The sequence below is a fragment of the Tabrizicola oligotrophica genome, from assembly GCF_011008935.1.
Lineage (GTDB): Bacteria > Pseudomonadota > Alphaproteobacteria > Rhodobacterales > Rhodobacteraceae > Tabrizicola_A > Tabrizicola_A oligotrophica.
In genome coordinates this window covers 169,365-220,796 of the sequence record NZ_JAAIVJ010000005.1, presented here as the reverse complement: position 1 = coordinate 220,796, position 51,432 = coordinate 169,365, and the positions used below count along the sequence as shown (strand labels likewise).

Below are 51,432 nucleotides of genomic sequence, written 5' to 3'. Positions count from 1 at the left end.
ATGGACTTTGGCGGTATCAATCCGGCGATCCTGATTGCCTCGCTGATGGCGGCCTCGGTGCCGATCCTGCTGGCGGCGCTGGGCGAGTTGGTGGTGGAAAAGGCCGGGGTGCTGAACCTTGGGGTCGAGGGGATGATGATCATGGGGGCCATCGTCGGCTTCATGGTCACCATCCAGACCGGCAGCCCGTTTCTGGGCTTTGTCGGCGGCGCCATCGGCGGGGCGGGGCTGAGCCTGATCTTCGCCTTCCTGACGCAGGTTCTTCTGGCCAATCAAGTGGCGACAGGGCTGGCGCTGACGCTCTTCGGCCTTGGGCTGTCGGCGCTTCTGGGCCAAGGCTACAACGGGCTGAAGCCAGCCGCCACCGGCGCGGTGCCCCTTGGTCCGCTGGCCGACATTCCGTTCTTCGGCCGGGTGCTGTTCAGCCATGACTGGGTGGTCTACTTCTCGGTCTTCATGACCGGCGTGATCTGGTATGTGCTGAAATCCACCCGGCTTGGCCTGATCCTGCGCGCGGTGGGCGAAAGCCACGAGGCGGCGCATGCCCTTGGCTACAAGGTCAACCGCATCCGCCTCGGCGCCATTGCCTTCGGCGGGGCGATGGCGGGGATGGGCGGGGCCTATGTCAGCCTTGTGCGCGTGCCGCAATGGGTCGACGGCATCACCGCCGGCGCCGGCTGGATCGCGCTGGCCATCGTGGTCTTTGCCAGCTGGAAACCTTGGCGCGCATTAATCGGCGCTTATCTTTTCGGCGGCATTACCGTGCTGCAACTGAACCTGCAGGCCGCCGGCAGCAGCATTCCGGTCGAGTACTTGTCGATGTCGCCCTATCTGATAACCATCGTCGTATTGGTCATCATGTCTTCGGGCCGCGGCAAGGCGGCGCTGAACGCACCCGCCGCGCTGGGTCAGAATTTCCACGCCTCGCGCTGAGGCACATATCAACCGGGGCCGGAACGGCCCCATCCACGGGGAGAGACTGCATGTTGAGAAGAACCCTTCTGGCCTCCGCCGCGCTGGGCCTTGGCCTGACGCTTTCGGGCGGTGCGGCCATGGCGGCGGGCATGGACAAGGTGAAGGCCTGTTTCGTCTATGTCGGCCCGATCGGCGACGGCGGCTGGACCTTCCAGCACCATGACGGCGCGCTGCAGGTGCAGGCCGCCTATGGCGACAAGGTCGAGCTGCAATGGCAGGAATCCGTGCCGGAAGGCGCCGATGCCGAGCGCGTGCTGACCCAGATGGCGCTTGGTGGCTGCAACATCATCTTCACCACCTCGTTTGGCTACATGGACGCGACCAACGCCGTCGCCGCCAAATTCCCCGACGTGAAGTTCGAACACGCCACCGGCTTCAAGCGCGACCAGCCGAACGTCTCGACCTACAACGCGCGCTTCTACGAAGGCCGCGCCGTGCAGGGCACCATTGCCGGCCGGATGACCAAATCGAACAAGATCGGCTATATCGGCTCGTTCCCGATCCCCGAAGTCGTCATGGGCATCAACAGCTATTACCTGCATGCCAAGAAGGTGAACCCGGCGGTCGAGCTGAGCGTGGTCTGGGCCTATACCTGGTTCGATCCGGCGAAAGAGGCCGATGCCGCCAAGGCGCTGATCGACCAGGGCGTCGACGTGATCGCCGCCCACACCGATTCGACCGCGCCGCTGGCCGAAGCCGCCAAAACCAACGGCGCCGTGATCGGCTTTGGTCAGGCCTCCGACATGGTGGAATACAAGGACGGCCCGCGTGTGTCGTCGATCATCGACAACTGGGGTCCCTACTATGTCAAACGCGTCGGCGCGCTGCTGGACGGCACCTATGAGCAGGCAGACGCCTGGGAAGGCATCGCCGGCGGCGAAGTGCTGATCGGCGAGATCACCGCTGCGGTTCCGGCCGAAGTCAAGGCCGAGGCCGAGGCGCTGCGCGACGCCATCGCGGCGGGCACCTATCACCCGTTCACCGGTCCGATCAACAAGCAGGACGGCTCGGCCTGGCTGGCCGAAGGCGCCACCGCGCCGGACGGCGATCTCTTGGGCATGAACTTCTTCGTCGAAGGCATCACCGGCGACATTCCGCAGTGATCTGGCCGCAGTGGTTTGGCCTTGCTGAACCGGTCAAAGGCCCGCTTTTGCGGGCCTTTTTCATGGCAGCGCGAAGATTTGTCGCGGGCTGAAGTTTCTCAACACATTCACGTATTCTAATGTATACTCTCCCTGAGTCGCAGGCATGCCGGGGAGGGCAAGGGATGGCGCATATCGTGGTGTTGGGGGCGGGGCTGGGCGGGTCGATCATGGCCTATGAACTGGCCGACCAGATCCGGCCGGAAGACAAGATCACCGTCATCACCAGGGACACGCAGTATCACTTCGTGCCGTCAAACCCCTGGATCGCCGTCGGCTGGCGCAAGCGCGACGACATCACCATCGACCTTGCGCCGACCATGGCGAAAAAGGGCATCGGCTTCAAAACCATGGCCGCCGAGAAGGTGCATCCCGCCGAGAACCGGGTGGAACTGGTGGACGGCTCGTCGGTTTCCTACGACTACCTTGTCATCGCCACCGGGCCGGAACTGGCCTTTGACGAGATTCCGGGGCTTGGCCCGCATGGCGGGCATACCCAGTCGGTCTGCCATGTCGACCATGCCGAAGCAGCGCGCGAGGTGTTTGAAAAGCTGCTGAAAAACCCCGGCCCGGTCATCATCGGTGCGGTGCAGGGCGCAAGCTGCTATGGCCCGGCCTATGAATTCCTGTTCATTCTGGAAACCGCGCTGCGCCGGGCGAAGATCCGCGACAAGGTGCCGATGACCTTTGTCACCTCCGAGCCCTATGTCGGCCATCTGGGGCTTGATGGGGTGGGCGACACCAAGGGGCTTCTGGAATCGGAAATGCGGGCCAAGCACATCAAATGGCTGACCTCGACCCGGGTGAAGCAGGTCGAGGACGGCAAGATGACAGTCGAGGAGATCGCCGATGACGGTTCGGTCAAGGCCGAGCGCGAGCTTCCCTTCGCCTTTTCCATGATGCTGCCGGCCTTCCGCGGCGTGAAGGCGGTGCGCGACATCGAGGGCCTGTCGAACCCGCGCGGCTTTACCATCGTCGACAATCACCAGCAGAACCCGAAATACCGCAACATCTTTGCCATCGGCGTCTGCGTCGCCATCCCGCCGATGGGCCCGACGCCGGTGCCCTGCGGCGTGCCCAAGACCGGCTTCATGATCGAAAGCATGGTCACTGCCACCGCCCAGAACATCGGCAACCTCCTGCGCGGCAAGGAGCCGGATCAGGTCGGCACCTGGAACGCGGTCTGCCTGGCCGATTTCGGCGATTCCGGCGTGGCTTTCGTCGCCCAGCCGCAGATTCCGCCGCGCAATGTGAACTGGTCGTCCACCGGCAAATGGGTGCATCTGGCCAAGGTTGGCTTCGAAAAATACTTCATCCGCAAGATCAGGAAGGGCACCTCGGAGCCGTTCTATGAAAAGCTCGCCATGAACGCGCTGGGGATCGACAAGCTGAAAGAAGTGAAAAAAGGCTGATCTCCTCGGGCGCCCGCGGCTTCCCGTCGGAGGATTCCTCGTCGAGCGTCGAAGACGACGAGGAGTGTCGCGCCAAGGCTTGCATCGTACAGCGGGGCTGGGCATGGTCGCGCCATGTCCAGCCCTCTCGCTTTCGGGGCCATGCAATGCGGCGGCCGCGCCGATGCCGCGCAATCCATGGCCATGTTCCACGCCTGCCATGACGCAGGCATTCGCCATTTCGACACCGCCTGGGTCTATACCGACGGCCGCTCGGAAACCCTGCTCGGCCAGTTCGCCCGCGGTCGCGACCTGCAAATCGCCACCAAGATCGGCTATGAGGGCGGCGCAGGGCGGGCCAATCTGACCGCGCAGTTCGAGACCAGCCGCAGGCGGCTCGATGCCCCGGTCGATCTTCTGTATCTCCACCGCTACGACCCGGACACCCCACTTGCCGAAAGTCTGGAAACCCTCGCCCGCTGGCAGTCCGACGGGCTGATCGCCCGCATCGGCCTGTCGAACTTCGCGGCCTGGCAGGTGATGAAGGCCCAAGCCGCCGCCCATGCGCTTGGGACAAGGATCGACGCCATCCAGCCAATGTATTCGCTGATCAAGCGGCAAGCCGAGGTCGAGCTTTTGCCGATGGCCGCCGATCAGGGCATCGCCGTCTACAGCTATTCCCCGCTTGGCGGCGGGTTACTGTCGGGCAAATACGCCGCGGGCGGTGCCGGACGGTTGACCGAAGATGCCCGCTATGCCGCGCGCTACGCCCCGGATTACATGGCAAAGGCCGCAGCCGATCTGGCTGCTCTGGCGGCAGATTTGGGCACTCATCCTGCGACCCTGGCCGTCGCTTGGGCGAAATGTCACCCCACAGCGCCGATTCCGCTCATTTCTGCCCGCAGCGTCCTGCAGCTTTCCCCCTCGCTTGCGGCCGCGGAATATCCTATGACAGCGGAACTCTACGCCCGGATTGCGGCGCTTTCTCCGGCTCCCCCGCCGGCCACGGACAGGTTGGAAGAAGCATGAACGACTTTCTCATCATCGGCGGCGGCATCGCCGGCATTTCGGCAGCCGCCCGCATGTCGCACCTCGGCCGCGTCACCGTGCTGGAGGCCGAAGCGCATCTGGCCCATCACGCCTCGGGCCGGTCGGCCGCGCTCTATGAGCCGCATTACGGGCTCAAGCCGGTGGTGGAGCTGTCGCTGGCCTCGGGCGAGTTCTTCCGGGCGCAGGACAACGTCCTCAGCCCGCGCGGGCTGATGATCCTCGCTCGCGCCCATGAGACCGCACAGCTGCGCGACGAGGCTGCCGCGATGGCGCTGGACGACCTGCCCATGGACGAGGCGCGCGCCATGGTGCCGATCCTGAACGACAGCATCACCCAGGCCGCCTATGGCAACCACGCCTGGGACATCGACACCGACCTTCTGGTGCAGAACTTCGCCCGTGAAGCACGTGGCAATGGTGGGCAGATCGTGACGAATGCCCGCGTCACCGCCATTCGCAAAACCACGTCGGGTTGGGCAGTCACCACCCCGGCGGGTGAATTCGAGGGCCGGGTTCTGGTGAACGCCGCCGGGGCCTGGGTCGATCAGGTGGCCGGGCTTGCGGGCATTGCGCCGCTCGGCTTCCAGCCCTACCGCCGCTCGATGGCACGCATTCCCGCACCGGGCGGGCATGACGTTTCGCACTGGCCGATGATGTTTGGCGTGGGCGAATTGTGGTATGCCAAGCCCGATGCCGGCGCGCTGATCGTCTCGCCGGCCGAAGAAGACCCGGCCGAACCGCATGACGCCTGGGCCGATGACATGGTGCTGGCCGAAGGACTGGCGCGCTATGAGGAGTTCGTCACCGAACCCGTCACCCGGCTGATTTCCAACTGGGCCGGCCTGCGCACCTTTGCCCCGGACCGGGTGCTGGTGATCGGGCCGGACGCCCGCGATCCGTCGTTCTTCTGGCTGGCCGGCCAGGGCGGCTATGGCTTCCAGACCTCGCCCGCCGCCAGCCTGCTGGCCGCCGACCTGATCGGGGGCCGCAGCCCGGATCTCGGGGCCGATCTGGTGGCAAGCCTGTCGCCCGCCCGCTTCGGATGAGCCTGAAGCTGCCCGACAGCGGGGCAGAAACGCTGCCCGACGGCCGCCGGATGGTGGCCTCGGCGGCGCGCAATGCCGGACCGATCCTTGAGGTTCTGCAAGGGCTTGGCCTCAGGGGCCGCCTGCTGGAAATCGCGTCCGGGTCGGGTCTGCATGCCGCGCATATGGCGGGGCCGCTGGGGCTGATCTGGCAGCCCTCGGATGTCGACGAGACGAATTTTCCGTCGATCCGGGCTTGGGCCGCCCATGCCGGGGTCGGCATCCTTCCCCCGGTGCTTCTAGATGCCACGCAGGCCGGATGGGCGGCGCGACTTGGGCAATGGGACGCGATCGTGCTGACAAACCTGTTGCACCTGATCGCGGAACCTGCCGCCAAAACCCTGCTTGCCGAACTGCCCAAGGCGCTTGCGCCCGGTGGAGCTGCCTGCCTTTACGGTCCCTTCCTGCGGGATGGCCGCGCCACCAGCGCGGGCGACGCCGCCTTTGACGCTTCGCTGCGCGCGCAGGACCCGGCCATCGGCTACAAGGATCTGGGCTGGGTCGGCAACCGCCTTGCTGGCGCAGGCATGACCGTCGCCATCACCGCGATGCCGGCCAACAACCTCATGCTGGTCGCCCGCCACTCACATTCCTGAGTGTGCATGTAATTGATCCAGATCATGGCATCCTCGCCGCCTGTCTGCCACCACGCGGACAAAGGAGAGGCCCATGACCTACAGGCAAAAGACCGCCGAGATCCGCACCGAACTGCGCGCCTTGCACAAGTTGAACCCCGAAACCGCCAAGGGCTTTCAGGCGCTGTCCGCGGGGGCGATGGCCGACGGGGCGCTGGACAAGAAGCAGCGCGAGTTCGTGGCGCTGGCGATTGCCGTGACGCAGCGCTGCGAGCCTTGCGTCAATCTGCACGTCGAGGCGTTGATGAGGGCCGGTGCGAGCCGCGAGGAACTCGGCTCGGTTCTGGCGATGTGTGTGCAGATGGGCGGTGGACCGGCGCTGATGTATGCCGCGCATGCCCTTGCTGCCTGGGACGAATTTACCGTCCCGGCCGCATAGGCGAAAACCGCCAACGGCCCGTTTTCGCCGGGTGACAAACAGCCTGCCTCGGGTCAGGATACGGCATCATGCCGCACACCTTTGCCCACGCCCCGCTCCTTGCCAGCCTTTGCCTTGCCCTCGCCGCCTGCGGCGGGGGCCGCGCGCCCGAACCGGACGCCCGGCCCGCTGCCGAAGCCCCGGTCACGACCGCCAGTTTCAGCGATTCTGACCCGCATCCCGAAACCGCACGCGCGCGCCGCTATGCGGTGCATGGCGTGGATGTCGCGCGGTTCCAGACCGCGGTGGATTGGCAGGCCGCGCGGGAAAGCGGGGTGAACTTTGCCTTCATCAAGGCCACAGAAGGCGGCGACATGGTGGACCCGATGTTCAAGGATCACTGGCGCGATGCGGGCCGGGCCGGAGTGAGGCGCGGGGCCTATCTGTTCTACTACCACTGTCGCGCACCCGAGGAACAGGCGCGCTGGTTCTTCAGGCATGTGCCGAAAGCACCGGGCAGCCTGCCGCCGGTGCTGGACATGGAATGGACCCCCACCTCGCCCACCTGCACCATCCGGCGCGAGGCTTCGGTGATCCGCCGCGACGCAGCCGTCATCGTCGCCATGTTGACCGAGCATTACGGCACGGCCCCGTTGCTTTACACCACGGTTGACTTCTTTGAGGACAACGAGTTGTGGCGGCTTTCCGGGGTGGAATTCTGGCTGCGCTCGGTCGCGGCGCATCCGTCCGACCGCTATCCGGGCCAGCCCTGGACGTTCTGGCAATATACCTCGACCGGCCTGGTGCCGGGGATCGGCGGCAAGGCGGATATCAACGTCTTTGCCGGGGGTGAGGTGGCCTGGGCCGACTGGCTGGCGCGACGCAGCGTGCAATAGAAAAGGCCGCCCCCGGGGGCGGCCCAGTTTTCTTGCAAGAAATCGGCGCGGCGGCCAAAGCTGCCGCACGCAGGGCCGACCTTCGCAGACCAGCCCGGGCGTTCGGCATCGACGGGCTTCCGGTGGAAGCCCGTCGATGCGCGCCTCACCCGTCGATGCGGATGCGGGCGTTCGACGGGTCGAAGGGGCTGTCCTCGACCACCACCGCGTCCCATTCCTTGAGCAGCATCTTCACCTTCAGCTTGGTGCCGGGAACAGCCAGTTCCGGGCTGACATAGCCCATGCCGATCTGCTTGCCGAAGGCCACCGAATAGCCGCCCGAGGTCAGACGGCCAACCTTGACGCCATCCTTCAGGATCGCCTCCTTGCCCCACGGATCGGCGTCGGCCGGGCCGTCGATCAACAGCGTGCAGCACTTCGAGCGGATGCCGGTCTCAACCATCTTGGCCTTGCCGCGGAACTCTTTCGACATGTCGACAAAGCGCGGCAGGTCGGCTTCCAGCGGGGTCGCGTCGCGGCCCAACTCGTTGCCGAAGGCACGGTAGCTCTTCTCCTGACGCAGCCAGTTCTGTGCCCGGGCGCCAACACCCTTCAGCCCGTGCTTTTCACCGACCGACCAGATCAGATCCCAGAGGTAGCGGCCAAACTCGATCGGGTAGTGCAGTTCCCAGCCCAGTTCCCCGGTATAGGCCACGCGCACCGCGCGCACCGGGCACATGCCAAGTTCGATGTCGCGGTAGGAAAGCCACGGGAAGCGCTTGTTGCCCAGAACCGTCGCCGGATCGGCGTCTTTCACGATGTCGTTCAACAGCGCGCGGGCGTTCGGGCCGGCCAGAGCGTAGACCCCCCACTGGGTGGTGATGTCGTGGATGTCGACATGACCGCCACCCGCCACCATGAAGTCTTCAGCCGATTTCATCAGGAAATCAGCATCATAGGCCGTCCACGCCCCGGCGGAGATCAGGTAGTATTCGTTCTCCTTCAACCGCACGATGGTGTATTCGGTGCGGGTGGTGCCGTGGTCGGTCAGCGCATAGGTCAGGTTGATCCGGCCCACATTCGGCAGCTTGTTGCAGGTGAAGTGGTCAAGGAAGGCGGTCGCGCCGGGGCCACGCACCAGATGCTTGGTGAAGGCGGTGGCGTCAATGATGCCGACCGTGTTGCGCACGGCTTCGGCTTCGGCCTTGGCATATTGCCACCATGCGCCACGGCGGAACGAGCGCGAGTCGTGGTCGAACGACGCCGGGGCATCCTTCGGCCCATAGTAGTTCGGGCGATCCCAGCCGTTCACCTGACCAAACTGCGCGCCCATCTCTTTCTGGCGGTCATAGGCCGGGGCAGTGCGCAGCGGGCGGCAAGCCTCACGCTCTTCGTCCGGGTGGTGCAGGATGAAGACGTGGTTGTAGCACTCTTCATTCTTGCGCGCGGCGTATTCGGTGGTCATCCAGTTGCCGTAGCGCTTGGGGTCAAGCGAGGCCATGTCGATTTCCGCCTCGCCCGCCGTCATCATCTGGGCAAGGTAATAGCCGGTGCCGCCCGCCGCGGTGATGCCGAAGGAGAAGCCTTCCGCGATCCACATGTTGCGCAGGCCGGGAACCGGACCGACCAGCGGGTTGCCGTCGGGGGTATAGCAGATCGGGCCGTTGAAATCGTCCTTCAGACCGGCGGTTTCCGACGAGGGCAGACGGTGGATCATCGACATGTATTCCGCCTCGATCCGCTCCAGATCAAGCTGGAACAGGTCGGCGCGGAAGCTGTCGGGCACCGAATATTCAAACCGCGCCGGGGCGCCGTATTCATAAGGCCCAAGGATCCAGCCGCCGCGCTCTTCGCGGACATACCATTTGGCATCGGCGTCGCGCAGAACCGGGTGTTCGGGGTTGTTCTTGCGGTATTCCTGCAGCATCGGGTCCGGTTCGGTCACGATATACTGGTGCTCGACCGGAATAGCCGGAATCTTGATGCCCAGCATCCGCGCGGTGCGCTGCGCGTGGTTGCCGGTTGCCGTCACCACATGCTCGGCATGGATTTCATAGGTTTCCTCGGTCGGCACCAGCATGCCGCCCTTGTCCTCCATCCGGGTGCAGGACACGATCCACTCCGACCCGGTCCAGCGATAGCCGTTCACCTGAATCTTGCGCTCGATGGTGGCGCCCAGCTGCCGCGCGCCCTTGGCCATGGCCTGCGTCACGTCGGCGGGGTTGATGTAGCCGTCCTGCGGGTGGTAAAGCGCACCCTTCAGATCGTCAGTGCGCACCAGCGGCCAACGCTCCTTGATCTGCGCCGGCGTCAGGAATTCGTGGTAAACCCCGGCAGTTTCCGCGACCGAGGAATAAAGCATGTATTCGTCCATGCGTTCCTGGCGCTGCGCCATGCGCAGGTTGCCGACCACGGCAAAGCCGGCGTTCAGGCCGGTTTCCGCCTCCAGCCCCTTGTAGAAATCCACCGAGTATTTGTGGATGTGGGTCGTGGCGTAGGACATGTTGAACAGCGGCAAGAGCCCCGCGGCATGCCAGGTGGAGCCCGCGGTCAGTTCGTCCCGCTCGACCAGCATGGTATCCCAGCCCGCCTTGGCCAGGTGATAGGCGATGCCGTTGCCAACGGCACCACCGCCGACAACAAGGGCTTTGACATGGGTTTTCATCGGGGCTCTCCGCAAAGGGGGTCAGGGTCTTTGCATCTTATCTGCCGCAACCGTGGGATTTTGGGCAAGAAGGCCCGACACCTGACGGCGAAAAACGACATGGGGGCCAGAAAACGGCATCACCGAAGGCGGCAGGAGTCGCCGGATTTTCGCGGAGGGCCTCAGGGCGAGGGATGGGGACCGGGCGGATCAGTCGCCGGTCTTGCCATAGGCGCGTTCGATGCGCCCGACCCGCACGGCATAGGCCTGATACCAGTCCGCGCGGCCGCGCCGCTGGGCGACCAGATGATCGACATTGGCCTTCCAGGCGCGGATCGCGGCCTCGTCGGTCCAGAACGAATTGGTGATGCCGAATCCATCGGCCCCGCGGGCGCTTTCGACGCCGAGAAAGCCGGGCTGGCCAGCGGCGAGCGCCACCATCGCATCGGCCATCGCGCCATAGCCATCGTCACCGGCGGTCCGCTGGCTGGCGAAAGTCACGACGTAATAGGGCGGTGCGGGAAGTTGGGCGAGCGGCATGGCGGTCTCCGGGGTTGCGGGCCGAGGCTAACCTCGCCGCAGCTGCCCCGCAACCGCCGCCAATGCAAATATCACCGCCGCCGAGGCGACAATCGACGGGCCGGCGTCGGTGTCCTGCCACAACGAAAGCCGCAGGCCCAGAAAGGCTGCCAGCCCGCCAATCCCGGTTGCCAGCGCCGCCATCGCCTCGGGGGTGCGGGCCAGCGCGCGGGCGGCGGCGGCCGGGATGATGAGCATGGCCGCGATGAGGAGCGCGCCCACCACCTTCAGCGCCACCGCGACCACCAGCGCCAGCGCCACGGTCAGGACCAGCCTTTCCCGGTTGGGGTTCAGCCCCGCGGCATGGGCCAGTTCCTCGGACAGCGTCGCGGTCAGCAGCGCCTGCCAGCGCCAGACGAGAAGTGCCAGCACCAGAGCCGCCCCGCCCCAGATCAGCGCCAGATCCCCGCGCGACACTACAAGGATATCGCCGAAGAGATAGGCCGACAGATCAGTCCGAACGCCCGGCACGAAGGAGATCGCCACAAGACCAAAGGCCAGCGCCGAATGCGCCAGCACGCCCAGCGTGGTGTCCATCGCCCAGCCCTTGGCGGCCAGCGTCGAGACGGTCAGCGCCATGGCAAGCGCCACGCCGAGAACCCCAAGCGCCAGCGGCAACTGAAAGGCCAACGCCAGGGCGACGCCCAGAATGGCGGCGTGGGCGGTGGCGTCGCCGAAATAGGCCATGCGCCGCCAGACGACGAAACTGCCCAAGGGGCCAGTTGCCACAGCAAGCCCGATCCCTGCCAACAACGCGCGGGTGGTGAAGTCATCCAGCATGGGAATGCTCGTGGTGATGGGGGTGGGCGTGGTCATGCCCGTGGCCGTGGTCATGGTCATGCGCGTGGTCATGTTCGTGCTGGTAGAGCGCCAGCGCGCCCCTGGTGCCAAGGCCGAACAGCGCCCGGTATTCCGGCGCGTTCGACACCACCCGCGGCGTGCCCTCACAGCAGACATGGCCATTGAGGCAGATCACGCGGTCCGAGGCGGCCATCACGACATGCAGGTCATGGCTGACCATCAGCACTGCGGCGCCGGTCTGGTGCCGCACCGTCTCGATCAGCTGGTAGAACGCCGCTTCGCCGGGCTGGTCCAACCCCTGGGTCGGCTCGTCAAGGATCAGAAGCTGCGGCTCAGACAGAAGCGCGCGCGCCAGAAGCACGCGCTGGAACTGGCCTCCGGACAGGGCCGCCATCTGGCGCTGGCCGATGTCCTCGACCCCGACACGGGCCAGGGCAGCTGCGGCGGCCGCGTCACTGACGCGGGTCGGCAGGGACAGGAACCGTCGCACCGTCAGGGGCATGGAGCGGTCCACCGCCAGTTTTTGCGGCACATAGCCCAGCCGCAGCCCCTCGGCACGCGACACCGTGCCATGGGCCAGCGGCACAAGACCCAGAAGCGCCCGGATCAGCGTCGACTTGCCCGACCCGTTCGGGCCAAGGATGGTCACGATCTCGCCGGGCTTCACGGCCAGCGACACCTCATGCAGCACCTCGGCCCCGCCAAAGCGCACGCAGACATGATCGGCAGCAATCAACGGAGTCATGCGGCGGCCCTGCACGCCGGGCACAGGCCCACCGCCTCGACATTGGCGCGCTCCACAGTGAAGCCGGTATGGGCGGCAGCATGGGTCAGCGCCGCCATGACCGGGGCGGCCGGGGCCTCGGCCACGGTGTCGCAGGCCCGGCAGATCAGGAAGGCGGGCGCGTGGGCCTCGCCCGGATGCATGCAGGCGGCAAAGGCGTTCAGCCGGCGGATGCGGTGGGCGAAGCCGTTGTCCTCCAGAAACTCCAGGGCGCGATAGGCGACCGGCGGCTGGTTGCCAAAACCCTCGGCCGACAGCCGGTTCAGCACGTCATAGGCCCCCATGGCCTTGTGCGCCTCCAGCAGGATCTCCAGCACCCGCCGCCGCACCGGGGTCAGGCGCAGACCGCGCGCGCTGGCCAGCTCCTCGGCCCGCGCCAAGGCGTCGCTGCGGCAATGGGTATGGTCATGGGCGGCAAAGGCCAGATCGGGCGTCTGGCAGCCAGGGCAGGTTTCGGCATGAGAGGGCATGGGGCGGCCTTGACATGTGATAATGTAACATACATACCAGCCCCCACCCGAAAAGCAAAGGCCTTGTTCATGCGTTATATCATATCATTCCTTTTGGCCAGCACCGCCCCCGCGCTGGCCGAAGTGCCGCGCGTCATGGCGGACCTGCCGCCGGTGCATTCGCTGGTGGCGCAGGTGATGGGTGATCTGGGCCAGCCGGAGCTGTTGCTGGACAAGGGCGCCAACGCCCATTCCTTCCAGATGCGGCCCTCGCAGGCGGCCGGCCTGCAGGAGGCGGGGTTGGTGGTCTGGATCGGGCCGGAAATGACGCCCTGGCTGGATCGGGCACTTGCGGGGATTTCCGGCGCCCGTCAGCTGCGGCTCTTGCAGGCGGAAGCCACATACCGGCAAGGGTTTGGTGCCGAGGAAGGCGAGGCGCATGACCATGACGCGGGCCTCGCCGAGGACCATGCGGAGGAGGAGGCCGCGGCCGGGCATGACCATACCGGCATCGATCCTCATGTCTGGCTCGATCCGGCCAATGCCTCGGCCTGGCTCGGCCTGATCGCCGCCGAACTCTCCGCGCTCGACCCGGAAAACGCGGCGACCTATGCCGACAATGCCGCACGGGCGCAGGCCGACCTTGCCGTGCTGGATGCCGAGATCGCCAGCCTTCTGGCCCCTGCCAAGAGCACAGCTCTGGTCGTCTATCATGATGCCTATGGCTATTTTGCCGGCCATTACGGGCTGACCATCGCCGCCACGCTTGCCGAAGGCGACGCGACCGGCCCCGGCGCCCGGCACATCGCCGAGGTTGAGGCGCTGTTGAACGCAGGCCCGGCCTGCCTGTTTTCCGAGGCCAACCATGACCCGAAACTCGTCACCCAGCTTGCCGAAGCAACCGGGCTGACGGCGGCGGGGCTGCTTGACCCGGAAGGCGCGCAGCTTGACCCCGGGGCCGGGCTTTATGGCAACCTGTTGCGCGCGCTTGGCACCACCATCGCCGATTGCACCAACTAGCCTTGCCAAGACTGCCCCACCCCGCCAGTCTGGCCGAAACCGGAGGCGGGCATGGCGCGGATTGAACATTTCGGAACCACGGCGGACGGGCGCGAGGTGCGGAAGATCACCCTTGCCCGCGGCGGGCTGACGGTCTGCCTGCTGACATGGGGCGCGGTGCTGCAATCGGTGCGGCTGGCCGGGGTGGCGCATGACCTGACGCTCGGCTCTGACCGGCTGGCGGATTACGAGGGCGAGATGGGCTATCACGGCGTGCTGATCGCACCGGTCGCCAACCGCATCGCCGCGGCCCGCGCGGTGATCGACGGGCGGGAATATCGGTTCGAACCGAATGACAGCGGCGCGACACTGCATTCGGGGGCCACTGGAGCGCATCGCCAGATCTGGGATCTTGTGGAAGCCACGGAAAGCCGCGCCACCCTTGGGCTGAACCTGCCTGACGGTCTGGGCGGATTTCCCGGCAACCGCCGGGCCGAAGCGCGGTTTTCGCTGGGAGATTCTGTCTTGCGGCTGGAAATCCGCGGCACGAGCGACGCCGAAACCCTGTGGAACGCCACCAACCACAGCTATTGGACGCTGGACGGCGGCGGCGATTTCACCGGCCACAGCCTGCAAATCGCGGCCGACCACTGGCTGCCGACCACTGCCGCGGCTCTGCCCACCGGCGAGATTGCGCCGGTTCAGGGCAGCGCGATGGATTTCCGCGAACCGCGCTTGCTGACACCCGGACGCCCGGCGCTGGACCACAATTTCTGCCTGTCTCGCGGGCAGATTGCCTTGCGTGAGGTGCTTCACCTGCAAGGGACATCCGGTTTGCGGCTGAGCGTGGCCACCACGGAACCCGGCGTGCAGGTCTATGACGCCCGCGGAGCGCGGCGGCCCGGACGCGGCAACTATGAGGGTCTTGCCCTTGAAACCCAGGGCTGGCCGGATGCGCCCTCGCAGCCGGGCTTTCCCTCGATCGCCTTGCGGCCGGGCGAGACGCGGGAGCAGATCACCGAATGGCGCTTTGCGCGGCCGTGACACGGTGCGGCACCTGACCTCGGGGTAGCCTCAGTTCCGAAGGCGCAGGCAATCGCGGGGCGCGACGTCGCCCGTCTGCACCGCGCCGCAGGCGGCGCAGCGCCACTGTCCCGCCGCGCGCTCCTGTCGCCACCGGCACACCCGCGTCAGCGTGGAATTCCGACGCGACAGCCAGAGGTAAAGAAAGACGGCCGCCACCAGAAGCGGCAAGAGAAGGAACATCGCAGACAGCCTGCTTGTGCGGATCGGCCGCAGCGCTAGCATGTCCGGCGCGGCTTGACCATCGCGGCGCGGGCTGCAGGATCGGGTCAGGAGGCCGGGATGACGGAACAGCGCTTTACGGTGTCGGGCATGGATTGCGGCTCTTGCCTTGCCAAGCTCGAGGCGGCGGCGCAGTCGGTTGCGGGCGTGACTGCGGCGCGCGCTTCACTGGTCACGGGCGAGTTGGTAGTGACCGGACGTTTCGACACCGCGGCCTTGGTGCAAGCCATCACCGCAACTGGCCATGGCATCGCCCCGCCCACCGTAAGTCCGGAGCGGGGCTATCGGCGAATGCTCGCGCTGGTGGTGGTGCTGAACCTTGGCTATGGCGCAGTCGAGACGTTGGCAGGCTTTCTGGCGGGCTCGCAGGCCCTTCTGGCCGATGCTCTGGATTTCTGGGGTGATGGGCTGATTTCCGGCCTTGCGCTGCTGGCGCTTGGCTGGAGCGCGGCAGCGCGGGCGCGGGTGGCCCTTGCGCAGGGTGTCTTTCTGGCCGTCATGGGCCTTGGCGTCCTTGCCATGACGCTGCGCGAGTTCGCCGCCGCGCGGCCACCGGATGAGGCGATCATGGGCTGGGCCGGGGCAGGAGCGCTGGCGGTGAACCTGATCTGCGCCGCGCTTTTGATGCGCCATCGCAGCGGGGATGCCTCGGCGCGGGCGGTCTGGCTGTTTTCGCGCAATGACGCGCTATCGAACCTTGCCGTCGTGCTCGCGGCCGGGCTGGTCGCCCTGACCGGCAGCGCCCTGCCCGACCTTCTGACCGCACTGGCGATTGCGGGGCTGTTCCTGTGGTCGGGCCGGATCATCCTGCGCGACGCATTGGCCGAATTGCGCTGAAACGCAAAGGCCCCGCGGAAGCGGGGCCTTGCTCCGGATGCCGGGGTCTTACACCACCCGGTCGACCATCATCTTCTTGATCTCGGCAATCGCCTTGGCCGGGTTCAGCCCCTTCGGGCAGGTCTTGGCGCAGTTCATGATGGTGTGGCAGCGATAGAGCTTGAAGGGGTCTTCAAGGTTGTCCAGCCGCTCGCCCGTCGCCTCGTCGCGCGAGTCGATGATCCAGCGATAGGCATGCAAAAGCGCCGCCGGCCCAAGGTATTTGTCGCTGTTCCACCAGTAGGACGGGCAGGAGGTGCTGCACGAGGCGCACATCACGCATTCATAAAGCCCGTCCAGCTTCTTGCGGTCCTCGATCGACTGGCGCCATTCCTTGGCCGGTCGGTTGGTCTTGGTTTCCAGCCACGGCATGATCGAGGCATGCTGGGCGTAGAAATGCGTCAGGTCGGGGATCAGGTCCTTGATGACCGGCATATGCGGCAGCGGGTAGATCTTCACGTCGCCCTTGATCTCGTCCAGCCCATAGATGCAGGCCAGCGTGTTGATGCCGTCGATGTTCATCGCACAGGACCCGCAGATCCCCTCGCGGCAGGAGCGGCGGAAGGTCAGCGTCGGGTCGATCTCGTTCTTGATCTTGATGAGCGCGTCCAGAACCATCGGGCCGCACTTGTCCATGTCGATGAAATAGGTGTCGACCGCAGGGTTCTTGCCGTCATCGGGGTTCCAGCGGTAGATCTGGAACTTCCGCACATTCTTTCCCTCGGGTTTCGGCCAGGTCTTGCCGGTGACCACCTTGGAATTCTTGGGAAGCGTGAACTGGACCATGGGCTTTCCTTCGTCAGATCGTGACCGGGCGCGGGCCGCGGGGCAGAATGGCTATGGTGGGGGCAAGGCGGGCCATCTCAGCCCACCCATCCCGGTTGGTCGGCAAGCGGGCGGCTCGGGAATTGGCCCGAGCGCGCCTTGACGCAGGCGTCGAAGACCTGGCCCGGATCGCGGCCCAGAAGAAAATCGGTCGAGATCGTCACGTCGAGCGCGCCCACCGGCTTGCCGGCCGAGCCGACGCCCAGGGCCAGCTCGCCGCGCGGATGCAGCGCCTCGTTGGCCTTCTCGACGCAGAGCCGCTCGGCCTCCTGCACCGGCACGGGTCCGCAGGCCGCGAGGGGCGGCAGCGCAACCAGAGCAAGGCAGAGGGCGCGGCGCATGGGCTTATCCCCCCAGACCGGCAATGCCCGCCGCCGCAAGGCACGAGGCCGGGCCGGGCTCGGCGGCGATGCGCAGGACATTGGCCACAGTGCGGCTGCCGGCGCCGACGCCGACATCCTGTGCGAGCGCCTTCACATCCTCGGCGCTGGCATTGTCGACGATGCAGCGGGTCGCGGTTTCCGCCTGCCCGCCGGGCAAATAGTCGGCCACAACCGGGCGCACCACCGTATCGGCGGCGCGGCGGCCCACCTTGTCGGCCACCTGAGCCGGGTCACAGGCGGCAAGGGCAAAGACCATCAGCAAGGGACCCGCGGCGCGCATCAGAATTTCCGCTCCGCCGGCGCGATCTTCTTCAGGGAAATCCCGCCCTCGGCCTCGGTGGTCAGCGGCTCGGTCTTCACCGGGCGGTAGGTCAGCGTCACCTTGTTGCCGTCGACATGCGCGAGCGAGTGCTTGCGCCATGTCTTGTCGTCGCGCGCCGGGTGGTCTTCGTGGGCATGGGCGCCGCGGCTTTCGGTGCGGGCATGCGCGCCATAGATCGTGGCCAGCGCGTTCGGCATCAGGTTGGTCAGTTCCAGCGTTTCCATCAGGTCGCTGTTCCAGACCAGCGACCGGTCAGTGACCTTCAGATCGCCCAACTTGCCGGCAATCGCCGTCATCTTCTTTTCGCCCTCGGCCAGCACCTTGTCGGTGCGGAACACGGCGGCATCCGACTGCATGGTGCGCTGCATTTCCAGCCGCAGATCGGCGGTCGGGATCGCGCCCTTGGCATGGCGCAGATCGTCGAACCGGCCAAGCGCGCGGTCAACCTCGGGCTTGTTGGTCGCCGGCATCGCCGAGGCCCGGTCCACCACCTGCCCGGCCCGAATGGCCGCCGCCCGGCCGAAGACCACGAGGTCAATCAGCGAGTTCGACCCCAGCCGGTTCGCGCCATGCACGCTGGCACAGCCCGCCTCGCCCACGGCCATCAGGCCGGGGAAGACCGCATCGGGGTTTTCGGCGGTGGGGTTCAGCACCTCGCCGTAGTAGTTCGTCGGAATGCCGCCCATGTTGTAATGCACGGTCGGCAGCACCGGGATCGGCTCCTTGGTCAGATCGACCCCGGCGAAGATGCGGGCCGATTCCGAAATGCCGGGCAGGCGCAGGTCGAGCGTCTCTTTCGGCAGGTGGTTCAGGTGCAGGTGGATATGGTCGCCATGCTCGCCCACACCGCGGCCTTCGCGAATCTCCAGCGTCATGCAGCGGGACACATAGTCGCGCGGCGCCAAGTCCTTGTAATGCGGCGCATAGCGCTCCATGAAGCGCTCGCCGTTCGAGTTGGTCAGATAGCCGCCCTCGCCGCGCGCGCCTTCGGTGATCAGGCAGCCCGAGCCATAGATCCCGGTCGGGTGGAACTGCACGAATTCCATGTCCTGCAGGGGCAGGCCGGCGCGGGCCACCATGCCGCCACCGTCGCCGGTGCAGGTATGGGCCGAGGTGGCGCTGAAATAGGCCCGGCCATAGCCGCCGGTCGCCAGCACCGTCATCTTGGCGTTGAAGACATGGATCGTGCCATCGTCCAGCTTCCAGCACACCACGCCGGTGCAGCGCCCGTCGGTGATGATGAGATCAAGCGCGAAATATTCGATGAAGAATTCGGCGTTGTTCTTCAGGCTCTGGCCATAAAGCGTGTGCAGGATGGCGTGGCCGGTGCGGTCGGCGGCGGCGCAGGTGCGCTGCACCGGCGGGCCTTCGCCGAATTCGGTGGTGTGGCCGCCGAAGGGGCGCTGGTAGATCTTGCCCTCTTCGGTGCGGCTGAACGGCACGCCGTAATGGTCCAGCTCGTAAACCGCCTTCGGCGCCTCGCGCGCAAGGTATTCCATCGCGTCGGTATCGCCCAGCCAGTCCGACCCCTTGACGGTGTCATACATGTGCCACTGCCAGCTGTCCGGCCCCATGTTGCCAAGCGAAGCGGCAATCCCGCCCTGCGCGGCGACCGTATGTGAGCGGGTCGGGAACACCTTGGTCACGCAGGCGGTGCGCAGGCCCTGTTCGGCCATGCCAAGGGTCGCCCGCAGGCCCGCGCCGCCGGCACCGACCACCACCACGTCGTAATCATGGGTCTCGTAAGTATAGGCTTGCGTCATGTCAGAAACCTCAGATCGCGATCTTCAGCAGGGCGAACAGCCCGGTGGCGACGATCACGGCGGACAGGGAATAGGCGAAGATGATCGCCATCTTGCGGGCAGTGCCCTTGGCGTAATCCTCGATCATCATGGTGGCGCCCATGGCAAAATGGCGCATGCCGACGATCAGGACCAGCGCGGTCAGGATGGCGGGGAACGGCCGGGCGAAGATTGCCACGACCTGCTCCTGGCTTTGCCCCAAGGCCGAGCCGAAGATGTAGAGCCAGGTCGGCACCAGGAAGGCCAGCGCCACGGCGCTGACGGTCATGTGCCAGTGATGTTCGGTCCCGGTGTGGGAGGCGCCCTTGCCCTCGGCGCGCTTGCGGGCGGTCAGGTAACGCATGGTCTGCCCCTCACTGAACCAGAAGAATGGTGATCGCGGTCAGCACGACCGAGCCGATGATGCAGGCCCAGCCCAGCTTTTCGGCGGTGGGAATGTCCAGCCCCTTGCCCGCGTCATAGTAAAGGTGCCGAAGCCCGGCGAGGTAGTGATACCACACCGCCCAGGCCGAGCCGGTGAACACCAGATCGCCGAACCATGAGGTTGCCACCGCATTGGCCGTGGCGAAATATTCGGGCGAGGTCGCCGCCGCCAGAAGCCACCAGACCGCCAGCGCGATGCCGACGATCAGCGCATTGCCGGTGATCCGGGTCAGGATCGAGGTCACGGCGGTCAGCTGGATACGATAGATCTGCAGATGGGGAGAAAGGGGCCGCTCGACCCGTTTGACGTCTGCCATGTCATGTCCCTTGTTCGCTGGCTGGCGGGCTGAGCGGCCCGGCCAAAGCTGTCTTTTCACTTCAATAACGCGAAAAATCGCGCTGTCACCATAAACGGTGGGCAAAGGGCAGGTTGTTGCCGCTATCACCCCGAATTTTCCGCATTTGTGATCACACTTTTTTTCAGCGTGATCACAAATATCACTACCCTGCCCCGCCGCCCCTCAGATCGGCATCAAGGCCCAGTAGTCCAGATCCAGCAGCACCTCGGGCGCATATTTGCCATCCTCACCCTTCAGGGCAAAGGGCGCCGCGCCCTGCTTGACCGCCACCAGCCGCAGCCGGATCGCCCCGACGCCGGGGGCCGCGGTTTCCGCCTTGTCCAGCACCTCGGACCAGGCCTTCACCGTATCGCCCGAGAAACAGGGGTTGGCATGGGCGCCGCCGTTCAGCGCCACGATCATCTGGGCATTGGCCAGCCCGTTGAAGCTGAGCGCGCGCGCCATCGAGATCACATGGCCGCCATAGATCAGCCGCTTGCCATCCTCGCGGAAGGTGGCGTCGAAATGCACCTTGGCGGTGTTCTGCCAGAGCCGCGTGGCCAGCATATGCTCGGCCTCCTCGATGGTCACGCCATCGACATGGTCGATCTTCTCGCCCACCGCATAGTCGCCCCAGCGGTGCGGCTCTCCGGCCAGAGTGAAATCGTAGCCCGAGAAATCCACGCCCTCGGGGATCACCAGATCGGCGGCCGGCACGACCTTTTGCAGGTCGGGCACCACCGCGTCGGGGCTGGGTGCATCGGCGCGGTTCTTGCGCACCATCACCCAGCGGACATATTCCAGCACCACTTCACCGCGCTGGTTGATGCCGCGGGTGCGGACATAGACATTGCCCGACTTGCCGTTCGAGTTCTCCTTCAGCCCGATCACGGTCGATTCCGAGCGCAGGCTGTCGCCGGGCCAGACCGGAGCCAGCCAGCGCCCCTCGGCATAGCCAAGGTTCGCCACCGCGTTCAGGCTGATGTCGGGCACGGTCTTGCCAAAGACCACGTGGAAGGCAATCAGGTCATCGACCGGGCTTTGCGGCAGGCCGCAGGCGCGGGCGAACTCGTCCGAGGAATAAAGCGCGCCGCGGGCCGGATAAAGCGCATGATAAAGCGCCCGCTCGCCGCCCGAGACGGTGCGCGGCACAGCGTGGCGGATCACCTCGCCGATGCGGTAATCTTCGAAAAAGCGGCCCGGATTGGTTTTCATCGGTCTATGTTCCTGCATTGGTGGGTGGGATCACCCACCCTACCGGGACGGGTGCAGGGTGGGTGGTTTCCACCCACCGTCCCCGGTTCATTGTGCGCCCAGCTTCACCTCCGGGGTGTAGTCCCCCGGCACCTCTTTCACCACGGCCTGCCCGCAGCGCATCACGCCTTTGGCCGCGTCAAAGGCATAGGTCGGGGGGCCGTGCAGCTCCCATCCCTTGTTCAGCGCCGCCGTGACCTTGTGGCAAAAGGCGGAGGTGTCGTCGTCAGACAAAAAGCGGTAAAGTTTCATGGTCTTATCCGAAGGTTGGGTAGCCAAGGGCATAGTGGGCGCCGACGATGCCGCCATAGACGATTACCGTTCCGGCCAGCGCCATCACCTCGAACTTCGCCGGCTTGGCGGCGGGCGGAACCCAAGGCCCGGCTCGGTTGATGAGCGCCATCTCCACGAGCGCCCAAAGCCCGATGCCGCCGAACAGCACGAAGGACGGCACATCGCCGTTTACCAGCAGATGCCCCGCCGCCCACAGCACCGCGCCCCAGAGCATCGGGTGCCGCAGCTTGCGCGCCAGCGCCGTCTTCATGCCCGAAGCGGCGAAGAAATAGACTGAGACCAGCATCACCAGATTGTTGATCCCCGCCAGCATCGGCGTGCGTCCCCAGAAGAAAGCGCCCTCCGCCGAGCGATAGCCGATCACCATCAGCACAACGCCCAGAGCCAGCGCCAGCGCGATCGACGCCTTGGCGCGGTCGCCCCAGCTTGCCCGCAGCTCCGGGGCGAGGCGTTTCAGCAGGTGCGCCCCGGCCCAGAGGGCAAGGCCCAGGATAAGAAGGATCATGGACGGTCTCCCAAGATGTGAATCCGCTTCACACTTGCATCAATCCGCCATGGCCGCAATCGCCTCGGCCTTGGCGATCAGCACCTCGGCGGTGACGATGTGCAGGTTTTCCACGATCTTGCCGTCGACCACCGCCACGCCCTGCCCCGCCGCCTTGGCGGCGAAGAAGGCGTCGATCTGGCGGCGGGCCAGCTCCAGCTCGGCCTGCGAGGGGGCAAAGGCGGCGTTGGCAATCGCCAGCTGCGCCGGATGGATCAGCGTCTTGCCGTCAAAGCCCATGTCGCGGCCCTGCTCGCATTCGGCTTTCAGCCCCGCTTCGTCCTTGAAGGCGTTGAACACGCCATCCACGATCACCCGGCTATGCGCCCGCGCGGCCAGAAGGCACAGGCCCAGCCCGGCCTGCAGTGCCAGACGGTCGGGGCGGAAGCGGCTGCCCAGTTCCTTGGCCAGGTCGTTGGTGCCCATCACCATGCCCTTCAGGCGCGGATGGGCGGCAATCTCGGCGGCGTTCAGCATCCCCGCCGCCGTCTCCATCATTGCCCAGAGATCGGCGCCCGGCACCGCCTCGGCCACGGCGTCAAGATCGGCAGCGCGGTTCACCTTGGGGATCAGGATGGCGTCGATCTTCGCGCCGCGGGCAATCGCCTCGTCCATGGCATTGGCATCGGCGCGGCCCCATTCGGTGTCAAAGCCGTTGATCCGCACGATCCGCGCCCGGTTGCCGAAATCCCAGTCCGTCAGCACCCGCGCCAGCAGCGCGCGGGCGGCGGGCTTTTCCTCCGGTGCGACGGCGTCCTCGAGATCGAAGATGATCGCATCGGCGGCCAGCCCCATGACCTTTTCCAGCGCCCGCTCTTTCGAGCCGGGAATGTAAAGCACCGAACGGTAGGGGCGTGCCGACATGATTCTCTCCCGAGTAACAATCTTGCGCAAAAAGACACCTTTCAGGCATTTTCGGCAAGCCTGTTTTTGCTGCATCGCAGAAAAACCGGCGCGCGGCGTTAACCACCCCGTCACCATTCGGGCGCAGCCTTGTCGCATGTGACCTTGGGGGGTCCCGATGGACAAGACGCTTTTTGCACTGTCGCTGGGCTTTGGCGGGCTGATCCTTGCCACCCGTGCCGCCGAAGCGGCGCAATGCGCCCCGCGCGATCAGGTGGTGGCGGGGCTGGCCACCCGCTTTGCCGAATCGCGCCGCGCTGCGGGGCTGACGGCCGACGCGAACGGGCGGGCACAGGTGCTGGAGATCTTCGCCTCCGAAGGCGGAAGCTGGACGCTGGTCGTCACCCTGCCTGATGGCACCGCCTGCCTTGTCGCCTCGGGCGAGGCCTGGCAGGAGATCACCGAGGAGCTTCCCGCCAAGGGCGATCCGGCCTAGGCGGGCGCCCGGTCAGGCCGACAGCCCGTCCCAGATCAGCTTCAGCGAGATGCCCAGAAGCGCCCAGGTGATGATCTGGAAGAACAGCTTTTCCGGCACGATCTTCACCAGTTTCACCCCGGCGAACACCGCCACGGCGGCGGCGGGCATCAGCAGGACCGCCACTTTCAGATTGCCGGGCGAGAACTGGCCCAGCGCCCAATAGGGCACCAGCTTGATGCCGTTGAGATAGGCGAACAGAATGGTGTTTGTCCCGGCAAAGACCATCTTTTGTAGGCCAAGCGGCAGGACATAGACCTGAAACGGCGGTGCGCCGGAATGGCTGACGAAGCTGGTGAACCCCGTCACCGCACCCCAGAACAGCCCCGGCGCCACCTCGGCCTCGCGCCGGGCAACCTCACCGCGCCGCGTCAAGAGCCGCAGCGCGAACACCGCCCCGATCAGCCCGACGATCGTCGTCACCAGCCATTCCGGGGTAATGCTGGCCGTGGCCCAGCCAAGCCCCACCCCGACCGTCACCCCGACCATCAGGATCGCCAGCACCCGCCGGTCGAAGGCATGGCGATAGGCGTAAAGCCCGAACATGTCCGACAGCACATAGACCGGTAGCAGAAGCCCCGCCGCGGTGACCGGCGAGATCGCCAGCGACAGGACCGGCACCCCCAGCATGCCCACCACCGGCATGCCGCCCTTGCCCATGCCCACCAGCGCCGCAGCGGCAATCGCACAAGTCCAGAACAGAACGCCGTCCATGCCTCTTCCCCCTGCCGCGCGAATCCCCCATGATGCCGCGCAATGCTGATCCGACGGGAAAAAGCTCCCGGCGGCGGTCAGGCCGAACGGTTAGCGCAATCATGCGCCCCCGGCCAGCCCCCGCCTTTGCCGCAGCGCGGCGGGCTTGCTTTTCCCCCGCGCCGCGTTTAGCATACCGTTGTATACCAAACCCGGAGACCGGACTAATGGCACGACCCAAGATCGCGCTGATCGGCGCAGGCCAGATCGGTGGCACGCTCGCTCACCTCGCCGCCCTCAAGGAACTGGGGGACATCGTCCTCTTCGACATCGCCGAGGGCACGCCGCAGGGCAAGGCGCTCGACATCGCGCAGTCCGGTCCGGTCGAAGGCTTTGACGCCTCGCTGAAGGGCGCCAACAGCTATGCCGACATCGCGGGCGCCGATGTCTGCATCGTGACCGCCGGCGTGCCGCGCAAGCCGGGGATGAGCCGCGACGACCTTCTGGGCATCAACCTGAAAGTCATGAAATCGGTCGGCGAGGGCATCAAGGCCCATGCCCCGAACGCCTTCGTGATCTGCATCACCAACCCGCTCGACGCGATGGTCTGGGCGCTGCAGCAGTTCTCGGGCCTGCCGGCGAACAAGGTCGTCGGCATGGCGGGCGTCCTCGACGCCGGCCGCTTCCGCCATTTCCTCTCGGTGGAGTTCAACGTCTCGATGAAGGACGTCACCGCCTTCGTGCTGGGCGGCCATGGCGACACCATGGTTCCGCTGACCCGCTATTCCACCGTTGCCGGCATCCCGCTGCCCGATCTGGTGCAGATGGGCTGGACCACGCAGGAAAAGCTGGACGCCATCGTGCAGCGCACCCGCGACGGCGGCGCCGAGATTGTCGGCCTCCTGAAAACCGGCTCGGCCTTCTATGCGCCCGCCGCTTCGGCCATCGAAATGGCGGAGGCCTATCTGAAGGACCAGAAGCGCCTCCTGCCCTGCGCCGCCTATGTCGACGGCGCCTATGGCCTGAACGGGATGTATGTCGGCGTCCCGACCATCCTTGGCGCCGGCGGCGTGGAGCGTGTGGTGGACATCAAGCTGAACAAGGACGAGCAGGCGATGATGGACAAGTCCATCGACGCGGTGAAGGGCCTTGTGGCGGCGTGCAAGGCGATTGACCCGTCGCTGGCGTGAGTCCGTAGGGTGAGGTTTCACCCCACCTTCAGTTCTGAAACGCGCGGTCCCTACCGGGGCCGCGCGTTTGTCATTTCACCCCGCCGCGCTCATCCGGCGCGCGGCCCGGCCTTGCCCGATAGACCGGCAGCGACCAGTTGAACCAGAGCGCGAGACCGCGGATGCCCGCCGCCGTCACCAGCCCCGCCGCCATCGCGCCCTCGCGCGGCAGGCCGACCGCAAGGCTGCCCAGAAACAGCGCCGCCCCCGCCGCCGAGGCGGAAACGTAAATGTCCCGGCGCAGCAGGATCGACGGCTCCTGCCCCAGCAAATCCCGCAGGATGCCGCCAAAGCTGGCAGTGATCACCCCCATCACCAGCGCCACCAAGGGGCCCGCCCCGGCATCCAGCCCCTTCGCCGCCCCGGCAATCGTCACCAGCGCCATCCCGAAGGCATCGAGATACAAGAGCAGCCGATAGCGCGACGACACCCGATGCGCCGAGAAATGCACCACCCCCGCCACCAGCAGACACAGCGCCACCGGGGTTGCGTCCTGCACCCAGAACACCGGCAGCCCCAGAAGCAGGTCGCGCAGCGTGCCGCCGCCAATGCCGGTAATCACCCCCAGCCACATGAAGCCCAGAATGTCCATCTCCTTGCGCGAGGCCACCAGCGCCCCGGTGGTGGCAAAGACCACCGCCGCGGCAAGGTCGAGCAATGACAGGATCGCCGCGAACTCCATCTGCCGCCCCTAGTGATTGACCGCGGTCGAGAACAGGTGAATCACCAGAACCCCCGCCAGAATCATCGACAGCCCCAGAAGCGCCGGCCCGTCCAGCGCCTGCCGCTGCCAGATCCAGGCGACGGCGGTGATCAGCACGATCCCCAGCCCCGACCAGATCGCATAAACGATGCCGGTGGGCAGATGCCGCAGCGGCACGGACAACAGCCAGAAAGCCCCGGCATAGCCGACCGCGGAAATCAGGCTGGGAACCGCCCGCGTAAAGCTTGCCGACCGCGCGAGCGCCGTGGTGGCAATCACCTCCAGCACGATGGCCGCAAGAAGAAACAGATAGGTCCGCAGCATGGTCTCTCCCCGTCCGCCCAAAGGCCGGCCCGCCAGAGACAAGCCAAGCCAAGCCAAGCCAAGCCAAGGCAAGCCAAGCCAAGCCAAGCCAAGCCAAGCCAAGCCAAGCCAAGCCATTGATCGCCAGTGTTTCTTGCAAAATCAAGGGGAAAGGATGGTGCTGCAAGAGAGGATTGAACTCTCGACCTCTCCCTTACCAAGGGAGTGCTCTACCACTGAGCTACTGCAGCGCCGGGGCGCTTCGGCTGGGCTTCCTGCCGGGCGTGGCGGGTGATTAGACGCAAATTCCGGGGCGCGCAAGAGGCTTTTCGCATCCCTTCTGGACGGTTTTTGCGCCCTGCGTTAAGGAGAGGGCCATGCAGGACAGCCCCGCCCCCCCGAAAGCCGGAAAACCGGCGGCCAAGCCCAAGGCCAAGGCGCCGGAAAGCCGCGAGGACCGGTTGAAGGCGGCGCTGAAGGCCAATATGGCGCGGCGCAAGGCGCAGGCAAAGGCGCGTGCCGTCGATGGCGCGGACAACGAACAAGAGGACGAGTAGGCGATGGATTCGATTCTGGTCAAAGGCAATGGCGCGCTGAACGGGGTGATTCCGATCGCCGGCGCCAAGAATGCCTGCCTGACGCTGATGCCGGCGACGCTGCTCAGCGACGAGCCCTTGACGCTGACCAATGCGCCGCGCCTGTCCGACATCCGCACCATGACCCAGCTTCTGGGCAGCCTTGGCGCCGAGGTGGCCAGTCTGCAGGACGGGCAGGTGCTGGCGATGTCGAGCCATGACATCACCAATCACACCGCCGACTATGACATCGTGCGCAAGATGCGGGCCTCGATCCTTGTGCTTGGCCCGATGCTGGCGCGCGATGGCCATGCCATTGTCTCGCTGCCCGGCGGCTGCGCCATTGGCGCACGGCCGGTCGACCTGCACCTGAAGGCGCTGGAGGCGATGGGGGCCGATCTCGACCTGCGCGAAGGCTATGTCCATGCCAAGGCCCCCGGCGGCCGGCTGAAGGGCGCAGTGGTGGAGTTTCCCTTCGTCTCGGTGGGGGCAACGGAAAACGCGCTGATGGCCGCCACTCTGGCCAAAGGCACCACGGTTCTGAAGAACGCCGCCCGCGAGCCGGAGATCGTCGATCTGGCGCAATGCCTGCACAAGATGGGGGCCGAGATCGAGGGCGAAGGCACCAGCACGATCACGGTTCAGGGCGTGGACCGGCTGCATGGCGCGACCCATCCGGTTGTCACCGACCGCATCGAACTGGGCACCTACATGCTGGTGCCGGCGATTGCCGGCGGCGAGGTGGAATGCCTGGGGGGGCGGCTGGATCTGGTCGGCGCCTTCGCCGAAAAGCTGGATGCGGCCGGGGTCGAGGTAACGGAAACCGCGCGCGGCCTGAAGGTCAAGCGCCGGGGCGAGCGGGTGCGGGCGGTGGATGTTGTCACCGAACCCTTCCCCGGCTTCCCGACCGATCTGCAGGCGCAGATGATGGCCATGCTCTGCACCGCCGAGGGCACCTCGGTTCTGGAGGAAAAGATCTTTGAAAACCGCTTCATGCATGCGCCGGAACTTTTGCGCATGGGGGCGAAGATCGACGTGCATGGCGGCCATGCCACCGTGACCGGCGTGTCCAGGCTGAAGGGCGCCCGGGTGATGGCCACCGACCTGCGCGCCTCGGTGTCGCTGATCCTCGCCGCGCTGGCGGCCGAGGGGGAAACCGTGGTCAGCCGCGTCTACCACCTTGACCGCGGCTATGAGCGGGTCGAGGAAAAGCTGCGCGCCTGCGGCGCCCTGATCGAGCGGATTGCCGGATGACCGACGCGCGCTTCGAAGACGGAGACGAAAGCCCCATCCGGCTTCTGGCACGGACGGCAGAGGACGTGTCGGTCATCGCGGCGCTGACGCAGGACGCGGTGTTTCCGATCACGGAAATGACCTGGGCCCGCCCGCGCCGCCGCTTTGCGCTGCTGCTGAACCGCTTTCGCTGGGAAGATCGCGAAACCGCGCTGCGCGAAAAGCGCCCCTATGAGCGGGTGCAATCGCTGCTGACGGTCGAGACGGTTACGGCGGTGCGGACGCAGGGCATCGACCGCGGCCAGAAGGACATGGTCCTGTCGCTTCTCGACCTGCGCTATGACGGCCCGCCCGACGGCCCCGGCCAGCTGACGCTGACCCTTGCCGGCGATGGGGCGATCGAGCTGACGGTCGAAGTGCCGGACGTCGCGCTGCGCGACACCACCCGTCCCTATCGCGCCGTGTCCGGCAAGGCCCCGGACCACGGCTGAGGCCCCTGCCCGGCGGTGTTGCCGTCAGCCGTGCTGCGGCTCTGTCTCCAGCCCTTCGCCCAGCAGGTCCTCGACAAACCAGGCGGCGAACTGCGCCCGCCCGGACACGCCCGCCTTGGCGTAGATGCGCGCCAGTTGCGCCCGCACTGTACCCGCCGCGCGCCCGCGCAATTCGGCGATTTCGGCGACATCTAGACCCTTCAGCGCCAGAAAGGCCACGTCGCGCTCGGCCGGGGTCAGGCCCCATGCCGTGAACTGCGCGGCAATCACATCGCCCAGCGCGCCGCGGGCCGAAGCCAGCGCCACATCCTGCGCCTTCATTTCCTCCAGCGTCTGGCGCAGCGCCAGCGCGCCAAGCCCGACGCCCAGCGCAAGGGCCAGCGCGACCAGCATTTCAAAGTAGAGGTGCGGGCCAACGTCGCCTTCCAGCACATCGGCGATGGCGTCACCGACAAAGAACACGGCGGCAAACATCTGAACCAGCAGGAACAGGGCCAGGGCGACGGGCCGCCGCCGCCCCGCCAGCAAGGAGGAGGCTTGCGCGGTCACCGGCGTCTCCGCCGCGGCACCAGCATCGGAGCCACCAGATTGCGCCGCATCACGCGGCTTTCCACTGCCACGCCCGCGACATGCAGCAAGGCCAGAAGCAGGATCAGATTGGCCGCCACCTCATGCACCTCTTCCAACGCCTCTCCGCCGGGGGACTCGTTTTCCTCCCCGTCCCCTCCTTCTTCCACAACCGCCGACCAATCACCAGCGGCGACAGCGGCTTCAAGCTCGGCCTGTTTCATCGGAGAGGCCCCGGTCATCAGGATGCCCGTGACTGTCAGCACCGCAAGACAGGCCCAAAGCGCATAGGCCATCATTGCGCCCGCGGGGTTGTGCGAGGGATAATGCGGCGCCTGCCCGCGGGCCAGACTGGCCAGATGGCGCAGCGCGGCCATGGGATTCGGCGAAAAGCTGGCAAAGCGCGCCTCCGCCGGGCCGACGAAGCCCCAGATCAGCCGCAGCGCCAGAAGGCCAAGCCCGATCCAGCCCAGCGCGATATGCACCGAGCTGCCCTCCTTGGTCAGCGCGTAGTTTCCAAGCACCACCCCGGCAACGCCCCAATGGGTCAGGCGCAGCAAGGGGTCCCAGCGCGGCAGGGTGGCTGTGGCCTGCCCCTTGGGGGACAGGCCAGCCGAAAGCCCGGAGCCGGACTCAGTCATCGGATTTCACCCCGGTCACGGCGCCGGTCTTCGGGTCGATGTAGATTTCCATCATCTTGCTGGTCGCCGCATCGGTGCATTTAGCCTCGATCTGGCCGTCTTCCGGCTCAAAGCTGGCAACCTTGCAGCCGGCGGCCTCCAGGGCGGCGGTGGCGGCTTCCGGCGTGGTGCCGACCACATCGCCAACGGCCGGAAGGGCCATGGCGGCAAAGGGGGCAAGCGTCAGGCCAAGCGCCAGGGCGAAAAGCGGTTTCATGGGATATCCTTTCGATCAGGGTTGCGGCGCGGCCACCCGGCCCGCCATGGCCCTGATCTGGACGGGTTTTCCGGCCTGCTCCATTGCCGTGGGGCTTAGCGCCGCAGCCATAAGCCCCCGCTTAGACAAGGATCGCCCGCGCCCCGTTTGCCCCCTCCCGCAGTTTCCGGTATACCCGGCCGCATGAGCCAGAACCCGCCGAACCTCCGCCCCGACCTTGCCCCGAAGCCGGTCTTCGACGCCCCCCGCCGCGAGGGCCAGCCGACCATCGGCATGGTTTCGCTCGGCTGTCCCAAGGCGCTGGTCGACAGCGAACGCATCCTGACGCGCCTGCGCGCCGAGGGTTATGCCATCTCGCCCGACTACAAGGGCGCCGATGCGGTGATCGTGAACACCTGCGGCTTTCTCGACAGCGCCAAGGCCGAAAGCCTTGAGGCCATCGGCGAGGCGCTGCGCGAGAACGGCCGCGTGCTGGTGACGGGCTGCCTTGGCGCCGAGCCGGAATATATCACCGGCGCGCATCCCAAGGTCATGGCCGTAACCGGCCCGCATCAGTACGAGGCCGTGCTGGATGCCGTCCACAAGGCCGTGCCGCCCGCGCCCGACCCGTTCATCGACCTTCTGCCGGCGACCGGGGTAAAGCTGACCCCGCGCCATTACAGCTATCTGAAGATTTCCGAAGGCTGCAATCACGCCTGCAAGTTCTGCATCATCCCCGACATGCGCGGCAAGCTGGTCTCCCGCCCCGCCCATGCCGTGCTGCGTGAGGCCGAAAAGCTGGTGGAAGCCGGTGTGCGCGAGCTTCTGGTGATTTCGCAGGACACCTCGGCCTATGGTGTGGACCGCAAGCATGACCTGTCGCCCTGGAAGGGCGGCGAGGTGCGTGCCCATGTCACCGATCTGGCGCGCGAATTGGGCCGGTTGGGTGACGATCTGTGGGTGCGCCTGCACTACGTCTATCCCTACCCGCATGTCCGCCAACTGGTGCCGCTGATGGCGGAAGGGCTGATCCTGCCCTATCTCGACATCCCCTTCCAGCATGCCCACCCCGAAACCCTGCGCCGCATGGCCCGCCCGGCGGCGGCGGCGAAAACGCTGGACGAAATCGCGGCGTGGCGGCGCGACTGCCCCGAGATCGTGCTGCGCTCCACCTTCATCGTCGGCTATCCCGGCGAGACCGAGGAAGAATTCCAGACCCTGCTCGACTGGATGGACGAGGCGCAACTCGACCGCGTCGGCTGCTTCCAGTATGAAAATGTCGCCGGCGCCCGGTCGAACGACCTGGCCGACCATGTGCCTGACGAAGTAAAGCAGGACCGTTGGGACCGCTTCATGGCAAAGGCGCAGGCGATTTCCGAGGCGAAGCTGGCGGCCAAGGTGGGCCAGACGATTCAGGTGATCGTCGACGAGGTCGACGCCGAAGGTGCCACCTGCCGCACCAAGGCCGACGCGCCGGAAATCGACGGCAACCTGTTCATCGACGAAGGGTTTGAGGGGCTGTCGGTCGGCGACATGGTGACGGTGACGGTGGAAGAAGCCGGGGAGTATGATCTCTGGGGCCGGCTGGCCTGATCTCTACCCCAGCCACCGCCCCGCATCGCGGCTTTGATGCAGAACGCGGATTACCACGATCCGATCGGGTTCGCGGCGAAACCAGATGACGTGCGAGCCGGAAACCTGCCGTCGCAGTCCTTGTTGAACATCATCGGCCGTCGCCCCCGGATGAAAGCCGTCCGCAAGCAGCATTGCACGATTGCGTATCTCGGTCACATAGTCAAAACCGCGCGCCAGACCCCATTGGGCAATCGAGTAGTCGAGAATGTCATCAAGATCGGCGGTCGCGTCGCTGGTGAACTCCAGCTTCAAACCGCGTGCTCCCGGCGTTTTTCCGCAAGCCATTCATCAATGTCGAACCCCTCGGCAATCCCGCTGGCCTCGCCCTTGGCAATCTCGGCCCGCAACTCGGCCAGTGCGGCCTCGCGTTCTTCCAGCAACCGCAACCCGGCACGCACGACCTCCGAGGCGCTGCCGTAGCGGCCCGAGGCCACCTGTTCGCTGAGAAAGCTGGTGAAATGCTCGCCCAAGGCGATCGAGGTGGTCTTGGTCATGGCAGGCCCCAATGTTACCAACAGATAGTAACACACAAGGCTGCCCGCGGCAAAACCTACTTCTTGCCCTCAAGCGCCGCGATCCGCGCCTCCAGCGCCGCGTTTTCTTCGCGGGCCTTCTGGGCCATCGCCTTCACCGCATCGAATTCCTCGCGGGTGACGAAATCGCGGTCGGCCATCCAGCGGTCGATGAAGCCCTTCATCGCGGTCTCCGCCTCGGTCTTGGCCCCCTGCGCCACGCCCATGGCGTTGGTCATCAGCTTGGACATGTCGTCGAAGAACTTGTTGCCGGGTTGCATCGGGGCCTCCATCACGTTTGGCCCTATATGGTCCGGACTGGCCCCCGGCACAAGGCCGGCCCGATTGACAACGCCCCGCCCCTGCCGGACAAGGCATCACCCCAACCGGCAGGCCCCATGTCCTACATCCCCTTCCCCGACATCTCGCCCGAGATCTTCACCATCGACATCGGCCCGGTCAGCTTTGCGCTGCGCTGGTATGCGCTGGCCTATATCGTCGGGCTGATCGCCGGCTGGAAGCTGATCGTGCGCATGGTTAAAACCCCGCGCCTGTGGCCCGGCGCGGCGCCGGCAAGCCCCGAGCAGATCGAGCGGCTGCTTACCTGGGTGATCCTCGGGGTCATCCTCGGCGGCCGGCTGGGCTATGTGCTGTTCTACGATCTTGCCGGTTTCGCCGCCGATCCGGCCCGCATCCTGCGGGTCTGGGAGGGCGGTATGTCCTTCCATGGCGGCTTTCTCGGCGTTGTCGTGGCGGGCCTCCTCTTTTGCCGCCGCGAGAAGATCGCCATGCTGCCGATGGCCGACCTGATGGCCGCGGTGGTGCCGATCGGGCTGTTCCTTGGCCGCGTCGCCAATTTCATCAACGCCGAGCTTTGGGGCCGGCCGACGACCCTGCCCTGGGGCGTGGCCTTCCCCGGCGAGGCGGCGCAGGCCTGCGCCACGGCCGCCATGCCTTGCATCCGCCATCCAAGCCAGCTTTACGAGGCGGGGCTGGAGGGGCTGCTGTTGATGGCGCTCTTCACCTATCTCATCTGGCGGCGCGGCTGGTTCCGCTGGCCCGGCGCCATTGCCGGGCTGTTCTTCGCCGGCTACGGGCTGGCGCGCTTTGCCGTCGAGTTCTTCCGCCAACCGGATGCGCAATTCGTCTCCGCAGAGAACCCGCTTGGCCTCTATCTGCAGTTGAACGGCTGGGGCCTGACGGCAGGGCAGCTCCTCAGCCTGCCGATGCTCGCCGCCGGGCTCTGGTTTCTCCTGCGGGCCAGACGTGGATGACGGCGCTGGCCGCGCTCCTTGTTGACCGCATCCGGCAGGACGGGCCGATGACGGTCGCCAGCTATATGGCCGAATGCCTGCTGCACCCCCTCCATGGCTATTACACCACGCGCCCGCCCTTTGGTGCCGAGGGGGATTTCGTCACCGCGCCCGAGATTTCCCAGATGTTCGGCGAGCTGATCGGCCTTTGCCTGGCGCAAAGCTGGCTGGATCAAGGCGCGCCTGCCCGCTTCACCCTGGCCGAGCTGGGCCCCGGTCGTGGCACTCTGATGGCCGATATCCTGCGTGCGACGCGCGGAGTGCCGGGTTTCCACGCCGCGATGCAGGTGATGTTGCACGAAGCCTCGCCCGCCCTGCGCGCGGTGCAGGCACGGGCTCTGGCGGACCATGCGCCGCGATGGGTCGCAGAGATCGACGATTTGCCGGACCAGCCGCTGTTCCTGATCGCCAACGAGTTTTTCGACGCCCTGCCGATCCATCAATTCGTCAATCTCGGCACCCGGTGGCACGAGCGGCTGATCGGAGTTCAGGACGGCAAGCTGGCCTTCGGCCTCTCGCCAGATCCCATCCCTGCGCCGGATCCCCGCTTCGCCAAGGATGGCGCAAACACCCTGGTCGAGCTTTGCCCGCTGGCGCAGCCCTACATGGCCGTCCTCAAGGACCGGCTGCGCCGTCACGGCGGCCTTGCCCTGATCGTCGATTATGGCGGCTGGCGGTCGAAGGGCGACACGTTGCAGGCCCTGAAGGACCACGCCTTCACCGATCCCCTGGCCGAACCCGGCCGCGCCGACCTGACGGCGCATGTCGATTTCGAAGCCCTGGCCCCGGGCTGGCCCGCGCAGCACTACACAACCCAAGGTTCCTTTCTGACTGCCCTTGGCATCGACGCCCGCGCCGCGCGGCTGGCACAAGCGCTGTCCGGCGTGGCGCTGGAAAATCACCGCGCCGCACATCGCCGCTTGACCGACGCCGCAGAAATGGGAAGCTTGTTCAAAGTGCTGGCCCTGACCGGGCCCGACGCCCCGCCCCCGCCCGGATTCGCTTCACCGTCGGAAATTGCCTGATGCTGGAAATCATCACTTCGGAGGCACTGGCGCCCCGCCATGGTTTCTTCACCCGCAAGGGGGGGGCCTCCTCGGGCATTTTCGCGGGCCTCAATTGCGGCACCGGCAGCAGCGATCTGGCCGAGATCGTGGCCATCAACCGCGCCCGCGTGGCCGATGCCATGGGGCTTGGGGTTGAAGCGCTGGTTTCGGTGCATCAGGTGCATTCGCCGGATGTAGCCACCGTTTCCGCGCCCTTTTCCAGCGCGCCGCGCGCCGATGCCATGGTGACGGCGACCCCCGGTCTCGGGCTGGCGGTGTTGACGGCCGATTGCCAGCCGGTGCTGTTTGCCGATGCCGGGGCAGGCGTGATCGGCGCGGCGCATGCCGGCTGGAAGGGGGCGCAGGCCGGCGTGCTGGAAGCGACCCTCGACGCGATGGAGGCCTTGGGCGCGCGCCGGGCGGCCATCTCTGCCGTGATCGGGCCGTGCATCAGCCAGATCGCCTATGAGGTCGGCCAGGAGTTCTTCGAGACCTTCACCGACGACGCGCCCGAGACCCGGCGCTTCTTCATCAACGGCAATGGCGCGCGTTATCTCTTTGACCTGCCTTCCTATGGCCTGTGGCGACTGAACGAAGCCGGCGTGGGCCGGGCGGAATGGACGCGGCATTGCACCTATCGCGACCCCGAGCGATTCTATTCCTACCGGCGCACCACCCATGCGGGCCAGGCAGATTACGGACGCCTGATCTCGGTGATCCGGCTCTGATCCGGGCGGGCGTTGGGCGCATCTCGCCCAAGGATTGCCGCAAATCCGGAAACAATTGCACGCGATTGTTTCCGGATTCCCATAAAAAAACCGGATTTCAAAGGGTTGGCCGCAAGACCGCTCCGCCACAATTGCCCCGGTCTTTGCCACGAATTTTCCGACAATGCTGGCGACAAGGCCAAATCCTTGCCGCAAATCACAGGGAAACTCCGTCAAGGTCACAAGGACCAAGCAAGCGCAGCCCGGAAGGATGAACACCATGAAGAAAGACCGCCGCTGGATGAAAGCCATCATCGCCGCCTCGACTGAGGTGCAGGTCTCGCTTCCCTGGGCGCGTGGCACCCGCCGGCGTCCGGCCGCAATGAAGGCCGCCCCGAAGGCGGGAACCCGCGCGGTGGCGGCCAGCTGACCACGACCAAAGCATTTCACCGGGGGCCGGGGCGCAAGCTCCGGCCCTTTTTCATGGCCTGCCCGGCAACGACACCAAAGGTTGATTCGGTCAGGCGGCGCACCCGCGCCCGGGGATTGTTCTGTGGCCTGCAAACAATCCCGGCCCCTTGGCCGTGATCGCAGCGCATCCCGGACCTATCGCCCGGAAATTTTGACAGCGCCTCAGCCTTGGGCCAGTTTCCCGCTCAGCAGATGTCCCTCTGTGCAACAGGCGGTGACGGGAAATGTAAGACCTGCATGGCAGCCCGTGATTGCCCCGGTCCGGCCGGAAACGGCCGCCTCGGGATTTTAAATGGTCAAGGCCGCCCCGATGCTCCTCTGGCATCGACAAGGGGCGGCCTTCTGCATGTCAGGGTCAGGTTGCACCCGCGTCAGGCATTCCTTGCCAGCCGCGCCTCCAGCACGTCAAAGGGCAGACCCGGTTCATCCTTGGCGCAGCGGATCACCAGACTGGTTTTCACATTGGCCACGTTCTCGGCCTTCAGCAGCTCTTCGGTCAGGAAGTTCTGGAAGGAGGACAGGTCGGGCGAGACACATTTCAGGATGAAGTCGATCTCGCCGTTCAGCATGTGGCATTCGCGGACCAAGGGCCAGGCGCGGCAGCGGGCCTCGAAGGTGGACAGGTCTGCCTCGGCCTGGCTCGACAGGCGCACCATGGCAAAGACCGCCACCTCGAATCCCAGTTCGCGGGCGTTCACCTCGGCATGGTAGCCCTTGATGTAGCCCTCCTCCTCCAGCGTGCGCACCCGGCGCAGGCAGGGTGGGGCCGAGATGCCGACGCGGCTTGCCAGCTCGACGTTCGTCATCCGACCATCGGCCTGCAATTCCGCAAGGATATGGCGGTCGATCGGATCGAGCTTGGAGGTGGCCATTCTTGTCTCCCATTTTGACCGCTTATTAGGCTCATGGCCGGGCGGGCGCAATAATATTTCGCGGACGCGCAATTTTTCGTAATGAGCCGGCCCGCACCGGGGGTTTCCCGCCCCAAATCCCTTGCCTATATGAGAGGCGACGCCGAATCCGGCGCAGATTCTGGGGGACGACATGGGCGAGACGCGCCACACCAAGGTTCTGATCATCGGCTCCGGCCCGGCGGGCTATACCGCGGCGGTCTATTCGGCCCGCGCCATGCTGAACCCCATTCTGGTGCAGGGCCTGCAACCCGGCGGGCAGTTGACGATCACCACCGAGGTGGAAAACTGGCCGGGCGAAAAGCACATCCAGGGTCCCGACCTGATGGTCAACATGCAGGCCCATGCCGAGGCGATGGGGGCCGAGGTAATCTCGGATTACATCACCTCGCTTGACCTGCAAAACCGCCCCTTCACCGCGCAGGCGGATAGCGGCACCACCTACACCGCCGATGCGGTGATCCTTGCCACCGGCGCGCAGGCGAAATGGCTGGGCCTGCCGTCCGAGGAAAAGTTCAAGGGCTTTGGGGTTTCGGCCTGCGCCACCTGCGACGGCTTCTTCTATCGCGGCAAGGAAGTGGTGGTGATCGGCGGCGGCAATACGGCCGTGGAAGAGGCGCTGTTCCTGACCAATTTCGCCTCGAAGGTGACCTTGATCCACCGCCGCGACAGCTTCCGCGCCGAGAAGATCCTGCAGGACCGGCTGTTCAAGCATCCCAAGATCGAAGTGGTCTGGAATTCCGAAGTGACCGAGGTTCTGGGCACCGAGGCGCCGCTTGGCGTAACCGCCGTCCGGGCGCGCAACCTGCAGACCGGCGCCACCACCGACATTCCTTGCGCCGGCTTCTTCGTGGCCATCGGCCATGCGCCGGCGTCCGAGCTGGTGAAGGACCAGCTGGAACTGCACTCGGGCGGCTATGTGAAGGTGGAAGCCGGTTCCACCCGCACCGCCATTCCCGGCGTCTTTGCCGCGGGCGATCTGACCGACCATATCTATCGCCAGGCGGTCACCTCGGCCGGCATGGGCTGCATGGCGGCGCTCGACGCCGAGCGTTGGCTGGCCGGACATTGAAGAACCTTGTCATTCCCTCCGGGCCTTCGGGGGAATGACATTCCCGCCGCGTCGCATTGCGCGGCATTTCCGCCCTATTTCCGAAGAAAACCCCAGTCCCGCTTGAATTCAGCCCCCGTCCGGGGCTAAAGCCGCGCCGAACGGCGGCCTTGCCAGACGGCGCCTCCGCCCTTGGCCAAACAACGCGAGCATTTCCATGACCCTGTCGAACCACGCTCCGATCCCGGAGCTTTATGTTTCCCACGAATCCGCCCTGAAGCTGAAGCACGAAGCCGGCGCGCTGCCGTCGTGGGATCTGACTCCGCGTCAGGTTTGCGACCTTGAACTGCTGATGAACGGCGGCTTCTTCCCGCTGAAGGGCTTCAACACCGAAGCCGACTACGACAACGTCGTCGAAAACATGCGTCTGGCTGACGGCACGCTCTGGCCGATGCCGATCACGCTCGACGTGAACGAGGCTTTCGCCGACAAGGTCGCCCCCGGTCAGGACATCGCGCTGCGCGATGCCGAAGGCGTCATTCTGGCGATCATGTCGGTCAGCGACAAATGGCTGCCGAACAAGGCCCGCGAAGCCGAAAAGGTGTTCGGCGCCGACGATCTTGCCCACCCGGCGGTGAACTACCTGCACAACGTGGCCGGCAAGGTCTATCTCGGTGGCCCGATCACCGGCATCCAGCAGCCGGTGCATTACGATTTCAAGGCCCGCCGCGACACCCCGAACGAGTTGCGGACGCTGTTCCGCAAGCTGGGCTGGCACAAGGTCGTGGCCTTCCAGACCCGCAACCCGCTGCACCGCGCGCATCAGGAACTGACCTTCCGCGCCGCCAAGGAAGCGCAGGCCAACCTGCTGATTCACCCGGTCGTCGGCATGACCAAGCCGGGCGACGTCGACCACTTCACCCGCGTGCGCTGCTATGAGGCGGTGATCGACAAGTATCCGGCCTCGACCACCTCCATGTCGCTTCTGAACCTTGCGATGCGCATGGCCGGCCCGCGCGAGGCGGTCTGGCACGGGCTCATCCGCCGCAACCACGGCATGACCCATTTCATCGTCGGCCGCGACCACGCCGGCCCCGGCAAGAACTCGGCCGGCAAGGATTTCTACGGCCCCTATGACGCGCAGGATCTGTTCCAGAAGCACCAGGACGAGATCGGCGTGACCATGGTCGATTTCAAGCACATGGTCTATGTGCAGGAAAAGGCGCAATATTATCCGGCGAACGAAGTGCCGGAAGGCACGACGGTTCTGGACATTTCCGGCACCGAACTGCGCCGCCGCCTGCGCGAAGGGCTCGACATTCCGGAATGGTTCTCCTTCCCCGAGGTTGTCACCCAGCTGCGCAAGACCTCGCCGGCGCGCGACAAGCAAGGCTTTACCGTGTTCTTCACCGGGCTTTCCGGCTCGGGCAAGTCGACCATCGCCAACGCGCTGATGGTCAAGCTGATGGAACAGGGCGGCCGGCCGGTAACGCTTCTGGACGGTGACGTGGTGCGCAAGCATCTGTCGTCGGAACTTGGCTTCTCCAAGGAACACCGCGACATCAACATCCGCCGCATCGGCTATGTCGCCTCGGAAATCACCAAGAACGGCGGCATCGCCATCTGCGCCCCGATCGCGCCCTATACCGCGACCCGCCGCGCCGTGCGCGAGATGATCGAACAGTATGGCGCCTTCATGGAAGTGCATGTCGCCACCTCGGTCGAGGAATGCGAACGCCGCGACCGCAAGGGCCTGTACAAGCTGGCGCGTGAAGGCAAGATCAAGGAATTCACCGGGATCTCCGACCCCTATGAAGCCCCGACCCAAGCCGAGCTGGTGATCGACACCGAGGGCACCGACGTCGACGCCTGCGCCCACGAGGTGATCCTGAAGCTGGAATCGATGGGCCTCATCAAGGCCTGATCGCAAGCCACATCGCGCAAGCCTTTCGGGTCGCCGCGCGATGCCCGACCCGAGACGGCCCCCCGGTCTTGCCATCAGGGGGCCGTTTTGCTTTGCTGTTCCGGCAAAACCGGGGCGGGACCGTGATCGAAGACCTGGCAAGAAACTCGGCCGTCAACCTTCTTGTCGCCACCAAGGCGCTGGTCCTGCCGGCGCTGTTCTTCCTGTGCCTTGGGCTTGCGACCAAAGGCAGCGCCCTTCTGGGCGACATCCGCCGCACGGCGCGCGAAACCGCGCTGAACCTGCAGGTGATGCTGGCCAACGTCCTTCTGGTCGTGCCGCTGTTCGCGTTGGCCAATCAGGCGATGAGCGGCTTCTTCGCCCAGCCCGGACGCCAGCTGGTCGACACCGCGACCTGGAGTCAGCTGCCGGCCTGGCTGGTGATCCTGCTCGCGGTCATCTGGGGCGATTTCGTCGGCTACTGGCGCCACCGGCTTGAACATTCGGCGGTCCTGTGGCCGTCGCATGCCATCCATCATTCCGACACCCAGATGACCTGGCTGGCGCTGGAGCGGTTTCACCCGATCAACCGGGCCACGACCTTCCTGATCGACGGGGCTGCCGTCATGGCCCTGGGGTTTCCGCCCGAGGCGGCGCTGGCCAACCATCTGGTGCGGCATTACTATGGCTTCTTCATCCACGCCGATCTGCCCTGGACCTATGGCAGGCTGGGGCTGATCTTTGTCTCGCCGGCGATGCACCGCTGGCATCATGCGGCCGACCCGCAGGCGTTCGACACGAATTACGCGACGGTGTTTTCGGTCTTTGACCGCGCCTTCGGAACCTTTCGCGTGCCCGGCCCCTGCACGGTGCCGCTCGGGGTGACGGACCGGATCCCCCAGACGCTGCTGGGCCAGTTGCGCCACCCGTTCCGACGCACCGTCTATCGCGGACTGTTCCGCCGGAAGTAGCCCGCGCGGCTCAATGCACGCTGACCGGCACCATTTCGTGCTGGCGGGCCAGCGAAAAGGCCAGTTTGCGGTCCGCAACCAGCGCCACCCGCTCTCCGTCCGGGCGGTTCACCGAATAGACCGTGACCAGATCGCCGACCTGTTCCTGCACCTCGGCGGGCAGTTCCGACACCGGCACCGGGCGCACATAGACGATGGCGCGTTCGGCTTCCGGCAGGGCGTTGTATTTCACATCCATGACCTTTCTCCTTACTTGCGGCCGATGCGGATGGTCTGCACCACGGTTTCGGGCACCTGGCGGCGCAGATCAATGTTCAGCAGGCCGTGGTCCAACCCGGCCCCCGCCACCTCGACCCCGTCGGCCAGCACGAAGCTGCGCTGGAAGGCCCGTGCCGCGATGCCACGATGCAGGAACACCCGGTCGGTCCCGTCCTCACCCTGCCGCCCGCGGATCACCAGTTGCCGGTCCTCGACGGTGATCGCCAGATCATCGTCACGGAACCCCGCGACAGCGAGCGTGATGCGGTAGGTGTTCTCCGACGTCGCCTCGATGTTGAAGGGCGGATAGCCTTCGGAGGCGGTCTTGGCGGTGCGTTCGACCAGCCGCTCCAATTGTTCGAAGCCCAGCAGGAAAGGGTGCGCGCCAAACGTAAGTTTCGTCATATCCCGGTGTCCTTGATCCAAGCGACATCTCTGCCCCGGCCCCATGATGGCAGCCGGTTCGCCTCAATATGGGTCGGCGGGCGCGGGGGTGCAAGGGTTTGGCCAAGTACAAAACAGGCGCAAAAAGTGGTCATATCGGCCCAGATTCTTCCCCATTTCGAAACCGAATCGCTGTATCCTCGGCCAAAGCCAAGAAGACTGGACCCAGATCCTGCCATGAACATTTCCAGCGAGATGAACTTTGAGGACATGCTTCGGGTGAGGCTGGAAGTCCTGCGTCGCGAACATCGCGATCTGGACGAGGCGATTGCCGCGCTGGAAAGCGCCGGGCGGCCCGATCAGCTCACGCTCAGGCGGCTGAAGAAGCAGAAGCTGGCGCTGAAAGACCAGATCGTGAAGTTCGAAGACCAGTTGATCCCCGACATCATCGCGTGATGCGTTTTGACCATGGTTCGGGCTGAACCCCGACCAACGGGTTGCCCCCTGCCCTGCCCCGGTATATTGCCGCCCTATTACCGAACGGGGGCACCGATAGGGGGCGCGCATGGCCGTTGACGTTGGGATCATCATGGGAAGCCAGTCCGACTGGCCGACGATGAAGGAGGCCGCGCTGATCCTCGATCAGCTGGGCATCCCCTACGAGACGAAGATCGTTTCGGCCCACCGCACGCCCGACCGGCTCTGGACCTATGGCAAGGAGGCCGCCGGGCGGCTGAAAGTCATCATCGCGGGCGCGGGCGGGGCGGCGCATCTGCCCGGCATGATGGCCTCGAAGACCCGCGTGCCCGTCATTGGCGTGCCGGTGCAGACCAAGGCGCTGTCGGGCGTCGACAGCCTTTATTCCATCCTGCAGATGCCCAAGGGTTATCCGGTGGCCACCATGGCGATCGGCGCGGCCGGGGCGGCCAATGCCGGGCTGATGGCGGCGGGCATTCTGGCGATTTCCGATCCGGCGCTGGCCGTGCGGCTGGACGCCTGGCGCGCGGCGCTGTCGGCCTCGATCCCCGATGCTCCAAAGGACGAGTGACATGCTGAAACCGGGCTCCACCATCGGCATTCTGGGCGGCGGACAACTGGGGCGGATGCTCTCGGTCGCGGCCAGCCGGCTGGGCTACAAGACCCATATCTACGAGCCGGGCGCGAACCCGCCCGCCGCCGATGTGGCGCATGCCTGCACCACCGCCAGCTATGACGACCATGCCGCGCTGGCGGCCTTTGCGGCCTCGGTCGATGTCATCACCTATGAATTCGAGAACGTCCCCACCGCCGCGCTGGACCTGCTGGAGGCCGCAAGGCCCATTCGCCCGAACCGCCGGGCGCTGGCGATTTCGCAGGACCGGATGCTGGAAAAGGACTTCCTGACCGGGCTTGGCCTGACCTGCGCCCCCTATGCGGCGGTGAACACGCTGGCCGATCTGGAGGCCGCGATTGCCCGCATCGGAACGCCCGCGATCCTCAAGACCACGCGGCTTGGCTATGATGGCAAGGGACAGGTGCGGATCATGGCGCTCGCCGAGGCCCCCGCCGCCCTGGCCGCGATGAATGGCGCTCCGGCAGTGCTGGAGGGGTTCGTCTCCTTCAGCCATGAAGTCTCGGTCATTGCGGCGCGCGGCCTTGATGGCTCGGTCGCGGCCTATGATCCGGGTGAGAACGTCCACAAGGACGGCATCCTGTCCACCACCACCATCCCGGCCCGGCTGACGCCGGCCCAGCGCTCGGACGCCGTGCTGCTGGCGGCGCGCATCCTGAATGCGCTCGACTATGTCGGCGTCATGGGGGTGGAGCTGTTCGTCACGCCACAGGGCCTCTTGGTCAATGAAATCGCGCCGCGCGTGCACAACTCGGGCCACTGGACGCAGAACGGCTGCGCAGTGGACCAGTTCGAGCAGCATGTCCGCGCCGTGGTGGGCCTGCCCTTGGGCGACGGCGCGCGGCATTCCGACGTGGTGATGGAAAACCTGATCGGCGATGATGTCGACCGCATTCCGGCCATCCTGAAGGAACGCCATGCCGCCCTGCATCTTTACGGCAAGGCCGAGGCGCGGCCCGGTCGCAAGATGGGCCATGTCAACCGGGTGCGGCCCAAGGTCTGACGCGGCGATTTCCGCCCGGAAATCGCAGGCGAAAATCGGGAGATTTTCGCGCCCCTAGCGTTTCAGCGCCGTCACCAGCCGCATGACGGCGGCGGGCAGGGTCAGGTCATCCTCGAACGCTCCCTCGCGCAGGAAAGCCAGCACCTGTGCAATCACCATCGGGTTGTTCATCAGGAACGTGTGGCTGACCGGCAGGGTGATATGCTGCGCGCCCTCGAGCCTTGTGCTGGCGACCGAAACCTTGCCATCGTTCGGGCCGGGAATGATCTTGCCCATCAAGGGGTTCAGCGGCACCGTGCCCGCGATCACCCCCACCTCGTATTCCGGCAAGGCCAGGCGATTTGGAAAGGACTCCGGGCCGGTGCCCAGCTCCACCCCGGCCGGCCCCATCAGCCAGTGAAACGCGCCGAGGTCGCCGAAACGGTCCACCAGCTCCGATCCGCCATTCGGCGGCGCGAGCATCACCACCCGGCCCATCAGCGGCGGGCGGTTCTCGGCCAGCCAGGCCCGCGCCAGGATACCGCCAAGCGAATGGGTGACGAAATGCACGCGCCTTGCGCCGCAGGCCGCCACCCGGCGCCCGACCCGCTCCACCAGCTGCGCGATCGGCTCTTTTGTCGAGGGGTAGCCATGGTTCATCACCCCATAGCCCGCCTGCACCAGCGCCTCTTGCAAGAGCCGCAGCGAGCGCGGCGTGCGGCTGAGGCCATGCAGCAGGATCACCACCTCGTCACCCGCGCCGGGCCGTGCCACGATCTTCATTGCCATCCCCCGTTTGCCCACACCTAACCGCTTGCCGGGCAAGGTGCAAAGGGTGGACATCACGGCAAAGCCCCGTAAAGTCGGGTCATGGCCAATCGCTCCCCCCGCCTTGCCGCCCGCGCGCTGATCCTGCATGAGGACCGGCTCTTGCTGGTCAACGCCTATCCGGGCCGGCGGTCTGATCTGTGGTGCGCGCCCGGGGGCGGGGCGGAAAGCGGGGCTTCCCTGCCCGACAATCTGGCACGCGAGGTGCATGAGGAATGCGGGCTGACGATCAGCGTGGGCGAGCCTGCGCTGGTCAACGAATTCCACGACCCGCGCAGCGGCTTTCATCAGGTCGACCTGTTCTTCCGCTGTGCGATCACCGCGGGGGAAATCGACCCCGAGTGGCGCGATCCCGCGGGCGTGGTGACGGATCGGCGGTTCTTTTCCCGTGCCGAGCTGGACTCCGGGGCGATCCGGTTCAAGCCGGACAGCCTGCCCCGGGCCGCCTGGGGGGCGGGGTGCCTTTATGACCCGCTGGAGCCGATCATCCGATGAGCCGCGCCTTCGTGAAAGAGGGCACGGGTGAGCTGGAGCCCTTGCCCGACCTGCCGGTCTCGCCGCATCCGAACTATGTCACCCCGCGCGGACTGGCGACGCTGAAAGCCCGGCTTCTGGCGCGGCAGGGCGAGCTTGCGGCGCTGAAGGCGCGGGCCGAGCGGCTTGACCGCTTGCCCGAGGCGGCGGCGGAGCGCGACATCCGCTATCTGGAGGCGCGGCTGCGCACCGCGATCCTTGTCGAACCCGTCGCTCAGCCCGCCGCGGAAGTGCAGTTCGGCACCCGTGTCGTGGTGGAGATGGAAGGGGTGGAGCGGGCTTTCGAGATCGTCGGCGAGGATGAGGCCGATGCCGATCTGGGCCGGATCGCACCGCATTCGCCACTTGCCCGGGCGCTGATCGGGGCAGAGGTTGGCGATCTGGTGGTCTGGCGACGGCCGGCGGGCGCAGTCGAGCTGGAGGTTGTGGCCATTGCCCCGCTTGATCCGGGCGCTTGACCCCCTGGCCGATCTGGCCCTTGTCGCCGCGCTTTACCGCGAGGCGGCGGATTTCTGGATCCTGAGCGACCGCAAGCCTCCCGATCTGGCCAAGGCGCAGGCCTTCTTTACCGATGGCCCGCCGGGTTGCGATTCGGCCGCCGCGCACCGGCTCGGGCTGTTCGACGCCACCGAACTGGTCGGCGTGGCAGAGCTGTCCTTCGGGTTTCCAGAGCCTGCGGACGGGTATCTGGGCCTGATGTTGTTCGCCCCGCGCGCCCGCGGGCGGGGCCACGGCCCGGTGTTCCTGGCCGAGATCGAGCGTCTGGCCCGCACCCGCGATTGCCCCCGGCTTTGCCTTGCAGTCTTGCAGGAAAACGCCCGGGCGCGGGCCTTCTGGGAAGGACAGGGCTTTCGCGGGACCGGCGTGTCGCGGTTTGACGATGAAACCGGGCATTGGGTGCACCGGCTGGCGAAAGACCTGTAACGGCAGCGGGCCTGGCAATCCGGGGCGTCCGGCGGGAGCATTCTTGCCAAGAGGAGCGGGGCAGGGCAGATCAGGGTTCGGGCGTGTCCGTGTCGGCCTCGCCACGCTGCAAGCGACCGCGGGCGTCCGAGGCGAGGAGTTCATAGCGGGCGCGGAACTGGTCCAACGCCGCCTCGTCCAGTTCCTCCAGATCCAGCAGCGCATTATGGGCGCCCTTGGTGGCGCGGATCAGCTCGTCGAGTTTCAGCTGGATGGCAGCAGTGTCGCGGTTCTGAGTGTTCTGGATCAGGAACACCATCAGGAAGGTGACGATGGTGGTGCCGGTGTTGATGACCAGTTGCCAGGTGTCGGAAAAGCCGAACAGCGGGCCGGTGACGATCCAGAGCGCAATGATGGCGATGGCCAAAAGGAAGGTGGTCTGCCGCCCGCACCAGCGCGAGACCCGTTTGGCGATGTCGCCGTAGCTGTCGGTGCGTTTCACATCCCGCCCCCCCTGCTGCATGGCCACCATCTTGCCGTCTCGACCGGGCGGACCGCAAGGGTCTGTCACAGCCCGGCGAATGCGGCCGGATAGCGCAGGATTGCGGCGGGCGCATCGTCTCCCGGTCCGGCGATCAGGGTGTGGCTGAGCGGATAGTGCGACGTGAGGCGGCCGGCGCGGGGCTGGGAAAAGCCGCAGCCGGAGTAGAAAGCGGGGTCGCCGAGGACGACGACAGTCTGCCCCTTGATAGCGGCAAGTTTCAGCGCGGCGGCGGTCAACCTGCGGCCAAGCCTCCTGCCCTGCCAGACGGGCGCAATCGCCAGCGGCGCCAGCGCCAACCAGCCCGCCGGCTCCACCATCCGGCTGAGGGCGAGATATCCGGCAAGGCCGCCGTCGTCGGGCAGCACCAGTTCCAGATCCATCTCGCCGCTCTGGCGCAGATCCTGCACCAGCCGGGCTTCGGCCGCAGTCGGAAAGGCGGCGCGCAAGAGGGCGTCTATGGCCGCATGATCGGACGCGCGGGCCGCGCGCATATGGTCGGGGAGCGGGGGTGTTTTCATGCCATCAGCCCTTGAAGCAGGTGTCGCGGTGCCATTTGAGATAGGCCGGATGCGGGGCCTTGCCGGCATCGGCGGGCAGAATCAGCCTGCGGTCCGGCACGAAGAGCCGCGCGGCGATGTCGCTGGCCACGCTGTCCTTGGCGATGAGCAGCGTCATGTCGTCATCCACCGAGACCAGCCCGCGGTCGAACATCCAATGCACGGTCCCCGAAAGCGCCAGCCCGTTGCGCACCGTGTCGGGGCCGCGGGCTTCGACCGGGACGATATGGGCGGCTTCCACTTCGGGCCGCCCGCCGCCGTTGCGCAACATCAGCCCCGACATGGCACAGCGCGCGCCATAGGCCGACTTGACCTGCCGGGCAAAGGCGCGGTCGCGGAAAGCGCGCGAGGCGAGGATCTGCACCCGATCGGCATTGCCAAGCGGCACAAAGCCCGTCTGGGCTTCGGCAAAGCCGGGTTGGAGCGGCTGCGGCAGCGGGCCTTCGCGCGGCAGGGTGTCAGGGGTGATGTCTTCCCGAAGGCCCTCGTCGATGATGGCGGCGAAATCGGCATCGGAGATCAGCCGCACAGAAGAGGTATTCTTGCCGCGAGCCTTGGGCAGACCCCTTTCATATGGTGTATTGTTGGCGCGAAAGCGCGGAACCGGGCGTTCAAAGCTCAGGAGCGACGCGCGGTCCAAAATGGCGTAACTATGTGACGGATCAGTCGGGTCTGGGACAATCCGCTCAACACGCTGGACAGCGTAGTATCCAGAGATACCTCCTCGCCGCCCTTGGTAGAAGATCACCCAATCTCCCACCGTCTTTGCAGCAACGGAAAGGTAGTTCCTGTTCGGGAAGTGATACAGCTCGCCCGGGCGATCGTCATAGGCGGAATGGCTGGAGGCGATGAAGACGGCTTTCATGGCGCCCAGGCTAGCGCGGCGGGGAGCGCGTGCAACCGGAAAGGTAGGGGGAGAGAGCCAAGTGAACCTCGGCATATGGAAAAGGGCGGCCCTTTCGGAGCCGCCCTTTCCTTATCAGCCTTTCGGGCAGATTACATCATGCCGTCCATGCCGCCCATGCCGCCCATGCCACCGCCGGCCGGAGCCGACTTGTCAGCCGGCTTGTCGGCGATCATGGCTTCGGTGGTGATGAGGAGCGAGGCGACCGAAGCGGCATCTTCCAGCGCGGTGCGGGTCACTTTGGCCGGGTCAATGACGCCGAACTTGAACATGTCGCCATATTCTTCGGTCTGCGCATTGAAGCCAAAGTTCTTGTCGTTCGACTCGCGCACCTTGCCCGCAACCACGGCCCCGTCAACGCCCGCATTCTGGGCGATCTGACGCAGGGGAGCCTCCAGCGCGCGACGCACGATGTTGATGCCGTTGGTCTGGTCGGGGTTGGCGCCCGTCATGCCTTCCAGCACCTTGCCAGCCTGGATCAGAGCCACGCCGCCGCCGACGACGATGCCTTCCTGAACCGCTGCACGGGTGGCGTTCAGCGCGTCATCCACGCGGTCCTTGCGCTCTTTCACTTCGACTTCGGTCATGCCGCCAACCTTGATCACGGCCACACCGCCAGCCAGTTTGGCCACGCGCTCTTGCAGCTTTTCGCGGTCGTAGTCCGAGGTGGTTTCCTCGATCTGGGCGCGGATCTGGGCCACGCGGGCTTCGATCTCTGCCTTGACGCCAGCGCCATCAACGATGGTGGTGTTGTCCTTGTTGATCGAGATTTTCTTGGAACGGCCCAGCATGTCGATGGTGACCGATTCCAGCTTCATGCCCAGATCGTCCGAGATCACCTGGCCGCCGGTCAGGATCGCGATGTCCTGCAGCATGGCCTTGCGGCGGTCGCCGAAGCCCGGAGCCTTGACGGCAGCGATTTTCAGGCCGCCGCGCAGTTTGTTCACGACGAGGGTCGCCAGTGCTTCGCCTTCCACGTCCTCGGCCACGATGACCAGCGGGCGCTGCGACTGGATCACGGCTTCCAGCAAGGGGACCATCGGCTGCAGCGACGACAGTTTCTTTTCGTGCAGCAGGATGTAGGCGTCTTCCATTTCCGCAATCATCTTGTCGGCATTGGTGACGAAATAGGGCGACAGGTAGCCACGGTCGAACTGCATGCCTTCGACAACGGTGGTTTCGGTCTCAAGACCCTTGTTTTCTTCGACGGTGATGACACCCTCGTTGCCGACCTTCTGCATCGCATCGGCGATCTGGCGGCCGATTTCGGCCTCACCGTTGGCCGAGATGGTGCCGACCTGCGCGACTTCAGCCGAATCCTTGACCGGACGCGAAGCGGCCTTGATCGCCTCGACGACCTTGGCGGTGGCCAGATCGATGCCGCGCTTGAGGTCCATCGGGTTCATGCCGGCGGCAACCGCCTTCATGCCTTCCTTGACGATGGCTTGCGCCAGAACGGTGGCGGTGGTGGTGCCGTCGCCCGCTTCGTCATTGGTGCGGGAAGCGACTTCCTTCACCATCTGGGCGCCCATGTTCTCGAACTTGTCGGCCAGTTCGATTTCCTTGGCAACCGTCACACCGTCCTTGGTGATGCGCGGGGCGCCGAAGGATTTGTCGATCACCACGTTGCGGCCTTTCGGGCCGAGGGTGACTTTCACGGCATCGGCGAGGATGTTCACGCCGCGCAGCATGCGGTCGCGGGCATCGGTATCAAAACGAACGTCTTTCGCACCCATGGTGCTACTCCTTCATATCTGGTTGGATGGACAAGCAAACATCGCAGGGCGGGTTTTCAACCCGGCCCGCGCGGGATCAGGAGATGATCCCCATGATGTCGCTTTCCTTCATGATCAGCAGCTCTTCGCCGTTCAGGGTGACTTCGGTGCCCGACCACTTGCCGAACAGAACGCGGTCGCCCGCCTTGACCGACATCGCGATCAGTTCGCCCGAATCCTTGCGCGCGCCTTCGCCGACAGCGACGACTTCGCCCTCAGCGGGCTTTTCCTTGGCGGTATCGGGGATGATCAGCCCGCCCTTGGTCTTTTCCTCGGACTGGACGCGGCGCACGACAACGCGGTCGTGAAGCGGTTTGAAAGCCATCTGGTAACACTCCCTTGGGTTTCCAGGTTTGAATGGGATTAGCACTCAGGTTTGACGAGTGCTAACGGCGCATGAATTAGGCATATGCGCACGATGAGTCAACGCCAGATCAGCGAAAATTCTCGCGGCCCGGGCCGGGCTTTCCCCTTGGCCTTCGCCCCGGCCCATGCGACGCTGCCACCGCAGGAGCGCCATGCAGCGGCCCCTGCCCTCTTTAGCCGCCGAGCCCTCCATGTTCCGCAGTCTTTTTCCACTTCTCCTTTGTTTTCTGGGCCTTGCCCTGCCCGCCGGCGCCGAATGCGTCGGGGAAAACCTGATCGAAACTCTGGCCGAGGCTGACCGCGCGGCGCTGATGCAGCGCAGCCATGCCGTGCCTTTCGCCCAAGGCAACTTCTGGCGGGCAACGCGGCAGGGGCAGGAGATCACCCTGATCGGCACCTATCACATGGACGACCCGCGCCATGCCGGGACGCTGGAGCGGCTGGCCCCGGCCTTTGCAACGGCCAGGACCGTGCTGGTCGAAGCCGGGCCTGAGGAACTGTCGGCGCTGAAGGCCCGGTTGGCACGGGAACCGGGCCTCATGGTCATCACCGACGGCCCCACCCTGCCCGAACTCCTGCCGCCGCAGGTCTGGGGCAAGCTTTCCGCCGCCATGCAGGCCCGTGGCGTGCCGGGGTTCATGGCGGCCAAGATGCAGCCCTGGTATCTGTCGATGCTCCTGTCCATCCCGCCCTGCGCGCTGGACGCCATGGGCGCGGATCGCGGCCTTGATGCCATGGTGATCGAGACGGCAAAGGCGCGCGGCCTGCCGGTCAAGGCGCTGGAGCCTTATGACACGATCTTCGGCATCTTCGATGCGCTCGACCGGACGGACCAGCTGTCGATGATCACCGCTGCGCTGGCGCTGGAGGAGCGCTCCGAGGATCTGTCGGTCACCATGGCCGAGGCCTATTTCGCCGAAGAACCCCGGCTGATCTGGGAATTCAGCCGCGACATGGCGCTGACGGTCGAAGGCTATACGCCAGAGCAGGTGGCGCATGAATTCGCGATGATGGAAGCGGCGATGATGATCAACCGGAACCGCGGCTGGGTGCCGGTTCTGACGGCTGCGGTGGCGGAGGGGCCGGTGCTGGCGGCCTTTGGCGCGCTGCATCTGTCGGGGCCAGAAGGGGTGCTGGCCCTGCTGGAAGCCGAAGGCTTCACGGTGGAAAGACTGTCGTTCAAATGACCCGGCCTGCGATCTTGCCGGGCCACCAACTCTCGCGGCTGTTCGTGCTGGATTTCGGCCTGTTCGATGTCGGCCCGGGCCAGCGGATCATCGGTATCCCGGGGTTCCTGCTGGAAACCGATCTGGGCGCGCGGGTGTTGTTCGACACCGGCTTTCCGCCCGATTACGTCACTGCACCAGAGGCGACGGCGGCGCGCGACGGCTTGCAACGCTTTGGCGCCTTTGTGGAATTTGGCGCAGCGAACACTGCCGAGGGCCAGCTTGCCCTGCTGGGCCTGCAAGCCGGGGACATTTCGCATGTCATCCTCAGCCATGGCCATATCGACCATGTCGGCAGCCTGCCCCGGTTCTCTCATGCCATGATCGTGCTGACCGGGGTGGAGCGCGCCGAAGAAAAG

The 51,432-nt window shown here is 65.8% G+C and carries 66 protein-coding genes and 1 tRNA gene (1 of these 67 cut by a window edge); 32 read left to right on the top strand and 35 right to left on the bottom strand.

What is annotated here, in order from left to right:
• The 8 genes from G4Z14_RS10880 to G4Z14_RS10845 all read left to right on the top strand — a co-directional run bounded on the left by G4Z14_RS10880 (position 1) and on the right by G4Z14_RS10845 (position 7,532).
• Positions 1–933 (top strand): ABC transporter permease, encoded by a 933-nt coding sequence (locus G4Z14_RS10880; RefSeq protein WP_164625589.1) that lies wholly within the window; start codon positions 1–3, stop codon positions 931–933.
• Positions 934–983: 50 nt separating this feature from the next.
• A complete protein-coding gene (locus tag G4Z14_RS10875; protein WP_164625587.1) occupies positions 984–2,078 on the top strand; it encodes a BMP family ABC transporter substrate-binding protein in 1,095 nt (364 codons plus the stop codon).
• Between the two features lie 164 nt (positions 2,079–2,242).
• On the top strand, positions 2,243–3,529 hold the full coding sequence (locus G4Z14_RS10870) for an NAD(P)/FAD-dependent oxidoreductase (protein ID WP_164625585.1): 1,287 nt from the start codon (positions 2,243–2,245) through the stop codon (positions 3,527–3,529).
• 114 nt (positions 3,530–3,643) lie between these two features.
• On the top strand, positions 3,644–4,537 hold the full coding sequence (locus G4Z14_RS10865) for an aldo/keto reductase (protein WP_164625583.1): 894 nt from the start codon (positions 3,644–3,646) through the stop codon (positions 4,535–4,537).
• Positions 4,534–5,604 (top strand): NAD(P)/FAD-dependent oxidoreductase, encoded by a 1,071-nt coding sequence (locus G4Z14_RS10860; RefSeq protein ID WP_164625581.1) that lies wholly within the window; start codon positions 4,534–4,536, stop codon positions 5,602–5,604. Before G4Z14_RS10865 ends, G4Z14_RS10860 begins: the two co-directional genes overlap by 4 nt.
• The gene (locus G4Z14_RS10855) at positions 5,601–6,239 is read left to right on the top strand and encodes a DUF938 domain-containing protein (protein WP_164625579.1); all 639 of its coding nucleotides are present in this window, start codon (positions 5,601–5,603) and stop codon (positions 6,237–6,239) included. Before G4Z14_RS10860 ends, G4Z14_RS10855 begins: the two co-directional genes overlap by 4 nt.
• 73 nt (positions 6,240–6,312) lie before the next feature.
• Complete coding sequence (locus G4Z14_RS10850; RefSeq protein ID WP_164625577.1) at positions 6,313–6,657, top strand: carboxymuconolactone decarboxylase family protein; 345 nt, start codon at positions 6,313–6,315, stop codon at positions 6,655–6,657.
• Between the two features lie 68 nt (positions 6,658–6,725).
• Positions 6,726–7,532 (top strand): GH25 family lysozyme, encoded by an 807-nt coding sequence (locus tag G4Z14_RS10845; RefSeq protein ID WP_164625575.1) that lies wholly within the window; start codon positions 6,726–6,728, stop codon positions 7,530–7,532.
• Between the two features lie 145 nt (positions 7,533–7,677).
• Here G4Z14_RS10845 and G4Z14_RS10840 read toward each other — a convergent pair whose 3' ends face one another.
• The 5 genes from G4Z14_RS10840 to G4Z14_RS10820 all read right to left on the bottom strand — a co-directional run bounded on the left by G4Z14_RS10840 (position 7,678) and on the right by G4Z14_RS10820 (position 12,789).
• Positions 7,678–10,176, bottom strand: a complete 2,499-nt coding sequence (locus G4Z14_RS10840; RefSeq protein ID WP_164625573.1) for a GcvT family protein — start codon at positions 10,174–10,176, stop codon at positions 7,678–7,680.
• Positions 10,177–10,365: 189 nt separating this feature from the next.
• Positions 10,366–10,695 (bottom strand): antibiotic biosynthesis monooxygenase family protein, encoded by a 330-nt coding sequence (locus G4Z14_RS10835; RefSeq protein ID WP_164625571.1) that lies wholly within the window; start codon positions 10,693–10,695, stop codon positions 10,366–10,368.
• 27 nt (positions 10,696–10,722) lie between these two features.
• Complete coding sequence (locus G4Z14_RS10830; protein ID WP_164625645.1) at positions 10,723–11,514, bottom strand: metal ABC transporter permease; 792 nt, start codon at positions 11,512–11,514, stop codon at positions 10,723–10,725.
• The gene (locus G4Z14_RS10825) at positions 11,504–12,280 is read right to left on the bottom strand and encodes an ATP-binding cassette domain-containing protein (protein ID WP_164625569.1); all 777 of its coding nucleotides are present in this window, start codon (positions 12,278–12,280) and stop codon (positions 11,504–11,506) included. The genes G4Z14_RS10830 and G4Z14_RS10825 overlap by 11 nt, the downstream gene beginning before the upstream one ends.
• Positions 12,277–12,789: a Fur family transcriptional regulator gene (locus tag G4Z14_RS10820; protein WP_164625567.1), complete on the bottom strand. Its 513-nt coding sequence runs from the start codon at positions 12,787–12,789 to the stop codon at positions 12,277–12,279. Before G4Z14_RS10820 ends, G4Z14_RS10825 begins: the two co-directional genes overlap by 4 nt.
• Before the next feature lie 69 nt (positions 12,790–12,858).
• Here G4Z14_RS10820 and G4Z14_RS10815 point away from each other — a divergent pair, with 69 nt between their 5' ends.
• Positions 12,859–13,788, top strand: a complete 930-nt coding sequence (locus tag G4Z14_RS10815) for a zinc ABC transporter substrate-binding protein (RefSeq protein ID WP_164625565.1) — start codon at positions 12,859–12,861, stop codon at positions 13,786–13,788.
• Between the two features lie 51 nt (positions 13,789–13,839).
• Positions 13,840–14,811: an aldose epimerase family protein gene (locus tag G4Z14_RS10810; protein WP_164625562.1), complete on the top strand. Its 972-nt coding sequence runs from the start codon at positions 13,840–13,842 to the stop codon at positions 14,809–14,811.
• 30 nt (positions 14,812–14,841) lie between these two features.
• Here G4Z14_RS10810 and G4Z14_RS10805 read toward each other — a convergent pair whose 3' ends face one another.
• Positions 14,842–15,033, bottom strand: a complete 192-nt coding sequence (locus G4Z14_RS10805) for a hypothetical protein (protein WP_164625561.1) — start codon at positions 15,031–15,033, stop codon at positions 14,842–14,844.
• Positions 15,034–15,132: 99 nt separating this feature from the next.
• Here G4Z14_RS10805 and G4Z14_RS10800 point away from each other — a divergent pair, with 99 nt between their 5' ends.
• Entirely contained in the window at positions 15,133–15,909 is a 777-nt protein-coding gene (locus G4Z14_RS10800) for a cation transporter (protein WP_164625559.1), read from the top strand.
• Positions 15,910–15,957: 48 nt separating this feature from the next.
• Here the strand turns inward: G4Z14_RS10800 and G4Z14_RS10795 are convergent, their stop codons facing one another.
• The 10 genes from G4Z14_RS10795 to G4Z14_RS10750 all read right to left on the bottom strand — a co-directional run bounded on the left by G4Z14_RS10795 (position 15,958) and on the right by G4Z14_RS10750 (position 22,997).
• Complete coding sequence (locus G4Z14_RS10795; RefSeq protein ID WP_164625556.1) at positions 15,958–16,734, bottom strand: succinate dehydrogenase iron-sulfur subunit; 777 nt, start codon at positions 16,732–16,734, stop codon at positions 15,958–15,960.
• Between the two features lie 77 nt (positions 16,735–16,811).
• On the bottom strand, positions 16,812–17,114 hold the full coding sequence (locus G4Z14_RS10790; RefSeq protein ID WP_164625554.1) for a hypothetical protein: 303 nt from the start codon (positions 17,112–17,114) through the stop codon (positions 16,812–16,814).
• Positions 17,115–17,118: 4 nt separating this feature from the next.
• Complete coding sequence (locus G4Z14_RS10785; RefSeq protein ID WP_164625552.1) at positions 17,119–17,436, bottom strand: hypothetical protein; 318 nt, start codon at positions 17,434–17,436, stop codon at positions 17,119–17,121.
• The gene (gene sdhA, locus G4Z14_RS10780) at positions 17,436–19,241 is read right to left on the bottom strand and encodes a succinate dehydrogenase flavoprotein subunit (protein ID WP_164625550.1); all 1,806 of its coding nucleotides are present in this window, start codon (positions 19,239–19,241) and stop codon (positions 17,436–17,438) included. Before sdhA ends, G4Z14_RS10785 begins: the two co-directional genes overlap by 1 nt.
• 10 nt (positions 19,242–19,251) lie before the next feature.
• Positions 19,252–19,623 carry a succinate dehydrogenase, hydrophobic membrane anchor protein gene (gene sdhD / locus G4Z14_RS10775; protein WP_164625548.1) on the bottom strand — a complete coding sequence of 124 codons (372 nt, stop codon included), beginning with the start codon at positions 19,621–19,623 and terminating at the stop codon, positions 19,252–19,254.
• Positions 19,624–19,633: 10 nt separating this feature from the next.
• A complete protein-coding gene (sdhC, locus tag G4Z14_RS10770; RefSeq protein WP_164625546.1) occupies positions 19,634–20,020 on the bottom strand; it encodes a succinate dehydrogenase, cytochrome b556 subunit in 387 nt (128 codons plus the stop codon).
• A 204-nt stretch (positions 20,021–20,224) separates the two neighbouring features.
• The gene (locus G4Z14_RS10765; protein ID WP_164625544.1) at positions 20,225–21,256 is read right to left on the bottom strand and encodes a MaoC family dehydratase; all 1,032 of its coding nucleotides are present in this window, start codon (positions 21,254–21,256) and stop codon (positions 20,225–20,227) included.
• A gap of 87 nt (positions 21,257–21,343) precedes the next feature.
• Positions 21,344–21,547: a DUF1737 domain-containing protein gene (locus G4Z14_RS10760; protein WP_164625542.1), complete on the bottom strand. Its 204-nt coding sequence runs from the start codon at positions 21,545–21,547 to the stop codon at positions 21,344–21,346.
• Between the two features lie 4 nt (positions 21,548–21,551).
• Positions 21,552–22,094, bottom strand: a complete 543-nt coding sequence (locus G4Z14_RS10755) for an NnrU family protein (protein ID WP_164625540.1) — start codon at positions 22,092–22,094, stop codon at positions 21,552–21,554.
• 39 nt (positions 22,095–22,133) lie between these two features.
• Positions 22,134–22,997: an HpcH/HpaI aldolase/citrate lyase family protein gene (locus G4Z14_RS10750; RefSeq protein ID WP_164625539.1), complete on the bottom strand. Its 864-nt coding sequence runs from the start codon at positions 22,995–22,997 to the stop codon at positions 22,134–22,136.
• Between the two features lie 157 nt (positions 22,998–23,154).
• Between G4Z14_RS10750 and G4Z14_RS10745 the strand changes: the two genes are divergently transcribed.
• Positions 23,155–23,472 carry a hypothetical protein gene (locus G4Z14_RS10745; protein WP_164625537.1) on the top strand — a complete coding sequence of 106 codons (318 nt, stop codon included), beginning with the start codon at positions 23,155–23,157 and terminating at the stop codon, positions 23,470–23,472.
• A gap of 12 nt (positions 23,473–23,484) precedes the next feature.
• On the opposite strand, the gene G4Z14_RS10740 is transcribed toward G4Z14_RS10745, so the two are convergent.
• Positions 23,485–24,225, bottom strand: a complete 741-nt coding sequence (locus G4Z14_RS10740) for a sulfite exporter TauE/SafE family protein (protein ID WP_164625535.1) — start codon at positions 24,223–24,225, stop codon at positions 23,485–23,487.
• A 206-nt stretch (positions 24,226–24,431) separates the two neighbouring features.
• On the opposite strand from G4Z14_RS10740, the gene mdh reads away from it, so the two are divergent.
• Entirely contained in the window at positions 24,432–25,394 is a 963-nt protein-coding gene (mdh, locus tag G4Z14_RS10735) for a malate dehydrogenase (protein WP_164625533.1), read from the top strand.
• Between the two features lie 70 nt (positions 25,395–25,464).
• Here mdh and G4Z14_RS10730 read toward each other — a convergent pair whose 3' ends face one another.
• From G4Z14_RS10730 to G4Z14_RS10720, 3 genes are all read right to left on the bottom strand, one after another.
• Complete coding sequence (locus G4Z14_RS10730) at positions 25,465–26,115, bottom strand: trimeric intracellular cation channel family protein (RefSeq protein WP_164625531.1); 651 nt, start codon at positions 26,113–26,115, stop codon at positions 25,465–25,467.
• A 9-nt stretch (positions 26,116–26,124) separates the two neighbouring features.
• Complete coding sequence (locus G4Z14_RS10725) at positions 26,125–26,457, bottom strand: DMT family transporter (protein ID WP_164625643.1); 333 nt, start codon at positions 26,455–26,457, stop codon at positions 26,125–26,127.
• 158 nt (positions 26,458–26,615) lie between these two features.
• A tRNA-Thr gene (locus G4Z14_RS10720) sits at positions 26,616–26,690 on the bottom strand.
• A 126-nt stretch (positions 26,691–26,816) separates the two neighbouring features.
• On the opposite strand from G4Z14_RS10720, the gene G4Z14_RS10715 reads away from it, so the two are divergent.
• The 3 genes from G4Z14_RS10715 to G4Z14_RS10705 are packed head-to-tail and all read left to right on the top strand — an operon-like array spanning position 26,817 to position 28,738.
• Positions 26,817–26,996: a hypothetical protein gene (locus G4Z14_RS10715; protein ID WP_164625529.1), complete on the top strand. Its 180-nt coding sequence runs from the start codon at positions 26,817–26,819 to the stop codon at positions 26,994–26,996.
• Positions 26,997–26,999: 3 nt separating this feature from the next.
• A complete protein-coding gene (gene murA, locus G4Z14_RS10710; protein ID WP_164625527.1) occupies positions 27,000–28,268 on the top strand; it encodes a UDP-N-acetylglucosamine 1-carboxyvinyltransferase in 1,269 nt (422 codons plus the stop codon).
• Positions 28,265–28,738 carry a DUF2948 family protein gene (locus G4Z14_RS10705; protein ID WP_164625525.1) on the top strand — a complete coding sequence of 158 codons (474 nt, stop codon included), beginning with the start codon at positions 28,265–28,267 and terminating at the stop codon, positions 28,736–28,738. Before murA ends, G4Z14_RS10705 begins: the two co-directional genes overlap by 4 nt.
• A gap of 24 nt (positions 28,739–28,762) precedes the next feature.
• Here the strand turns inward: G4Z14_RS10705 and G4Z14_RS10700 are convergent, their stop codons facing one another.
• The 3 genes from G4Z14_RS10700 to G4Z14_RS10690 are packed head-to-tail and all read right to left on the bottom strand — an operon-like array spanning position 28,763 to position 30,202.
• Positions 28,763–29,287 (bottom strand): helix-turn-helix transcriptional regulator, encoded by a 525-nt coding sequence (locus tag G4Z14_RS10700; RefSeq protein WP_321573027.1) that lies wholly within the window; start codon positions 29,285–29,287, stop codon positions 28,763–28,765.
• Positions 29,284–29,946 (bottom strand): cytochrome b/b6 domain-containing protein, encoded by a 663-nt coding sequence (locus G4Z14_RS10695; protein WP_164625523.1) that lies wholly within the window; start codon positions 29,944–29,946, stop codon positions 29,284–29,286. Before G4Z14_RS10695 ends, G4Z14_RS10700 begins: the two co-directional genes overlap by 4 nt.
• On the bottom strand, positions 29,939–30,202 hold the full coding sequence (locus G4Z14_RS10690) for a PepSY domain-containing protein (protein WP_164625522.1): 264 nt from the start codon (positions 30,200–30,202) through the stop codon (positions 29,939–29,941). The genes G4Z14_RS10695 and G4Z14_RS10690 overlap by 8 nt, the downstream gene beginning before the upstream one ends.
• Positions 30,203–30,385: 183 nt before the next feature.
• On the opposite strand from G4Z14_RS10690, the gene rimO reads away from it, so the two are divergent.
• Positions 30,386–31,774 carry a 30S ribosomal protein S12 methylthiotransferase RimO gene (gene rimO, locus G4Z14_RS10685; RefSeq protein WP_164625520.1) on the top strand — a complete coding sequence of 463 codons (1,389 nt, stop codon included), beginning with the start codon at positions 30,386–30,388 and terminating at the stop codon, positions 31,772–31,774.
• A gap of 3 nt (positions 31,775–31,777) precedes the next feature.
• Here the strand turns inward: rimO and G4Z14_RS10680 are convergent, their stop codons facing one another.
• From G4Z14_RS10680 to G4Z14_RS10670, 3 genes are read right to left on the bottom strand one after another with little or no spacing between them, the layout of a single operon-like run.
• The gene (locus G4Z14_RS10680) at positions 31,778–32,068 is read right to left on the bottom strand and encodes a type II toxin-antitoxin system RelE/ParE family toxin (RefSeq protein ID WP_164625519.1); all 291 of its coding nucleotides are present in this window, start codon (positions 32,066–32,068) and stop codon (positions 31,778–31,780) included.
• Entirely contained in the window at positions 32,065–32,310 is a 246-nt protein-coding gene (locus tag G4Z14_RS10675; protein WP_164625517.1) for a type II toxin-antitoxin system ParD family antitoxin, read from the bottom strand. The genes G4Z14_RS10680 and G4Z14_RS10675 overlap by 4 nt, the downstream gene beginning before the upstream one ends.
• Before the next feature lie 56 nt (positions 32,311–32,366).
• Positions 32,367–32,609, bottom strand: coding sequence for an accessory factor UbiK family protein (locus G4Z14_RS10670; RefSeq protein ID WP_164625515.1), 243 nt, complete (start codon positions 32,607–32,609; stop codon positions 32,367–32,369).
• A 117-nt stretch (positions 32,610–32,726) separates the two neighbouring features.
• Here G4Z14_RS10670 and lgt point away from each other — a divergent pair, with 117 nt between their 5' ends.
• From lgt to G4Z14_RS10650, 4 genes are all read left to right on the top strand, one after another.
• Entirely contained in the window at positions 32,727–33,602 is an 876-nt protein-coding gene (lgt, locus tag G4Z14_RS10665) for a prolipoprotein diacylglyceryl transferase (protein WP_164625513.1), read from the top strand.
• Entirely contained in the window at positions 33,599–34,666 is a 1,068-nt protein-coding gene (locus G4Z14_RS10660; protein ID WP_164625511.1) for a class I SAM-dependent methyltransferase, read from the top strand. Before lgt ends, G4Z14_RS10660 begins: the two co-directional genes overlap by 4 nt.
• The gene (pgeF, locus tag G4Z14_RS10655; protein WP_227751653.1) at positions 34,666–35,415 is read left to right on the top strand and encodes a peptidoglycan editing factor PgeF; all 750 of its coding nucleotides are present in this window, start codon (positions 34,666–34,668) and stop codon (positions 35,413–35,415) included. Before G4Z14_RS10660 ends, pgeF begins: the two co-directional genes overlap by 1 nt.
• 259 nt (positions 35,416–35,674) lie before the next feature.
• Positions 35,675–35,824, top strand: a complete 150-nt coding sequence (locus tag G4Z14_RS10650; RefSeq protein WP_164625509.1) for a hypothetical protein — start codon at positions 35,675–35,677, stop codon at positions 35,822–35,824.
• Between the two features lie 412 nt (positions 35,825–36,236).
• Here G4Z14_RS10650 and G4Z14_RS10645 read toward each other — a convergent pair whose 3' ends face one another.
• Positions 36,237–36,737 (bottom strand): Lrp/AsnC family transcriptional regulator, encoded by a 501-nt coding sequence (locus G4Z14_RS10645; RefSeq protein WP_164625507.1) that lies wholly within the window; start codon positions 36,735–36,737, stop codon positions 36,237–36,239.
• Between the two features lie 172 nt (positions 36,738–36,909).
• Between G4Z14_RS10645 and trxB the strand changes: the two genes are divergently transcribed.
• From trxB to G4Z14_RS10630, 3 genes are all read left to right on the top strand, one after another.
• Positions 36,910–37,848, top strand: coding sequence for a thioredoxin-disulfide reductase (trxB, locus tag G4Z14_RS10640; RefSeq protein ID WP_164625505.1), 939 nt, complete (start codon positions 36,910–36,912; stop codon positions 37,846–37,848).
• A 196-nt stretch (positions 37,849–38,044) separates the two neighbouring features.
• Positions 38,045–39,751 carry a bifunctional sulfate adenylyltransferase/adenylylsulfate kinase gene (locus G4Z14_RS10635; protein ID WP_164625503.1) on the top strand — a complete coding sequence of 569 codons (1,707 nt, stop codon included), beginning with the start codon at positions 38,045–38,047 and terminating at the stop codon, positions 39,749–39,751.
• 122 nt (positions 39,752–39,873) lie between these two features.
• Positions 39,874–40,701, top strand: coding sequence for a sterol desaturase family protein (locus G4Z14_RS10630; RefSeq protein ID WP_321573026.1), 828 nt, complete (start codon positions 39,874–39,876; stop codon positions 40,699–40,701).
• A gap of 10 nt (positions 40,702–40,711) precedes the next feature.
• Here the strand turns inward: G4Z14_RS10630 and G4Z14_RS10625 are convergent, their stop codons facing one another.
• Together G4Z14_RS10625 and G4Z14_RS10620 are read right to left on the bottom strand one after the other, a co-directional pair.
• On the bottom strand, positions 40,712–40,939 hold the full coding sequence (locus G4Z14_RS10625) for a DUF1150 family protein (RefSeq protein ID WP_164625501.1): 228 nt from the start codon (positions 40,937–40,939) through the stop codon (positions 40,712–40,714).
• Between the two features lie 11 nt (positions 40,940–40,950).
• A complete protein-coding gene (locus tag G4Z14_RS10620) occupies positions 40,951–41,364 on the bottom strand; it encodes an Hsp20 family protein (RefSeq protein WP_164625499.1) in 414 nt (137 codons plus the stop codon).
• Positions 41,365–41,580: 216 nt separating this feature from the next.
• Here G4Z14_RS10620 and G4Z14_RS10615 point away from each other — a divergent pair, with 216 nt between their 5' ends.
• From G4Z14_RS10615 to G4Z14_RS10605, 3 genes are all read left to right on the top strand, one after another.
• Positions 41,581–41,799, top strand: a complete 219-nt coding sequence (locus G4Z14_RS10615) for a YdcH family protein (RefSeq protein ID WP_164625497.1) — start codon at positions 41,581–41,583, stop codon at positions 41,797–41,799.
• A gap of 109 nt (positions 41,800–41,908) precedes the next feature.
• Positions 41,909–42,391: a 5-(carboxyamino)imidazole ribonucleotide mutase gene (gene purE / locus G4Z14_RS10610; RefSeq protein ID WP_164625495.1), complete on the top strand. Its 483-nt coding sequence runs from the start codon at positions 41,909–41,911 to the stop codon at positions 42,389–42,391.
• A gap of 1 nt (position 42,392) precedes the next feature.
• Positions 42,393–43,457 carry a 5-(carboxyamino)imidazole ribonucleotide synthase gene (locus tag G4Z14_RS10605; protein WP_265331857.1) on the top strand — a complete coding sequence of 355 codons (1,065 nt, stop codon included), beginning with the start codon at positions 42,393–42,395 and terminating at the stop codon, positions 43,455–43,457.
• Positions 43,458–43,511: 54 nt separating this feature from the next.
• Here G4Z14_RS10605 and G4Z14_RS10600 read toward each other — a convergent pair whose 3' ends face one another.
• Positions 43,512–44,225, bottom strand: a complete 714-nt coding sequence (locus G4Z14_RS10600; RefSeq protein WP_164625491.1) for an alpha/beta fold hydrolase — start codon at positions 44,223–44,225, stop codon at positions 43,512–43,514.
• Between the two features lie 81 nt (positions 44,226–44,306).
• Here G4Z14_RS10600 and G4Z14_RS10595 point away from each other — a divergent pair, with 81 nt between their 5' ends.
• Genes G4Z14_RS10595 through G4Z14_RS10585 form a run of 3 tightly spaced genes read left to right on the top strand, consistent with a single transcriptional unit; the run spans position 44,307 to position 45,722 of the window.
• Positions 44,307–44,759 carry an NUDIX domain-containing protein gene (locus G4Z14_RS10595; RefSeq protein ID WP_164625489.1) on the top strand — a complete coding sequence of 151 codons (453 nt, stop codon included), beginning with the start codon at positions 44,307–44,309 and terminating at the stop codon, positions 44,757–44,759.
• Positions 44,756–45,256: a GreA/GreB family elongation factor gene (locus tag G4Z14_RS10590; RefSeq protein ID WP_164625487.1), complete on the top strand. Its 501-nt coding sequence runs from the start codon at positions 44,756–44,758 to the stop codon at positions 45,254–45,256. The genes G4Z14_RS10595 and G4Z14_RS10590 overlap by 4 nt, the downstream gene beginning before the upstream one ends.
• On the top strand, positions 45,231–45,722 hold the full coding sequence (locus G4Z14_RS10585; protein ID WP_227751652.1) for a GNAT family N-acetyltransferase: 492 nt from the start codon (positions 45,231–45,233) through the stop codon (positions 45,720–45,722). Before G4Z14_RS10590 ends, G4Z14_RS10585 begins: the two co-directional genes overlap by 26 nt.
• Before the next feature lie 70 nt (positions 45,723–45,792).
• On the opposite strand, the gene G4Z14_RS10580 is transcribed toward G4Z14_RS10585, so the two are convergent.
• The 5 genes from G4Z14_RS10580 to groES all read right to left on the bottom strand — a co-directional run bounded on the left by G4Z14_RS10580 (position 45,793) and on the right by groES (position 49,806).
• A complete protein-coding gene (locus G4Z14_RS10580; protein WP_321573025.1) occupies positions 45,793–46,203 on the bottom strand; it encodes a low affinity iron permease family protein in 411 nt (136 codons plus the stop codon).
• Positions 46,204–46,268: 65 nt separating this feature from the next.
• Complete coding sequence (locus G4Z14_RS10575; RefSeq protein ID WP_227751651.1) at positions 46,269–46,763, bottom strand: GNAT family N-acetyltransferase; 495 nt, start codon at positions 46,761–46,763, stop codon at positions 46,269–46,271.
• Between the two features lie 4 nt (positions 46,764–46,767).
• Entirely contained in the window at positions 46,768–47,667 is a 900-nt protein-coding gene (locus G4Z14_RS10570) for an HNH endonuclease (RefSeq protein WP_164625481.1), read from the bottom strand.
• A gap of 131 nt (positions 47,668–47,798) precedes the next feature.
• Positions 47,799–49,442 carry a chaperonin GroEL gene (groL, locus tag G4Z14_RS10565; RefSeq protein WP_164625479.1) on the bottom strand — a complete coding sequence of 548 codons (1,644 nt, stop codon included), beginning with the start codon at positions 49,440–49,442 and terminating at the stop codon, positions 47,799–47,801.
• Positions 49,443–49,518: 76 nt separating this feature from the next.
• On the bottom strand, positions 49,519–49,806 hold the full coding sequence (gene groES / locus G4Z14_RS10560; protein ID WP_164625477.1) for a co-chaperone GroES: 288 nt from the start codon (positions 49,804–49,806) through the stop codon (positions 49,519–49,521).
• A 232-nt stretch (positions 49,807–50,038) separates the two neighbouring features.
• Between groES and G4Z14_RS10555 the strand changes: the two genes are divergently transcribed.
• Together G4Z14_RS10555 and G4Z14_RS10550 are read left to right on the top strand one after the other, a co-directional pair.
• Positions 50,039–51,034: a TraB/GumN family protein gene (locus G4Z14_RS10555; RefSeq protein WP_164625474.1), complete on the top strand. Its 996-nt coding sequence runs from the start codon at positions 50,039–50,041 to the stop codon at positions 51,032–51,034.
• A protein-coding gene (locus G4Z14_RS10550) for an N-acyl homoserine lactonase family protein (RefSeq protein WP_164625472.1) crosses the window boundary here: on the top strand, positions 51,031–51,432 show its 5' portion. Its footprint extends 357 nt past the window's final position; only the first 402 of its 759 coding nucleotides appear in the window; it begins with the start codon at positions 51,031–51,033; its stop codon lies off the right edge, out of view. Before G4Z14_RS10555 ends, G4Z14_RS10550 begins: the two co-directional genes overlap by 4 nt.

Coding starts and splice junctions, on each gene's coding strand:
- G4Z14_RS10555 (WP_164625474.1), top strand. CDS start 50,039: ATGTTCCGCAGTCTTTTTCCACTTCTCCTTTGTTTTCTGGGCCTTGCC.
- G4Z14_RS10730 (WP_164625531.1), bottom strand. CDS start 26,115: ATGGAGTTCGCGGCGATCCTGTCATTGCTCGACCTTGCCGCGGCGGTG.
- G4Z14_RS10750 (WP_164625539.1), bottom strand. CDS start 22,997: ATGTCGGCACGCCCCTACCGTTCGGTGCTTTACATTCCCGGCTCGAAA.
- G4Z14_RS10760 (WP_164625542.1), bottom strand. CDS start 21,547: ATGAAACTTTACCGCTTTTTGTCTGACGACGACACCTCCGCCTTTTGC.
- G4Z14_RS10575 (WP_227751651.1), bottom strand. CDS start 46,763: ATGAAAACACCCCCGCTCCCCGACCATATGCGCGCGGCCCGCGCGTCC.
- G4Z14_RS10670 (WP_164625515.1), bottom strand. CDS start 32,609: ATGCAACCCGGCAACAAGTTCTTCGACGACATGTCCAAGCTGATGACC.
- G4Z14_RS10840 (WP_164625573.1), bottom strand. CDS start 10,176: ATGAAAACCCATGTCAAAGCCCTTGTTGTCGGCGGTGGTGCCGTTGGC.
- murA (WP_164625527.1), top strand. CDS start 27,000: ATGGATTCGATTCTGGTCAAAGGCAATGGCGCGCTGAACGGGGTGATT.
- G4Z14_RS10755 (WP_164625540.1), bottom strand. CDS start 22,094: ATGATCCTTCTTATCCTGGGCCTTGCCCTCTGGGCCGGGGCGCACCTG.
- G4Z14_RS10800 (WP_164625559.1), top strand. CDS start 15,133: ATGACGGAACAGCGCTTTACGGTGTCGGGCATGGATTGCGGCTCTTGC.
- G4Z14_RS10870 (WP_164625585.1), top strand. CDS start 2,243: ATGGCGCATATCGTGGTGTTGGGGGCGGGGCTGGGCGGGTCGATCATG.
- G4Z14_RS10875 (WP_164625587.1), top strand. CDS start 984: ATGTTGAGAAGAACCCTTCTGGCCTCCGCCGCGCTGGGCCTTGGCCTG.
- G4Z14_RS10645 (WP_164625507.1), bottom strand. CDS start 36,737: ATGGCCACCTCCAAGCTCGATCCGATCGACCGCCATATCCTTGCGGAA.
- G4Z14_RS10675 (WP_164625517.1), bottom strand. CDS start 32,310: ATGACCAAGACCACCTCGATCGCCTTGGGCGAGCATTTCACCAGCTTT.
- groES (WP_164625477.1), bottom strand. CDS start 49,806: ATGGCTTTCAAACCGCTTCACGACCGCGTTGTCGTGCGCCGCGTCCAG.
- G4Z14_RS10600 (WP_164625491.1), bottom strand. CDS start 44,225: ATGGCAATGAAGATCGTGGCACGGCCCGGCGCGGGTGACGAGGTGGTG.
- G4Z14_RS10745 (WP_164625537.1), top strand. CDS start 23,155: ATGGACAAGACGCTTTTTGCACTGTCGCTGGGCTTTGGCGGGCTGATC.
- G4Z14_RS10615 (WP_164625497.1), top strand. CDS start 41,581: ATGAACATTTCCAGCGAGATGAACTTTGAGGACATGCTTCGGGTGAGG.
- G4Z14_RS10695 (WP_164625523.1), bottom strand. CDS start 29,946: ATGACTGAGTCCGGCTCCGGGCTTTCGGCTGGCCTGTCCCCCAAGGGG.
- purE (WP_164625495.1), top strand. CDS start 41,909: ATGGCCGTTGACGTTGGGATCATCATGGGAAGCCAGTCCGACTGGCCG.
- G4Z14_RS10605 (WP_265331857.1), top strand. CDS start 42,393: ATGCTGAAACCGGGCTCCACCATCGGCATTCTGGGCGGCGGACAACTG.
- G4Z14_RS10570 (WP_164625481.1), bottom strand. CDS start 47,667: ATGAAAGCCGTCTTCATCGCCTCCAGCCATTCCGCCTATGACGATCGC.
- G4Z14_RS10805 (WP_164625561.1), bottom strand. CDS start 15,033: ATGTTCCTTCTCTTGCCGCTTCTGGTGGCGGCCGTCTTTCTTTACCTC.
- G4Z14_RS10865 (WP_164625583.1), top strand. CDS start 3,644: ATGTCCAGCCCTCTCGCTTTCGGGGCCATGCAATGCGGCGGCCGCGCC.
- G4Z14_RS10590 (WP_164625487.1), top strand. CDS start 44,756: ATGAGCCGCGCCTTCGTGAAAGAGGGCACGGGTGAGCTGGAGCCCTTG.
- G4Z14_RS10820 (WP_164625567.1), bottom strand. CDS start 12,789: ATGCCCTCTCATGCCGAAACCTGCCCTGGCTGCCAGACGCCCGATCTG.
- G4Z14_RS10785 (WP_164625552.1), bottom strand. CDS start 17,436: ATGCGCGCCGCGGGTCCCTTGCTGATGGTCTTTGCCCTTGCCGCCTGT.
- G4Z14_RS10650 (WP_164625509.1), top strand. CDS start 35,675: ATGAAGAAAGACCGCCGCTGGATGAAAGCCATCATCGCCGCCTCGACT.
- groL (WP_164625479.1), bottom strand. CDS start 49,442: ATGGGTGCGAAAGACGTTCGTTTTGATACCGATGCCCGCGACCGCATG.
- pgeF (WP_227751653.1), top strand. CDS start 34,666: ATGCTGGAAATCATCACTTCGGAGGCACTGGCGCCCCGCCATGGTTTC.
- mdh (WP_164625533.1), top strand. CDS start 24,432: ATGGCACGACCCAAGATCGCGCTGATCGGCGCAGGCCAGATCGGTGGC.
- lgt (WP_164625513.1), top strand. CDS start 32,727: ATGTCCTACATCCCCTTCCCCGACATCTCGCCCGAGATCTTCACCATC.
- G4Z14_RS10635 (WP_164625503.1), top strand. CDS start 38,045: ATGACCCTGTCGAACCACGCTCCGATCCCGGAGCTTTATGTTTCCCAC.
- G4Z14_RS10620 (WP_164625499.1), bottom strand. CDS start 41,364: ATGACGAAACTTACGTTTGGCGCGCACCCTTTCCTGCTGGGCTTCGAA.
- G4Z14_RS10825 (WP_164625569.1), bottom strand. CDS start 12,280: ATGACTCCGTTGATTGCTGCCGATCATGTCTGCGTGCGCTTTGGCGGG.
- G4Z14_RS10795 (WP_164625556.1), bottom strand. CDS start 16,734: ATGGTCCAGTTCACGCTTCCCAAGAATTCCAAGGTGGTCACCGGCAAG.
- sdhD (WP_164625548.1), bottom strand. CDS start 19,623: ATGCGTTACCTGACCGCCCGCAAGCGCGCCGAGGGCAAGGGCGCCTCC.
- G4Z14_RS10660 (WP_164625511.1), top strand. CDS start 33,599: ATGACGGCGCTGGCCGCGCTCCTTGTTGACCGCATCCGGCAGGACGGG.
- G4Z14_RS10740 (WP_164625535.1), bottom strand. CDS start 24,225: ATGGACGGCGTTCTGTTCTGGACTTGTGCGATTGCCGCTGCGGCGCTG.
- G4Z14_RS10625 (WP_164625501.1), bottom strand. CDS start 40,939: ATGGATGTGAAATACAACGCCCTGCCGGAAGCCGAACGCGCCATCGTC.
- G4Z14_RS10690 (WP_164625522.1), bottom strand. CDS start 30,202: ATGAAACCGCTTTTCGCCCTGGCGCTTGGCCTGACGCTTGCCCCCTTT.
- rimO (WP_164625520.1), top strand. CDS start 30,386: ATGAGCCAGAACCCGCCGAACCTCCGCCCCGACCTTGCCCCGAAGCCG.
- sdhC (WP_164625546.1), bottom strand. CDS start 20,020: ATGGCAGACGTCAAACGGGTCGAGCGGCCCCTTTCTCCCCATCTGCAG.
- G4Z14_RS10850 (WP_164625577.1), top strand. CDS start 6,313: ATGACCTACAGGCAAAAGACCGCCGAGATCCGCACCGAACTGCGCGCC.
- trxB (WP_164625505.1), top strand. CDS start 36,910: ATGGGCGAGACGCGCCACACCAAGGTTCTGATCATCGGCTCCGGCCCG.
- G4Z14_RS10830 (WP_164625645.1), bottom strand. CDS start 11,514: ATGCTGGATGACTTCACCACCCGCGCGTTGTTGGCAGGGATCGGGCTT.
- G4Z14_RS10855 (WP_164625579.1), top strand. CDS start 5,601: ATGAGCCTGAAGCTGCCCGACAGCGGGGCAGAAACGCTGCCCGACGGC.
- G4Z14_RS10815 (WP_164625565.1), top strand. CDS start 12,859: ATGCGTTATATCATATCATTCCTTTTGGCCAGCACCGCCCCCGCGCTG.
- G4Z14_RS10860 (WP_164625581.1), top strand. CDS start 4,534: ATGAACGACTTTCTCATCATCGGCGGCGGCATCGCCGGCATTTCGGCA.
- G4Z14_RS10595 (WP_164625489.1), top strand. CDS start 44,307: ATGGCCAATCGCTCCCCCCGCCTTGCCGCCCGCGCGCTGATCCTGCAT.
- sdhA (WP_164625550.1), bottom strand. CDS start 19,241: ATGACGCAAGCCTATACTTACGAGACCCATGATTACGACGTGGTGGTG.
- G4Z14_RS10715 (WP_164625529.1), top strand. CDS start 26,817: ATGCAGGACAGCCCCGCCCCCCCGAAAGCCGGAAAACCGGCGGCCAAG.
- G4Z14_RS10880 (WP_164625589.1), top strand. CDS start 1: ATGGACTTTGGCGGTATCAATCCGGCGATCCTGATTGCCTCGCTGATG.
- G4Z14_RS10765 (WP_164625544.1), bottom strand. CDS start 21,256: ATGAAAACCAATCCGGGCCGCTTTTTCGAAGATTACCGCATCGGCGAG.
- G4Z14_RS10835 (WP_164625571.1), bottom strand. CDS start 10,695: ATGCCGCTCGCCCAACTTCCCGCACCGCCCTATTACGTCGTGACTTTC.
- G4Z14_RS10845 (WP_164625575.1), top strand. CDS start 6,726: ATGCCGCACACCTTTGCCCACGCCCCGCTCCTTGCCAGCCTTTGCCTT.
- G4Z14_RS10705 (WP_164625525.1), top strand. CDS start 28,265: ATGACCGACGCGCGCTTCGAAGACGGAGACGAAAGCCCCATCCGGCTT.
- G4Z14_RS10810 (WP_164625562.1), top strand. CDS start 13,840: ATGGCGCGGATTGAACATTTCGGAACCACGGCGGACGGGCGCGAGGTG.
- G4Z14_RS10790 (WP_164625554.1), bottom strand. CDS start 17,114: ATGCGCCGCGCCCTCTGCCTTGCTCTGGTTGCGCTGCCGCCCCTCGCG.